Raw genomic sequence first — 57,671 nt, forward strand, 5'->3', positions numbered from 1 at the left:
AATAATCACCCATACTGGCCGTTTCTATCTGAGATCCAATTAGGAAACAAAGCCGCACCCAGATGTAATAGCACTAATAACGAGGAACATAACGTCAATAAGGTCATGTTTTTGGTTAATGTCAGAACGAGTATCTTCGATGACGGATAGGTGCTCAATTAAGTTCAAAATGGCTGTCTAGCTAAGGGTTTGACGCTATTAGATCATATTTGTTAACAAAGTGCGATCCCGCCCTGTACGAAAAATGGATAATCCACCGTACAGAAAGATAAAAACCACCTACATCAGACTTTTAAAGGCTTAGTAATAGTTACTTATTCACACACTGCTAAATAAGTAACCTTGCTGTACATTGAGACCATGCTTTGACAATTGATTTGACTGTTCTTTAGTTTCCACACCTTCACAAATTATTTTCACAGCATACAACTCTCTTACTAGCTTCATGAAGCAAATTGAGTTCTCCTTCAAGGCCCCATCTTTATTGAAGATATATTCACGGCTAAATTTAATGAATTTCACATCTAAAACGTCGAGCATATTAATGTTATTATTACCTTCACCAAAATCATCAAAACCCACCGTAATACCCAATGATGACAAGGTATTAATCTTGTCAACTAGCTCTTCACCGTATTCAATACTTGAATCTTCGGTTATTTCTATTATTAACTTATCTTTATTCTTTAAATTTGAAATGGTCTTATATAGTTGGCACCAATCATACTTAATTACAGACGGACATAAGTTTAACCCGTATTTAACATCCCTTTCAGACTTTTGAATATAGCAATCAATATCTTCAATCATTTCGATAGTATACATACCTAAATAATTACCTCGCCGAAGGATAGGCAGTGATTTTAATATCCCCAAATGCTCGTTTTTACTGAGCACCTCACCGTAATAAAAACCGGAAACCGAACCACCCTCATCTATATTAACGATCGGCTCTACTTTGTATCTCATGTTTTTTAGAACTGACAATGCTTTAACAAATAGAAAAAACTTATTTAGACACAGTGTAAAGTATAAAGAAAACAACATAAAAAACCAAATAGCTACACTCTGGTAGTCAAAATAGTATTCGACATTAACGTTTGCAGGAAGGTCATCAAATTTATAGCTTAATCCATTATTGACGCCTTGTGACAATAATACTTTCCCATTAACTTCCACTGACACCCCCCCAAAAATTGTGCCTGATGTCCAACTATTATATCTACTTTCTAATTTTTTAATGTTGGTGAAATGATAGTATGTGCCATTTTCCAACTGCCAATAGGCATATGTGTAGAGTTTATTTTTTTTAAGATCTTTAACACCAACACTACTAACATTATAATAACTACCAAAACCATTATGAAAATAGCATTTTTTACCTTCTTGCAAGTAGATACCATATGCTAGGTTGCCAATAGTCGGAATTTCTAGCGGACGAGCTATGGTACTGCAGTCAACCCCTTCAATATTTGACAAAAACTGCCCTACTTCTCTTGCATAATTACTTGTCTTAAGTGATAAATTTAATGCCTGATAGTATGAAAATACAATGATGGAGAATAAGCTTAATGTCAATGCGGCAAATAAGCTTAACAGCATGGACTTCCATTTAAAAACAAAGATGGTTTTTACTTGCTCCAATGTGTTTTTTTTACGCGAACATTCAAAGGAAATTTTTTTTAGAGGCATAGAGTATTTATTGTAACCAAAATAAAACCCTTTCCCAAACTTGTTTTTTATCAAATCACTTGAATTTATTACAACTTGCTCACTATCGTTACATAGAGATATCAATTTAACAAAGTTAGCCCTACAGAAAGCGACTGTATTTTTTACTGTAAAAAAAGATACTTTTATGCCTAGGTCAATTAGCTTACTTTCCAGCTCCCTAGTCGATATCACATCTATACCAGCGTAATCATAAATAACCCGCATTAGATAATACTCTATTTTTTTTATTGGTATTTCAGCTACTATCGTAGCTCTAGATTTGCAATATATCGCCATGATATACGCTTCTTGTTCAATTTTCAGTACTTTCATAACCGATAAATAGTAGCATTCGGATAAATCTAAGTTAATCGTATCTGTATGCATTTATATCCCCCAAGTGTTTGTATTTTAACTAAAACAAACCTTGTTCTTTTAATAATGATTTGAGCTTATAGCTTAAGCGACGACATCGCTCGTCATTGGATTCTTCGTTAATTTTCACCATTTTACTTCAACTTCATCGGGATGTAGCAATACGGCACGATTCAATTTCGGATATATCAATATAATTTGGGATATATAATGGAACATCAAAACTGTGTTTAGAATAATGTCCCAACAAACACTTCAACGGATTTATAAAATATCGATCTATAACTGAGCTCGAGTTTCCTATTAGGGGTAATATTCATCTTTGTATTTTTGAGTTTACACAGCGATTCTTTATTTACATTTTAATGTAGTTAGTTAATCGATGCAAAAGGCGATTTGCATATCTTTGTTATAAGCATCTAAGCACTATAGTCGCTATATTTGCATACTTCATTGTTCGTTCCTTCTATGGATATCCCGGCTTGGTCACCGACGTTATTTGTACCGATAGAAACTGTTGATCTTTCTCTTGTTATTTCTGACAGTTCGAGCACTGTTCCTGAAAAGCTGAGTTAATTGAAACTAGGACCATCGAATGGCGCAAGAAACATGTTTTTGTTTGCATAATATCTTTGTTTTCTCTGGTTAGGCACTGACATCCAGTTTTTGAATAAGTGCCTATTCTGTCTTAAAAACAGAAGCTTGCTTCCCTTAGCCTCTACTCTTTTTGTTGGTGTAGAATCAGAATAACATTGTTTAACTTACCCAAAAAATTCATTATGTAAGGCCATATCCAACATTATTATTTTCCTATTCACCTCTGATAGAGTTTGTACTATTTTAGAAGAGGAAGGCTATAGCAAATGGACAGAAAACTAGGTAAAGATCGCACCGTATATGCGAATAGGTCAAAGCCTGTGGAATTGGGCGTTGACGTTGAGTTATTCAGGATTGGCGGAAGGAGGCTTTGTTGCTTTTTCCCTAAACGATATATTGAGTTTCAGGCAAACCTAGCCCGTAAGCTTGTTCAGTGCGTTGAGCATTGAGTAAGTTTCCAGTAACGGTTTCGCGCGATACATTGTGGTTTAAGGTGATGAGCGCTTGTGGTAACCATACTTCTGTTTACACTTTTTGTTCGAGCCGCATGGCTTTTGACAATCTACCGCATAATTGCGAACATTGCCTTGATATCAGATAGCTAGATGAGCGTAACCGCTTGCTTGGCCAAACGGCATCTTGGTGAACCATTGTGCCATAAGTGCCATTGCAAGATATCTCAACAATTTTATGGCATATCTATTTGAATAAATTTGAGAACACTTCAGCATCGGGCACGTTAGATAAACTCAGCTGGGCTTCGACTATTTCGTGGGTGCTTGTATCTACTGCGATATCTAGCTTACGCCAGACTCTGCACTTTCCGTCAGTCCCATGCTTCTTGACCTTCCACCCACCTTCGCCATAAACCTTGAGACCAGTGGCATCGTTGTATTGTTCATCTGATTTCGGCTCTAAATGAAAAACACTCTTAACACGACGGTATATATAGGTGTAATGTGGATTAACAAGAAGGGTATTAGCCAGCGGAAACTCTGAGTCTAGAAAACCTCGTTCCACTCTATGGTATAGAGAAAACGCATATCACTATCTGCGGTACTAATGGAGAAGTTGCCTAATCTGCGAGGCCTACCCCGTTAGTCTCGCTTTCACTCAGCTATCGCTTCCTCATCAATCTTAATATCTAACCACAATTAACTAAGGCTTTGTTATTGCCTCTAGTGAGTCGTTTTGCAACAATGTTTCGGCATAAGGCTGTTACGATTAATGATGCAGCCAAAGCAGTTCTTAGTCTCTTGATCTAGTTCCATTGAATTTAACAACTGAGTTCAAGACAACTATTCTAATTTAGCTATCTTTGAATAACTTTTCGTCTTTTAAAATAAATGTCTATACCGGATGTGAAAGACATGCCCCTCTCGCTACTTGTATTGAGGCGGGAATAGCAAATTTGGGCAATCTCGACTTAGCGAAAAAGTGATTGAGCATAATCGGTGATAATAGATTCCAACAATTCAATCTCTTGATACCCTTCAAGCTCTAGAGAGCAATAAAAAGACAGTGGGATTCTAAGAGCATTCGCCACTTCCACGACAGGCAATTTTTTCAAAATGCCTTTTGAAACCCATGCGTCAGCCACTGAATGGTTGAGTATAGCCCAACCATCCTCTCGAAGTAGTTCTAGTAATACTTCATTATTACTGACTATCCTCAAATCCGTGGAGATAGAAAATAGGTCAGCATTACTTTTGTGATGGCTTTCCATGATGTATTGCTTCTCTATCTCCAGCTCATCAATGTGCACTGTACCCTGGTTAGCTAAGGCATGCTCAGCGCTACAATAAAAGTGGTGTTGGACCGTACCCAAATAAATGTAACGGAAAGGGCGCTCAGGTAAGTTTTTCAACTTACTTTGCATGATGGCAACGCACGGAGTGTCATCGGTTAACGCATCCATTACTTCATTCCGATTCCTTTGAAGCCAGTGTAATCGCAATGTGGGGAGCGCATTTTTAACAAGTTGGTTGATCTCTTTGATTATTGAACCTGGCACCAAAGCGTCATGGTATATGACCAGCGACTCAAAAGGCTTTTGATAAGCATTTATCATTCTTTCGTACAATAAGTCGCTGTTTTTTAATAACACTTTGGCTTGGCGATACAACGCTTTTGCTTCTTCTGTCGGCAATGCACGCTTTCCTTCGATAATAAACAGTTCGATGCAAAAACTGTCTTCAAGTGCCTTGATCTGTTCACGTACGGTTGTGCGCTCTTTATTAAGCTTTCTACCTGCCTTGCTGTAGCTGCTTTCTTCATACGTAGCGCAGAATGCGGCCAAGTGTTCATAGGAAAACATCTTTACTCCCAAAGAAATAATTTGATGGATTTTATCTTGCATTATGCATTACTTGTGTATGTTTTTCATTGTTATTATTTGAACTACAGTCAAGCAAACCATAAAAGCGGACCAAGAAGTACTATGAAAAAAAACAAATTAGTCTCTACAAGTACCAAAACACTTTTGCTTAATGCAGTCGTTATTCTAACCCCAAGTTTGGCTGCGGCTAACGAACAAAGTAATGAACGAATAGACCCGTCCGATATGACCCGGGCGTATAGTCAAGCTTTTATCGGCACCAGTAACAAAGGGGACGTTAAAGCATTTGGCTCCCTCTCCTACCAGTTTGACGGTGGCTCCGAAGCTATGGTGGCGCTGGAAGGGACCATGAGTGAGAACGGCGATTACAAAGACAGCCGTGGCCAGTATTTCCACGTCTTTGGTACTGGTAATAACCTAATGCCACGTGTCGCTACATCGCTCGATATTATCGACAACAAGGACTTCACGACTGCTGCATTTGGCGCCGCGAGCATACTAAAAACCCCAGCTGAATCCATCACGCTGTTTTTCCGTGCAGGTGGCCTGATCGGTGAGTATAAAAAAGAGGGTGCGCTTGCGCAGCAGTATGGCATAAGAGATACCCACATTACTGGTTACACCGGTACTGCTTGGCTAGTGTGGAAACCAATGCAGGATGGTTCCTATATCACTTTGTCACCGGAATACACCGCAATGGATGGCAGCTTGAATATAGAAACCCTGAAAACTAGCGTTACAACCGCAGTTCCGCTTACAGAAAGCGGAGACAAGTGGCTACAGTTTAAATTCGATAATATCGACATGGATATCAACCACATGGGGAATACAGATTCAGTCACAGACCGTGTGTTCTGGACCCAGTTCAAAATGTTCTTTTAAATCAATTAAAAGATGCTGTCCGAGCGCTATGTGACTGAAGTTAAAAGTTATGATGGCGCAAACTAAAGAGCACAAAATATCAACGTTATATTTCAAAGGTAAAATTATGGCATTATTCAAAAGAACCGCGAAGAAGATACTCTCTCTTTCCATGTTAGTTCCAGCCCTACACTTTGGTGGAGCCATCGCTTGTACCAGCATCGCCCTTAAAGCTGAAGACGGCGCGGTCGTCTATAGACGAACCATGGAATGGGGAGCCTTTGATCTTAACTCTCGGGTTGCCATCGTACCCCGTGGATACGAGTTCCAGGCTTCCACTCCGGACGGTAAAAACGGCCTGAAGTGGAAGGTAAAATACGGAACAGTTGCTCTAGATGCGCTGGAAAAAGACTACTTGACCGATGGTATGAATGAAAAAGGTTTGGTGGTGGGCGTTCTCTATCTGCCAGGTTTTGCCGACTATCAAGACTACGATCCAGCTAAAGCTTCGCAAACGATCAGCGAACTGGAGCTCGCTAACTACGTGCTGACGTCTTTTGCCAGCGTAGAAGAAGTACGTGAAGGGCTTGCGAATATCCACGTGGTCGGTACACCAGAGCCTGCTCTTGGTAACATCGCAGCGCCGATCCACTTATCGGTTGTAGATTCAAGCGGAAAAGCGATCGTGGTGGAATACCTTGACGGTAAAATGAAGATTTTCGATAACCCACTGCGTGTGCTGACCAATAGTCCTAGCTTCGAATGGCATATGACCAACCTGCGTAACTACATTGGTTTAACATCAAATGAACACCCGGCGAAAGCTCTGACGAAAGGAGAAAGCGAAGTTGACCTGACACCTATCGGTGCCGGTAGCGGATTCATCGGTCTGCCTGGTGACTTTACCCCACCGTCCCGTTTTATCCGCGCGACCGCTTACACCCAGACCTCGCGTAAATTGGTTAATGGCGAAGAAGCATTGTATGAAGTCTTCCGAATTATGGATAACTTCAATCTACCTCTGGGTGCCGCAGAAGGGCCTAGCGTAAATCCAGAACTACTAGAAGGTATGCGCAGCTCTACTATTTGGACTTCTGCTGCTGACAGTAAAAACCTGAAGTACTACTATCATACCCAGAACAACCGTCAGGTACGTATGGTAGACCTTAACCAAATTGATTTCTCTAAGAACCCTGACGCCATCCGTCATGTCGAGATGGATAAGAGCAGAAAGCAGAATATAGAAAACGTGACGCCAAGCGATGTTGGGCGTTCATAAGAGTACCGATAATTACTTTGACCAATCGGAACTAATCCTATGTCAGTTCCGATTGGTGTAATGGATGATGATTTATTATTTTTGGAGTAAAAAATGAACAAACAACTATTAGCCAGTTCTATAGTAGTTGGTTTAAGCCTTGGCATGAATATAGCTCATGCACAAGAAGGCAGTAACCTAATATTGATCCAAAATGTCAATGTTTTTGATGGTGTGCACGACAAGCTAGAAAAAGATCACGATGTTTTGGTTAAAGGCAATCTAATCCAGTCTGTTGGCAAGGATATCTCTGCTCCGGCCGGAGCAAAAATCATTGACGGTGATGGTCGTACGTTAACGCCTGGCTTTATCGATTCGCACACCCACCTTCAGTGGAACCTGAGTATTGCTGAGCATATGTATACTCCAATGGACTATCAGGGCGCTATTGCTCTAGTGGATTCTGAGGCGACGTTAATGCGCGGGTTTACCACTATCAGGGATGTTGGCGGTTCAATGTTTGGCGTGAAGCGGGCGATTGACGAAGGCTACTTCCCTGGGCCTCGGATTTACTCAAGCGGAGCCGCTATAGGTATGACCGCAGGTCATGGAGATATGCGAGCGCCGAGTGTTGCCCCAAGAATGATGGGGGGGCCGTCAACAACAGAAATTGAGACGGCAGGTGTCGCTATTAACGCAGATGGTGTTGATGAAGCCTTAACTGCTGCCAGAATACAGTTTCGTAAGGGAGCGGCTTTTCTGAAGTTCTTTGCCGGAGGCGCTGTCTCTGGTCTTTATGACCCTCTGGATATCTCGGAATATTCTAAGGAAGAAATGGAGGCAATTGTTGGCGAAGCTGAGCGTTGGAACACCTATGCAGCCGTGCATACCTATACCGATGCCTCTACACAAGCCGCGTTGGAGGCAGGAGCTAAAACGTTAGAACACGTTAATCTGATCAGTGAAGATACAATGAAGCTGGCTGTCAAAAAGGGCGCTTATATTGGTGCTCAGACCGGAGTATATATGAGCCCGGCCCCTGCCAGTTTTACTCCCGCTCAGGTTGCCCGTCAGCAACAAGCGAAAGATGGACTTGACAGCCTGATGAAGCTAGCTAAAAAGCATGACGCTAAAATTTTGTTCGGCTCAGATATGGTGGGTTCTCTAGAGCAGAAACGTATGCACTTAACAGAGTTTACCAACCGTACGAAATGGTTTACCAACGCCGAAATTTTGCAGCAGGCAACGTCAGTGAATGCTGAAGTACTTGAGCTAACGGGGCCACGTAATCCATATCCTGAAGCCAAGCTCGGGGTGATTGAAAATGGTGCTTATGCCGATATTCTCTTGATTGACGGTAACCCGCTGGAAGATATCAGTATTTTGACTAATCCAGAGGAAAATCTAGACCTGATCATGAAAAATGGTAAGATTTTTAAGAACACCATTAACTAGTTTTAGTATCGTCGAGCTCAGAGCTGAAAATGCACTTGCGTTAAGCAGCGCTTCCCAAGGCAGGTATCTGGCAACAGGTCCTGCCGTTTTGTTTTCTAGAGGCCTAGTTATAAAGTTGAGGAGAAAGTAGTATGTCGTTTATTAGGTTCTTGATGTCAAGTATTAGAGCAATGCTTCTTCCACTATTATCTGCATTTATAGTGGTAGCGTCTTTAAATGCTAATGCCAATGATACCAAGCAGATAGACTGGCCAGATCTTATTGCACAAATAGAGTTTCATGATCCATTTTTGACTCTATCTAGTGATCATATTGCTAAGTTGCGTCGTTATGTTCAGCTTTCTGATTCAAAAACCACTAACCGTCAAGATTTAATAAAAGTTAAACAGGAACTGAATGAAGCGGGAATTGATAATGTTGAGGCGCTTTTGGCTAAAAGACAAGAGGTTGCTGAACTCAGAAAAAGAAAAGCGACAGAGGTCAATGAGGACCTGGATGGAAAAAACGTTCGTTTAGCAGGTTATATGCTGCCATTGGAGTTTGATGAACAAAGAGTGACAGAGTTTCTTTTGGTGCCATGGGTCGGGGCTTGTATTCACACACCTCCACCTCCACCAAATCAAATGATTCACGTTACTCTTGAAGAAGGTGTAGACTTTGAAGGGCTCTATCATCCAGTATGGTTATCAGGAGAGCTAAAAACCATTGCCAGTACTCAGGAACTGATTTTAGTAGATGGCTCCGCACCAGTAGAAATGGGCTATTCAATCGAGGCTGGGCTTATTCAGAGCTATGAGTAATAATCACTCATAATCCAATCACTAATCTGTAGTTTGTCGCCACTTGGAGATTTTCATACAAAAAAGAACCGCAAAATGCGGCTCTCAATAATTCGTATTTTCCGAATAATCGTCAGATTACTCTTTACCGAATACGTTGTTCTCTTGCTCTTGTACACGGATGAAAGTCGTACGCTTAGTTAGCTCTTTAAGCTTTGCTGCACCTACGTATGTACAAGTTGAACGTACACCACCAAGGATGTCAGAAATTGTGTTGTGAACTGAACCACGGAACGGAAGTAAAACAGTTTTACCTTCTGCAGCGCGGTACTTAGCAACACCACCTGAGTGCTTGTCCATAGCAGACTGTGAAGACATGCCGTAAAATTTCATGTATTGCTTACCGTCTTGCTCTACAACTTCGCCGCCTGACTCAGAGTGACCTGCTAGCATGCCGCCTAGCATTACGAAGTCAGCACCGCCGCCGAACGCTTTAGATACGTCACCCGCACATGAACAGCCACCGTCACCGATGATCATGCCGCCAAGGCCGTGTGCTGCGTCGCCACACTCGATGATTGCAGAAAGTTGAGGGTAACCTACGCCTGTTTTAACACGTGTAGTACAAACAGAACCAGGGCCGATACCAACCTTAACGATGTCTGCGCCAGCTAGGATTAGCTCTTCAACCATGTCACCCGTTACAACGTTACCAGCAGAGATAACTTTAGTCGGGAATTCAGCACGTACTTTTTGTACATACTCAACTAGGTGCTCTGAGTAGCCGTTAGCGATATCAATACAGATAAATACGAATTCGTCGCTAAGCGCCATGATTTGCTTAGTTTTCTCAAACTCAGCTTCAGAAGTACCTGTTGAAACAAATACGTTGTTCAGCGTTTTCTTGTCTGCTGTTTTTGCGAACTCAGCCCACTGCTCTACTGTGTAGTGCTTGTGTACTGCAGTCATAACACCGTGCTCTGCTAGAGCAGCTGCCATTTCAAAGCTTGCCACCGAATCCATGTTCGCTGCAATTACTGGAGTACCAGACCATTGACGACCGCTATGCTTGAATGTAAAATCGCGGGTTAATTCAACTTGAGAACGGCTTTTAAGGGTAGAACGCTTCGGACGGAAGAGTACATCTTTGAAACCTAACTTAAGTTCTTGTTCGATACGCATGATAATTTGTCCTGTAATCATATTACGTGTCGTGCGTTTTCGGTAAGCGTTGGCAGACGCTTTACTGAGTTTCGGACACAAAAAAACCGGAGCGTTGGCAGACGCTCCGGTTTTCAGCATTATAGGCTGTGATTTACTAACAGCAAGTCTGATATTTCATTTTTTTTTGTGCTATCCTCTCAAAGATTCCATATCTGGTAAAAGCTTCCCGCCCGTCATTTCCTACTAAATTCATAGTAATTAATAACTTAACAACATATTCACGCAAACGCTGTCGGTTTATTGCGCAAACGTTTCCCTTGCAAATTCGGCGAAAAAATCTTCGATAAGGCAAATTTGTGAAAAAAGTACCCTTTAATCACATAAAAATCACACTTTTCTTGAATCAAAAAATGCGTTTTTTCTTAAATAATTTCATTTTTTTCTGACTTTTTCGCTTCGAGTGCCGATCTCAGCCCTCTTTCATTAGCCCTGAAATTTATAAAGTACAAAGGCAAGATCGATTAGCACGTTCGAAACTTGGATGAGCGGGGTAAAGTCCACAAAATATGGCAGGTTAGATGCGCTTATTTATGAGAACCCAGCGGATACAAGCCGCTGTTGATAGAGCCTAACAACAACTCGACTAAAGTTAACGAACACGGAACGCCTTTCTTTAGTTCGAACTCATTACTACAGGATCAGATACAAAAATGGCCAAGGGGATTAACCTTGGCCATTTTTATTTGGTTTTCAGAGTGCTCTTATAAGGCGATTCAATTTTCACCTTAAGGTACGTCAAGCCTTTTTCTGAGACATCAGAGCTTCAGCAGTCGCATCTTGAATCGACAAGAACAAGGATGTCACTTGCCCAGTTGGAGAACGCATCGGGTTAAGCGTGACGTTCTGATACATAAAGTCGGCTTGCTGAGTTACTGGCCTCACGTTGCGGCACTTAAACAGATAAGGCCTTTGTTGCCACGTTATGAAGCTACGGCAGCCTAGGTCATAAACCGGTTTTGTTTTAAGCCTAAACCACTCTTCAGGAATTTCAGGGAATAACTCAAAGATCGACTTACCGATCGCATCATGCGATTGCTTACCGCTATGGTGCGTCATGAAGCCATTCCAAACTTGTACCTGAAAGTCACGGTTAATGACCACCAGCCCCATATCGACGTTTTGAACCATGTCTACCATCCAGTGGAACTGTTCAAATTCAGCAGGAAGATTCAACATATTAAAACTCCTCCATTAGGTAGGCCAATTTGTTATCTAGAAGAGGCAGAGACTCATCAACAAACATAAATAGAAGGTCACAACGGATGGACGTGCCGTCGATGTTGTAGCTGACTTCGAACGTCATGGTCTTTTTAAATGAGCCGCTGGTATTTTCAATCACCGAATCAATCGAGATGTGTTGACCTAGCAGCACAGGAGAGCTCTGGAAGAAACGAACTTCTGATTGCTCCCCTAACCCATTCAAGAAAGAGCCGACTAAGATGTTCGATACATCCATCAACAACTCTAATTCTTCTAGCTGCTCGCTTTCTGTTGGCACCTTCATGAGCTTCTTAAGATCGCTCACACTGGAATCACTCAACAAAACTAGCGCTTCACCTGCAATGCCTTCTCCACTAAAGCCTTGGCAAACACCCGACACTTGGTCGTTATCCGCTAGGTCACGAAGTGCCATGTGCAATTCACTCACTTCGAAGATGTTAACGTTCGGCAGCGGTAGGTGAACAAACACATTAAAGTGACGAGCCAGTGCATCAGCGGCACGGCCTATCGCTACGTTCGCGACTTCCATATAGATATCGCGTCTGCGAAGTATTGGCAGTTCTAAAGCGGTTGGGGTAATGATTTGAGGTTGTTTTGGCGGCTCGACATGCTCACGTAAAATGGCTTTTAGCGCTTCTTTATCGATCGGCTTTTGCAAAAATGCTTTGGCGCCAAGATCCAGCACCTTCTGTTGTGCTTTTGGTTGTATGTCACCAGAAACAACGACAACTGGCGTGGTATCGCCTAAACGTTGCATCTCTTCCAATGTGCCATAGCCGTCTAATTCCGGCATGGTTAGGTCGAGGAACATCAATTTGAATTGGTTTTTAGCGAGCTCTTCAAGTGCATTAAGCCCATGAACAGCAAAAGTTATATCTGCATTTAGAGAACTAGGCAGTGACCGAGCCATCTGCTTCCTTGCTAACGCAGAATCATCACATATAAGAACTGGGAACGACATAAATGCACCACTGACAAATTAAAGCTAATTCGACCGAGTGTAACAGAACATTATGGTATCAGGTACGGGGTGAATGGATTTATGTGCAGATTATTAGTAAGAATGATGAAACAGGTGGGTAAGCTATTATTTCGCATTATTCTTCATGAAAAACAATATGCTACAAAGGTAATAGCCAATCCTTGCTGTTGAGTAATAGCACTATTATATTTAACAGCAGCCTTAACAAGCGGGTTTATTAAGGCTCGACTGACTCATTCATTGAACGGCTTTATGTAGCCATGATAGAGAGCTATCCAACAAAGCTAATGCAAGAGAACTAGAACTGATATGAAGGCCATAAAATCAGTAATGCGAAACGTATGATCACAGCAAATACCAACAACGCGATCCCCAGGCGATACCATTTGTATTCGGCGATGTTCATTGGGATACGCTTGTAGAACATCGTAATCACGCCTTTCCAATCGCTACTGCGTCTTCCGTACTGCATCATGCTCGTCAAAACAAACAGTGCGCCAAGCACTAACATTCCTTTTTCAGCCCAGAACAATCCAACTTCCATTTGTGTATTCCTTGATAAAACGGTGAGCAACTCAAATCATTCTAGTCACCTTTGCGCTCGGTTTCTGTAAGACCAAGGTCTAACCCACTCTCTACTTACTTGAAGGTACTTATCTGAACGAATTTAAGTGAACGTAAATCGCTGAGCACACTTAACTGAACAGCGTGTTCATATCGAGTTCAGCTTCGCCATCTATACTCATGTTTCCACTAACAGGAGAAATTCAATGAAATCACTGAAAAAGTCGCTTTGTGTATTAACTGCTTCAGCTCTACTCGTTACCGCTCCGTTTGTGAGTGCTTCATCACCACAACAACCGCCGCAGCCAGCAGTGAGCCCACTGCAAATGGTTATTGCTTCTTTAAACCTAAGCGAAGAGCAACACGCGGAAGTCATCTCCCTTGTTGAAGGCTACCAATCTGATAGAACACAGATTGACATGGATAGCGCGATCGAGCTCAAGAAGAAACAGATCAGCCTTGTGACTCAACCTGATTTCAATGAAGCCGAGATGGAAACGATCATCGACACCGTTCAAGCAACCGAGAAGTCGATGGTGATGCAAGAGATGCGTCTTAAGAACAATATTTATAACGTGTTGACTGAAGAGCAGAAAGAGCAATTCAAAACCATGATGAAGTCTGCGCTCTCTGGTGGAAAGTAGTCTGGTGGAAAATAGTTTGGTAGAAAGTAGTCTGGCAATAAATCGTCTGGTAGACAATAGCTGCCCCTAATTCTGATATTGATTCTTCCCATCTCCCCCAGAAAAGGGATAATCTGAATAGACAACAAAAAGCCGCAGTCATTATGATGACCGCGGCTTTTTTGTGTTCAGTGCACCATTAGCAAATCACGTATAAGCATGATTCGACAAATCTGGAGATTGGTTGTTCTTTTGGATGACACGCATCAATTGGATAAGCAGCAGAATACCTGTCACGCCCAAACCAACGCCAATTCCACCCCAGATCCCTGCCAATTCAAATTTTGGCATCAAATACCAAGCAGCAGGTAGGCCAAATACCCAGTAACCGATAGCAGTCATCACCGTTGGCATGGAGACAATCTTCATCCCTCTCAACAAGTTAATTGCCAGTAACTGCCAAGCATCAACAATAAAGCACAGCGCGACAACCCAGATAACAGAAGCCAATAGTGAAGTCATCGCACCCGTGCCATCGTCCAGCTTAAAGATAGACGCAATCATTTCCGGCCATATGATGAACACGGCAGACAACGCAACGCTCAACACCGACACCAAGATAAAGCTGAGAATCGAGGTTCTTTTGATCCCTTCGTAGTTTCCCGCACCGAAATCACGCCCCACCAAAATCGCCGCAGCTTGTGAGAAACCGAAATTGAAGTTCCAAGTAAAGCTCAAGCATTGCAGCAGAATTTGGTGTAAGGCTAACGAAGCAATACTGATCGTGCCCGCCATCAAGGTGCCGCCGTAAATAAGGCCATGTTCAAGTAATGCTGCTAATCCGATAGGTAAACCCATCATTAAAAGCGGACTCATCAACTTAATTGAATACTCTTCTGTGTTTAACCAAGGGGCGAACTGCTTGAATTCGTCACGTTTGAATACCCAAACCGTGTATCCAACCATCACGATAAATGCCGCGATAGCCGTGCCTAAGCCCAAACCTGTTAAACCCATATCTAACTGGAACGTGAGGAAGTAGCTCACTGGTACGTTCAAAATCACTGTGATAATCGACATCACCAGAATAGAACGCACATTACCAAACGCACTGGTTAAGCCACGCAACACCAATAAGATAAGCGAAGGTAACATCACCCATTTTAGAGCATGTACATATTCCATCGCTAAGGTGATCACTTCTTGAGGTTGTTTCGCCGCTTCCAACACCAGCGGAGCAAACCAGAAACTCACCATTAAGGTCACGCTGAGCACGAATGCCAACATGGTTGCACCTTTCACCGCCAATCTGATTTGTGTATTACCAAACTCAGGGCGAGCTACGCGCTGACCATAAGCAATCGCAATCAAGTTCGCGACACAACCCACGGTGCTGCTCGCAATAATGAAGATGAAAAAGTAGATTGAGGCACCTAAGCCACCAGCCGCAAGGGCTGACACACTGATACGCGACATCATCCAAACATCAGTAAGGACTAAAGCCATAGAGATCAGCTGTGAAATGATCAAAGGGAATGCAAGAGTGAGTATTTTTTTCATGAGCGCCTCAGTTAATTTCGCCCAAAATACGATCGATGAGGCTGGCGTTCAATTGATAAATTTGCGACTCTAACATTCCATAAACTCATGCGAACGAATTATGACCCCATATCCTAGCTTGCCATCATCACATAATGGCTTAAAAGCCTTTGAAGCTGCCGCAAGGCTGATGAGCTTTACGCTGGCTGCCGAAGAGCTGCATGTGACACAAAGTGCGATCAGCCGACAGATCAAACAGCTTGAAGATGAGTTAAACGCATCACTGGTTATTCGTAAGCATCGAGCCATAGAATTAACGGTACAAGGTCATGATTTGTATGTGGCTTTGCGAGAAAGCTACGGTAATATCGAAGCTGTTATCGCCTCTTGGAGTGAGCCCAAGCAGAAGCGTATCGTGATCAAAGCGACTCTGAGTTTCGCGACGCGAGTATTGATCTCCAAAGTTCGGGAATTAAACGAGCGTTATCAAGATCATGAGATCGTCATTGTTCCTGTGATTGAGGAAGACGAATCGATTAATAGTAGTGAGTATGATCTACTGATCTTCCACACGCGTTTCAAAAAACGCTATGACAAGGCACCTGACATTACCTTCTTGCGTGAAGAGTTCATGGCGCCGGTTTGCTCTACTAGTTTAACCACCAAAGACACCGACCTTGATTCAATCTTAACCTTGCCAAGGCTGCATCCAACCTTAGATCATCACGACTGGAAAGTGTGGCTGGCCGATGTTGAATTCCCACCAAAGAAACCTGTCAGAAATACCAGCTTCTTGTCTTTAGATATGGCGCTCAGTGCCTGTCTATCCGGTGAAGGGGTTACGGTCACGGATCTGTTGTTAGTTCAACAAGATCTCCAACGAGGCTTCTTGTACTGCCCTAAGAATGCAAAGATCCAACACAGTGCTTGGACTTACTTCATGCACCAACGTACTCACACGCCTATCATCAATGACCTTATTGAATGGCTTAGAGAAGAGACAGCAAAAGAGATCGAGTTGCTGAAATCATTAGCTCACCAGAATCATTGGTTTGGTGTTATTAGCGATCATCAGTAACGGTAAGCCGTAAGCCCAGATACAACTAAGCCGCAGAACTTGCTGCGGCTTATGCTTTCTACCAGTCGTTTATTGCTTTTATTTAGTGAGCATTAAAGCTTAAACATACGCGCACTGCGTGGTGGTAGATTGAAGGTATGGTAGCGAGAAGAAATGGTTTCTGTCGCACTGCTTAATACGTCTTTGTATTGAACATTCCAATTGAACTCATGTTGGTAGGTATCAACCGTCACGCCACGGGTTTCGCCACACTTATTAATACCAACAACGCCTTCTTTGCCACGCTTAAACAGCAAAGTACATTGGTCACTCGAAATCATCGTCATCGATTTGCCTTGCATTGCGTTATGGAAACTCAGCATATTCTTCATACTCGAACTATTCCAAACATTGCCCCAACGACCGTTATCCTTATCTTCAGAATCCGGTAGATCATCACTGTAGATCAACGGCGTGCCGCCATCTTTGCCAAGGATGTAAGCGTAAGCAAGCTGCTCGTCTTGTGGGTCCATAATTTGGTAACGGAAGCCATCATTGGTTGGTATATCATGTGTGATAGCAAAAGTAATTGAGCGATTATCATCAAGTGCTTGGCCGTACGCTTTTGGATCATGCAGTTGGTTCAAGCCACCGCCCATTGAGAATGCCGAGCGAATCGACGCAAACAGCGGGAAATCGTACGCGGAGTGATTAGTATTATTCAGGTACGGCGCTAAGAATGACTCATAGCCGCTGTTCCCTGCTCCACCGCTGGTAATGACTTCACCGAACACATGCATATTCGCAGTAATTTCAGACGTGAATACCTGATCAATTTGGTACTGGCTCATGTGTTTTACCGCATCAATACGGAACCCTTTGATCCCCATATCTTTTAGCGCTTTCAGATATAAACGTTGCTGTGAAACCACCCAGTTATTCGGATCAAGGTCAGGTAAACCTACATCGCCATCGGCACCACACAAACGCCAGTACTGAACGTGACCAGGATCGTTCCAATCTGAAATACAACCTGCGGCATGGAAATCGTTAGCCGAGACAAAACCTTGCGCTAAGTTGCCAAACAGAGTCTGGTCAGCAAAGTAGCTTGAACGGCTCGCATAATCGTTTAGCACTTCTGTGCCAGGGTAATCCAAGTCACTTCGCTTCCAGCTTTCATTCGCCATATGGTTGAGCACCACATCAGCGTATACATCAACGCCCACGGCTTTAAGTGAGGCAATCATTGCGGCCAAATCTTGTTTGTTGCCCAAAGGAGAATCAATAGTACGCAGATCTTGTGGTTGGTAACGCGCCCACCATTGGTTGCCGCTCGATTTCATTGCCGGGGCAACCAGTACTTTCTTATAACCGGCTTGAGCAATTTGATTGGCGTTGGCTGTCACATCTGAATACTTCCAGTTGAAAGCGTGCAAGATGGTGTCTGCATAAGTAGCTGAACTGAAAGAGCAAAGCGCGAGCGCGGATATGAGTAGGGTATTAATTGGTTTCATAGAACATATCTCTTATTATAAATTCACCAGAATGATATGACTAAGAAAGACAATTAAAACGACCGATAAATCAGAGTTGAATTAGCGTCACCTTCTGTTGATGTTGATTTTATAAAATTGAGTTATAGCCGATCTTATGTGAGATAAAAAACGAGTCGAACTGAAATGAGAATTAATTGAATCAAGTTGACCAGAACAGGACAAAGACTTTGGTCGGCTCTTCTAAACTAAGTTATGATTCCTGTTCCCTCAACCGATTGATATTTTTATGCCTTCTTTCTCTTTTTCAATGATCCCTGTTGGGGTTAGGTTCATGATCCTCTCTGCTTTTGGATTCGCACTGATGTCTGCGTGTGTGAAATACATCAGCAACTACGGCATACCTGTATTCGAAATTGTTGCAGCAAGGGCTTTGGTGTCATTGATCATCAGTTATATCGACGTTAAGCGAAAAGGCATTTCGATCTGGGGAAATAACAAACCGTTGTTGTTTGTTCGAGGCGCAGTTGGCACAGCAGCCTTGATGTGTGTTTACTACGCTGTGACCACTTTGCCATTAGCAGAAGCGACCATTCTACAATACGTGCATCCTGTCTTTACCGCTCTACTTGGTGTGTTGTTCCTGAAAGAACGCGTCCAAAAGTCGACCATGATCTGCATTGCGTTCTGCTTAGCAGGATTATTAGTGATGGTTCAGCCAAGCATGAACAGCGGCGCGAGCAGCGAGTTACCGCTGTTCAGCATAATGGTGGCGTTATGTGGCGCATTTGGTAGCTCAATTGCTTATGTGATTGTGAGAAAGCTTAGCCAAACGGAAGACAGCTCAGTGATCATCTTCTACTTCCCACTGGTTGCCCTACCAATCTCCACCGCTCTTATCTGGAACGACTTTGTGTGGCCTAGCCTGTTCCTAACCATGATGTTGGTTCTGGTCGGGATTTTCACACAAATAGGCCAATACGGTTTAACCAAAGCGATGCAAACCCAAGCAGCAGGCAAGGCTTCAGCTTACTCATACGTTCAAATCGTATTCTCAGCACTATTAGGTGTGTGGATCTTCAACGAGATTCCATCAGTTTGGACTTATCTAGGTGGCGGTCTAATCGTGACTGGCGCGCTAATCAATGTGTTTGGCAAACAACTGTTGGTGCCGTTTAAAGCTAAGTAAACACCAGCTAAAAGAATTCAACATCAGTTAGCCAATCAGCGATTAAATAGACCGAAAAAGGGCATTGCGGATTAATCCACAATGCCCTTTTTTATAAATGCTCTCTAACGCGTTTTCATGCCGCTAACCAACTTTAATAAAGCGGCGTATTACGTAACTAACTTGTGGCATTTCGTAACTTGGGATCATCACTCAAATACTCAACAAACTCGATTTCAAAACCTGCCGGATCCACAAAATAGACGTTTTTTCGATAAGGTTCTTCGGCGCCGGGTTTGGCAATTGGGAAGCCCGCATCAACAAGCCGTTGAGTGACACTTTCGATATTATTGGTCACATAAGCGAAGTGCGCGAGGCCAACAGAATGCCCAGCCAAATCTCTATTTTCACCTTCACCGTGATCACTTATTGCTATGTATTGGTACTCGTCGCCAAAATGCAGCCAGTTACGTGGCTTACCTGACCACTCCCCTTTTCCCTCATCACGGACATACCAATGAGGGAACGCCGCTTTATAGAAAACCAGCATTTCTGGGATATCTTTTACCACCAAATTCACATGTTCAAGTTGGATCATTCTTCTCTCCTTAAAGTATTCTCGTAAGCAACGTTGCATATCCTAATACCTCAAGTTAGGTTGAGGTAAAGCACTAATTCGCATTTATTTCGAGAACGTCTTTAGAGCCCAAATTGTCGTATTTGCAGCGATACAAGCTTTAAGTTTAGACGACCTATTCCAATGTGACTGAACTCAGTCATAAGAGTCAGCAAACCCATGGTTTATCACTGAGATTAGACGACCCAACACCTGCTTCTTGCTCAATATATACACATTAACATCTCCTTATTGACTGATACATCAAGTTACAATTCGATTTCATATTAGCCAACAACACTGATCTGGGTTAATAAACTGGTTTCACAATAACCTTATTTTTATTGGGGTCAGATAATTAATAAAAAGGAAGTTAAAGTGAAAAAATTATTAGCACTTGGTATCGCAGCAGTAATCTCGGCTCCAGCAGTAGCCGACCACAGCACAATCAATGGTATGGATTTTGGTCCACTCGCAAAGTTAGTCGGCACATGGAAATCAGTCGAAACTGGCGGCGTTGATATTTCTCCAGGTCAAGAAGGCACAGAAGTGGGCAAAGGTGGCCCCGCGGTCACACCATTTTATGAAGTGATGACGTTTGAGGTTGCGGCAGATGCAACCAACGCCAGCGATCAATATCTGGTTGCTCTGTACTACAAGCAAGAAGTATTCAGAAAGGCCGACGACTCTAAATTCCACGATCAACGTGGCTACTTCATCTACGACCAAAAAAATCAGATCGTCTACAACTCTTACTGTGTACCTCGCACCACATGTGTCACCGCAGAAGGCCCTGCTGGCGATACAATGACGTTAGTTGCGTCTAAGCGTGGCATCGCTGAGTCTGAATACATGACGGACAACGCAACCACCACAGGCTTCACGATGAACATTAGCATTTCAGACGATACGCTGACGTACTCTCAAACAACAGGCTTAGAGATCTACGACAACGCATTTGCTCATACAGATTCAAGCACTCTAATTAAAGTGAAGTAGATTCAAATACAAACGCCTTTCACAGCGAAGTGAAAGGCGTTGTTGATTGAGTCAATTTCAAGAAAATGACAATCAGTATATTCTTCTAAATCGCGACACACATTGGTGTATTTGAAATAGGGTCTCGAAACACGCTCGCTTTGAGATCAAATACGTTACTGAGCATCGTTTCGGTCATCACCTCATCAGGCGAGCCTTCCGCTATTAAGCACCCTTTTTCCAAAACCACTAGATGGTCGCAATAACGACTGGCTTGGTTCAGGTCATGCAACACAACAACCACTGTTTTTCCTTTGGCATTCATCTGTTGCATCAGGTTCATTAATTCTACCTGGTGTGACATATCAAGGTATGTGGTCGGTTCGTCCAACATCACTACTTCCGTATCTTGTGCAATTACCATCGCAATCCATGCTCTTTGACGCTGGCCACCAGACAGTGACTCAACAGGCTTATCAGCAAACTCAAGCACACCTGTATCTCGCATTGCTTGCTCGACAATCCTTTGGTCGTCCAGCCCTAACCTTCCCCAATGAGAGACATAGGGCGAACGGCCATATTCGACTAATTTTCTGACCGTGATCCCTTCAGGGCTGACCAAGATTTGCGGAAGAAGTGACAACGAACGAGCGAGCGCTTTATCGCCGTAGCTTGATAGCGGTTTGTCTTCAAACAACACCTCTCCAGCCACTGGCTTGTTAATTCTTACTAACGTCTTTAATAAGGTAGATTTACCGCACCCGTTAGGTCCTATCAATGCGGTGATTTTTCCCTTAGGGATAGAAACCGACAGGTTCGGTATGATCGTTTGTTTGCTGTACGCGACGGAAAGATTCTGCGTTTTAAGCATGGTTACCAACCTCGATAACGATAGAGAAGAAAGATGAAATATGGCGCGCCAATCACAGACGTGAGAACGCCTGCTGGCAATTCAATAGGCGGTTGTAGACCTCTGGCCAACCCATCAGCGCCTGTAACCAGAATTGCCCCTACCAGTGCAGATGCTGGGATTAACAACTTATGATTATGTCCAAACAACAAGCGTGCTAAGTGAGGTGCTAATAAACCCACAAAACTGATCGTTCCAGCAACAGAAACGCTAACACTGGCAAGCAATACAGCGGCCAATAACGCGAGAGCCTGAATCTGTTTTGGCTTAGTACCCAATGTGGTTGCACTTTCCTCACCAAGCCCCATCACATCTAATCGCCAAGCAAGCCATAATGCCATGGGTAACAACAAGAGCAGTGCGCTCCAAATATACGGGACTTGCTGACAATTTCTGCCCCAAAGACTGCCAGTAAGCCACACCATTGCCGTGTTGATCTCTATCGGGTTGGTGACCAGCAAGAAGTCGATACAACTGGCCAGAAACGCACTCACCGCAATACCAATCAGCGCCAATTTAGCGGGTGTTGGCCTTGACCACCATGCCAATACAGCAATCAGCCCAGCAGCCAATACCCCACCGAACATCGCCACAACCGGAAGCACACTGACTGGTGCATTGGGGAACCAAACTAAACTCGCTGTCGCAGCAAGGCCTGCCCCGGCGCTAATACCCATAAGATCAGGCGATGCTAACGGATTACGTATCACGCCTTGCACTAATACCCCTGAAAGCCCTAACCCTGCGCCCACGCTTATCGCAAGCAACATACGTGGTAGCCGATACTGATGGATAACAAAGTCGTCACTGGAAAACGCGACCAAATGTTCGATGACTTGAGAAACAGAAAACGAAGCTGCACCGACAAACAAACCTGCGGATGCCACTAATATGAGAATCCCAGATAACAAAACTATCTTAGTTTGATGATGCATTAAGATCTCCTCGTCGCAATCAAAATAAAACAAGGTGTCCCGAGAAAAGCAGTAATAACACCAACGGGTGTTTCAGTCGGGAAAGCAATCGCTCGCGACAGCGCATCTGACCAAGACACTAATGCTGCGCCTGCCAATGCTGAAATAGGAATCAATAAATGATAATTGTGCCCAACCATAGGTCGAACCAAATGAGGCACTAGCAATCCTACAAAGCCAATTGGCCCTGCGATAGCGACACTTGCTCCGGCAAGCAACACGATCGTCAGTCCACTCACGAAGCGAGTAAACCTGATGTTACTGCCCAGACCCACAGCAACTTCTTCGCCAAGTGCCAACAGGTTGAGGTTGCGAGCAAGGCTCATTGCTAACACCAAACCAATCACTACAGGCGGCCAAAGCTGTTGCCATTGCCCATCATCCACACTAGACAGTGAGCCAGTAAGCCAATGCAAGACGCTATAAGCCATATCGTCAGCAAGAATCAGCGCCGCTCGTGTCAGCCCGAGCAATAACGCCGTAATGGCGATACCCGCGAGAACCAAACGTAACGGATGAGAACGTGCAGAGAAAAAACCGCCTAGAAGCATCACAGCACCGCCGCTCAGCAATGCACCAAGAACCGCGTTAAGGATTGGGTTTAGCTCACTGATCACGGGTATACCTATCGCAGCTAACGCCATAAAACAGGTTGCGCCAGCATTAATACCAAGAATCGACGGAGACGCGAGTGGATTACGCGTTAATCCCTGCATCAATAACCCAGCGACGGCCAAACTCGCACCAATCAATAGCCCCGCATAAGCTCTTGGTGCTCTTAATGTCGCCAATATTTGATGAGTCATGTTGCTTTCATCAAACGCAAACCAGTAGTCAATCAAGTCACTCAATGTCAATGAGAAATTAGACCACCCGGTCATAGAGGCCGCGTAACCAAACAGTGCCAAACACGACACGAATGCCGTAAATAACGTGACTCGCCACGACAGTATTGGCCAGAATCGCTTACTTTTAGAGAACAACATCGTACTCATGATCGGTCCAAGATCTGCTCAAAATTTTTCGCCATTTGTTCTGCCGCTAACATGCCTCGATTCAATGACCAAAGTGCCGGTGACACTTCTACAACTTGCTGATTTTTAGCAGAGGTTAGTACATTGAATAGCGGATTTTTCTGCCAATCATCAACAATATTTGGATGAGAGTAAGCGCCAAGGAGCAACCAATCCGGATTGGTTTTCAACAACAACTCAAAGCTGGTTGGTAAATATGCCTTCTCTGTTGGTTTCACAATAGGGCTCGCAATGCCTAATGTGGTGAGCACGCCTCCTGCGTAAGATGCAGGGCTATGTAACCACATACCTTTATCCGACACGACAGCGAATTGGACGGTTTGTTTGAGCGAGAAATGACTTTTGAATTCAGCCATGACGTGTTGATGTTGTTGAATTCGTTGTTCCATTGACGATTGCTTGTCGAGAGCGATGCCAATCTTGAGCGCAGACTCCAAATTCTCTTGATACGTCTCGCCGCGGCTTTTCAGAAGCAGCGTTGGTGCGATGCGTTGTAGATCTTGATAGACAGTACGATGACGTTCTGCATCTGCAATGATCAGGTCAGGCTTTAATACCGCAATGGCTTCTAGGCTAGGCTGAGAACGCATGCCAACCGATTCCCATGGTTGAACCAATTCACGTACCGCCGGAATCACTCGCGAAGCATCATTGTCATCAGCAACACCAACGGGAGAAACACCCACCGCAGCTAACGCATCTACAAATGAGAACTCCAAGACCACAATACGTTGCGGGGTAGTCGCTATTTCAAACTGACCTTGCTCATCTTGTATGAGCCTCGTTTGTGCTGAACTGGAGAATGAGAACAAGCTTAAAACCAGCAAAGCTAAGGTTATCGCTATCCTGCTGAATAAAAACGGCTTATTGAGTGACAGCAGTCCGTTCGACAGCAGCAATGGATTCGAAAACAAAAGGCGAGAGCTGTTTTCCATATTTAATTTTCCTTAAACGCTAGAACCGTGAAAGCCGCCAAGAGTATTGGCGACTTTTATTCGTTATTACTTTCAATAAATTACGTATTAGAACTGATAATTCAGGTCCAAAGTGTAAGAACGTCCTGGGGCTGGATAACGACCAACGGGGCTGGTATCAATACCGCGGAAATAATAGTCCTCATCAAACAAGTTGTTCACCGCAAGGTTCATGCGCAGCTTACTGTTTTCATCCTTATACAAATCCGAACCTAGGTTAAAGTTCCAGACCATGTAGGCAGGCACTTTACCTGTCGCGCCCGTTGCATCTTCGGCACTTGTATTCGCATTGTCAGAATAAGATTCGCTGAAGTAGTAACCAGACAAAGTCGTATCTACCTTGCTAAAGGCGTAAGTCGCATCCCAACTAAATTGATGTTTAGACGTATAAGGAAGTTGATTGCCCTTGTTTGCACCCTCTTCCTCTAACGTTGCATCTAAGTAGTTATAACCAGCGCCAAGGCTCAAAGCTTGCATCGTTTGAGGAACATAACGACCAGAGAGCTCAACACCTTGGTGAAGGGTTTTACCAATGTTATCGAAAGTTTGGGTAGCACTTTGCCATTGCAGCTGATCTTCAAAATCAATGCGGTAAAGTGCGATGTTAAAGCTGGTTGAATCTTGGTTGTAGCGGGCACCCAACTCGTAGTTCCACGCTAGCTCACTGCCCTCTTCACCTTTACCACGGATGTAAGCGATTTGTGGTGCACGCAAAGATTTCTGTGCATTGGTGTAACCCACCCATTGCTCGGTAAGATGGTATGCCACGGTTAAGCCCGGCAGCCATTCCGTCACTTTGTTGTCTGTACTCTGTGCTGTGCCCAGATCATCAAACGTCATATCAATCGATTCGTAACGAATACCCGGCGTAACTTTCAGTACGTCATTGAACAGGCCGATTTCATTGCTGATGTAACCAGCAAAAGCGTCAGTATCTAAGTGCCAATCACGAGGGGTTGTTGTAGCACCACCAGCAATTGGTGTTTGGGTCAGCTTGTAATCAATGTCTTCGTTAACATAGCGCGCACCCACAATCACGTTTTGCGTTACAGTATTTCCGTCAAAGTACATCGCGAGTTTAGGTTCAACGCCATAAACAGCAAATTCACGTGGTGACGTACGAATATCGGTTGATGGTAATGCCGGGTCCGCCCAGTGACCGCCAGCGCTATTAAAACCCCATTGGAAGAAACGCTCAGAACGGTGGCCAAACGTCAGTATTTCTAATTCAGCGCTATCTGCAAGATTCAAATCATGCAAATACTTCAGGCTCCAACGCGTTGAAGTGCCTTGATATTCATCGTATGGGCGCTTCGACTGAGTACGGTCTTTTTCGTAATCATCTGGCGATAAAGCGCCCGGCATTTGGGTGTCGGCATCATAACGTTGAACGAAAGCTTGTAACTCTTGAGTATCGCTCAGTAGCCATTGCAATTTCGCTTGGAAGTTTTTTACATCGGTGTCGGAGTGCTCACGGAAGCTTTCACCTTTTAAGAAGTTCCCCTCGACTTGAAGTGCCAGCGTATCGGTTAACCAACCACCCGTTCGCAGGTAAAAGTCGTTGAGCGGCGTATCGCCATCCTCGAATACAGTAAAGCGATTACTGATTTCCGTTTGCCACTCCTGTGGAATAGGCTTGGTCACCAAGTTGATCACACCACCGACGTTGTTTGGTCCGTACTGAACCGCCGCACCGCCTCGCACAATATCAATACGATCAAGCATCGACAGCGTTGCAGGGAAAATTGATTGTCCTGTGTGACCATACGGTGCCAGTGTCAGAGGAACACCATCCATGAGGAATTGAGCGTGGCCACTGCGACTCGCTTTCAAACCACGCACTGAGATGTTAGGCAAAACACCGGTGCCCGTTTCGTCTTGAACCTTAATGCCCGGCACGCTTTGAAATGCCGAATCGATCGAGAGTGCTGCGGTCTTTTTAATTTGTTCATTAGTCAGAACAGTACGAGCTCCCGGATACTCTTTCACATCCTCAAGCTCTGAATTACCGATCAAGCTGCCCGTCACGACAACCGTTTCCATGGTCGTCGTTTGAGGATCAGACGCGGCAAATGCGTCCATGGAAGTCACTGAAGCGATAGCCATTGCAAGGGCACTTAGACGCAACTTTTGATGTGATTGAGTACAGGGTTTACCATCCAAATTCTGGTAAGGCATGAAAATCTCCTAAATAGGCAAGTTAGGATCAAAGGCCATGTTTACGATTCGGCGCTTTGATCCTATGGGCTAAACGGCCTCAAAATGAAGCCAACTGTTCACTCACTCGTAGTGAACAAATCAATCGTTTTTAGAGTCGAACTAACTCTTAGAAATGAATGAACTTTTAAAACTGATAGCCGTAGCTGAGCATAAATTCGGCTGGCGCTCCGTAACCGATCTGGTTAGTACCAGAAGTGCCGTTGGTTGCACCCAGAATGTATTTCTCATTAAGCACGTTGTAAGCATTCGCTTGAACTTTGTGACGACCCGTGGTGTACGCTGCCATCAAGTCAACCGTGGTGTAGTCACCCAGAGCTACCGCTTCATCATTACCCGCGTAACGGTCGCCTACGTATTTCACGCCACCACCTAAACGCCAGTTGTCATCTAACTGATAAGTGCTCCAAAGAGAGAACAGATGATCAGACACATCGTTTGGCTTTTTGCCTGTCTCTTTGTTCTCCGCGTCTAAATAGCTGTAGCCCACAGAAATGTCCCACTGCTCTGTAAACTGACCTCGAGCTTCTAGCTCAATACCTTGGTGACGAGCCTCGATCTTGTTAACAACGTCGCCGTCTATATTGGTTTCAGGTTGTTCTTGATCAATTTGGAAGACCGCAGCATTCAGCATCAAAGCGTTATCTAATAGGTAAGCTTTGGCACCAATTTCTTTTAGATCGGTGTGGAAGAATTCTGCTAATTTAGGGTTGATGTAGATACCTGAGTAAGGCAATTGCCATGAACGAGCTAAGCTTGCGTACACTGACATATCGTTGTTGATTCGGTAGACCAAACCACCACGGTAGCTCACTTTGTCATCGTCTAGATTCTCTTTTTCTGAGCCCGCTTTTTGCTGTTCAAGCTCCATCGAGTCGTAACGCACATTACCGATCACTGAAAGATCACCAAAGGTGTAAACGTCTTGAATGTAGACACCGGTGGTCGTTGTCGTGTTATCACGGAAAGGTTTGAAACCCGGATCAGGTGTTGGACCTGCTACAGGGTTATAGATGTCTTTCGGAGGTAAGGTTTTATCGCTTGCGAGCGTTAAGTCGATATTGATCTGATTATAGTCCGCGCCGATCATCATTTGATTGGAATCGGTTTCCCAAACTAGCTCAGATTGAAGAGTCGTCGTGGTACGAGGGTCGTAACCGAAGTTATTTACAGTCTGAGATACTTCATTCCCAGTTACCGTTCCTTGGCGCGTACCCTTTTGCTCAAGCTCGATATGGTTGTATGCTGCGCGGTTTGTCCATGCCCATTCACTGTTCAAAAGCCATTCATAATTAACGCCAACACGAATGCTGTCTGACTCTTGATAGTCATTCGTGCCACCGTAAAATGTGCTTTCAGAGACATCGACAGGCTTACCATTTTTAGATGGAACACCACGATATGGTACTAGCTCTTGGTGAGCATATTCGACATCGAGATCAATCGTGTGACCATCCGCTGGTAATACACGAATTGTTGGTGCGATAAAGAAATCATTAGAGTCGACGTGGTCTACATAGGAATCCGATTGTCGACTTTCCACGTTGATACGACCACTAACCTTGTCACTAAGCGCCATCGAGCTGTCAACCTGACCAACAAAAAGATTATTGCTGCCAACACTGCCGTTGACGTGTGTGAAATTATCACCGTTAGCACGCTTGGTGACCAAATTGATGATACCGCCGGCTGAACCTCGGCCGTAAAGTGCGCCTGCAGGGCCCTTTACCACTTCGACACGTTCGATATTCGCTAGGCTTCGGTACGATTGCAGAGTCCCGTCATCACGCATACCATCACGGTACATGTCGTTAAGCGCATCAAAACCACGAATCACAAATTGGTCTCGGCTTCCCTCACCCAAGGTATTGTTAACCCCTGCGACACCATCAAGTGCATCCACTAAACGCACCGCGCCACGGTCTTCCATTTCCGTCTTTGTGACTACCGATACTGCTTGCGGTACATCCAACCATTCGACATCCGTTTTGGTTCCTGACTGAGGCATATACTCCGCGTAACCTTCGTACTGATGACCAATAACTTGCAGAGTTTCATCCACCGTTACTTCTGCAGCCATTACATTCGACACGGTAGCCACTGCGGTTAATGCACCTCCAATAGCCAAAGCGAGAGGGGACAAGGCCAATCTAATGTTCATTTTCTAATTCCGTTTTAGTTTATAAAATAACAATATTGCGAATAAGAACAAATATCATTTATATTTGCAATATATATTTTTTGATCTATATTTGCTTTGCAATATGCAACACCACTAATGATATAAGAATCAATAAAAACAATAAGATAGAAAAATTCTCTTTCTTTTAACCCCGAAAGAGAGCACTTGAAAGCGAGTTGTGAGCAGGCGACAACAACGTTTTGGAAATTAGGAAAGCCCCATGAAATCTACGATAATCATCGTGAGTCACGTCGTGAATGATGCGATCACTCACGGCTTCGTGCCGACAGCAAAAGCGATGGGTCTCCACGTCATTTTGATCACAGACCACAAACTCAACCACTTAAAACTGGCAAATGAAGATGACCGCTTTAATCCCGATGAAATTTTGGAATGCGATGTCTTCAACCCTCTTGAACTCATCGAAATCATCACAGAGCAAGAGCTAGAACCTCATGCTGTTTTCAGTAACAGCGACCACCTACAAACTTCCACCGCAATCTGTGCACAGTTCTTTGGTGTGCCTGCTAAAGATTGGAATGTGACTCTTAAGGCGAAAAACAAATACTTAACTCGTCAGGTTCTCAACGAAAAATCGTTACCTAATACTCAAAGTGTTTTGTTAAGTCGAGAGAGCGCTCCTGTATTCGATTTCGATTTTCCTGTCGTTGCGAAGCCCAAGGAGGGCGTGGCTAGTTTAGACGTGCAGCGCTGCGAGTCTGTAGCTGAGCTGGATAACTATTGCGATACGTTTTGGCAAAAGCACCCTACGACTCCCATTTTGGTTGAGGCGTTTTTACAAGGTCCGCTTATCACTGTCGAAACCATTGGCGACGGGGAAAATTTAGTCGCACTTGGTGGGTTCGATGTAGAACTCTCTGCGCCACCTTACTTCATCGAAACAGCGGCGAGTTGGGATGGTGTTAACAGCGTGCACTACCGAGAAGAATGTATACGTCAGCTTCAAACATTTGGGGTGGGGTTTGGTGTCTGTCATAGCGAATTCATCATCACAGATTCGGGGCCGGTACTGGTCGAGATCAACTATCGAAGTATTGGTGATGGCCGGGAATTTTTGCTTGATAACCTCAGTGGCGGGAATTGGTTCAATACCATCTTAAATCTTCACTTGGGTCACAAGCTTGACCCTACATTTCGTATTGATGGCAGTGCCCATGTGCACTATGTAGTGGCGCAACAAAGCGGTTTGATTGAAGGGTCATCAACTTCTTTCATTCACCAAGAGGGCGATATTGTCACTCAGCAGCAAGTGCTTAAAAAGGTTGGTGAGACGTTCCAACAAAGTTTCTCCAACAAGGATTACTTAGCGAGAATTTCGGTCGTTTCCCCTTCTAGTCAAACTCTAGAACCCGCGCTACAACAGGCAATCTCTCGCTTCAATCTAACAGCAACAAACGAGGTAACAGCATGAATGAAAACGCGTTATACCTCACTCAACGTTTAGTCGATACTTGCTTGCGTGAAGATTTGTTCGGATTAGTTTCTCAAAGCCGATTTGAATCTCAGCTCCCGAGTACACTCAAGTTATCTTCTTATCCTCGTAATCAAATTTGGGCTATTTTTACGGGTTCAGACTTTACACTCTACTTGCCCGTTACTCCGAGCTATTACATGCAGCGTTGGGTATACGGCCAACCAGATGGCTCGAAAGGTGATGGTTGGTTCATCGAGAGAAATGGTGTCATTGAAACCCAGCAGCACTATCAAGATTGGATCGAATTATTGAAAGCAAGTGCTCACGAAAGCTCGCATTCGTTATTAGATGGTTATTTGCAAGAACTCGAATGTGCAGAAAAACACAAAGGGTTGTGTGATAGTGCCTTCAGTCAGCAATCCGAATCACTAATGCAACCGATTTCTCAACTAGAACGTTGGGAGCAAAAGCTATTGCGTGCCGATCAAATCGCATCCTATCTTGACCACCCTTACTACCCGACAGCACGTGCTAAGTTCGGTTTAAGCGATCACGACCTAGAGCAATTCGCGCCAGAATTTGCACAAAGCTTTGAACTTCGTTGGCTCGCAATCGAAAAGTCACTCGTTACATTGACCAGTCCACAACCAGAATGTTGGCCAACGATGGAGCAAGTGGGTCTGCCCGCCGACTTTGCTCTTAGCCATGAGTTATTCCCCGCACATCCATTAACACTAAGGAGTCTTGATGAACTTCCTGACGGTGTTATTGAAGCTCCGGTTGCATGCCTTGAGGTGACTCCAACTTTATCAGTGCGCACAGTGGTCGTGAATCAAGCACCGCAGATCCACATCAAGGTACCGCTGATCATGCGATCTTTAGGTACTAAAAACATTCGCCTAATCAAACCCTCCACGCTCTATGATGGGCATTGGTTTGAACGTTTATTGACACACTTAGAGCAAACAGATCAAGACTTACACGGCACACTTTACCATTGTAATGAGAAACATGGCGGCCATGTTGGAGACGATAAAACCTTTGCTTACATTGTGCGTGAATACCCGCTGCGCTACTTCCAAGACAAAGCACTGGTGCCTGTGGCAGCCCTTGCTAGCCCAATGCCTGATGGACGTTTGTTCTTGGAACATCTCGCCGAACAGTATTATCAACAAGATACGCTGACTTGGTTTAAAGATTACGTTGATCTGCTATGCAAAGTGCACCTTACATTGTGGATTCGTTACGGTATCGCTTTGGAGTCTAACCAACAAAACGCCATCATCGCATTCGATGGGCAAGGCAAGATGACCTTAGCCATGAAAGACAACGATGCAGCGCGTATTTGGCCAGAGCGTTTCCAAACGTTTGAGCAACAATCACCCGTAAAATGCGAGCACCTTTTAGATCAACGTATCACAGTAGAGAGCGAGCTCGCTCTTGGTCAGATGTTTACCACCATTACTTTGCAGTTAGACATTGCCGCGATTGTGGAAGCAATGGCGACGAAAGGAATCGCCACATCAGCTTATCTGTATGAAATGGTTGCCAATAGCCTTTCCCAAAAGCTTAGCCAGTTGGACAAACAAGGACACAACACCAAACTCGCAAACGAGATGTTGTTTGAGTCACCCAACCTATACGCTAAGTATCTATTGAGCTCGGGTAGCTTGTTGTCTAAAGAGTCATCTGGCGCAAGCGATATCAATAAGTTCTATGGCTTGTCAGCACCGAACTTTTTATTGCTAACCAGCGAAGAAGCACAACACGCTTACCTTGAAAACATCAAGCAGAGCGTGAGTTAGCCCATCATGACCAAACTCATCTATTGCGTGCTTTTAAGCCACTTTATCGCCGCGTTTACAGCCTTGGGAATGCCGTTGTTTTTGCCAATGGTATTGCCAACACTGGATGCAAACATTACTTCGGACTGGGCGGGGGTACTGTTCATTTTACCCACCTTTTGCACGGCCGTTGCGGCGCGTTTTTGGGGGCAGTTTGCCGATAAATATGGCAGACGTCGCTCTCTATTACGTGCTCAACTCGGGCTTGCAGCAGGCTTCGCGCTGTGCGGCTTAGCCGATAATCTCTCAATGTTTGTGTTTGGTCTTATCGTTCAAGGAACCTTTGGTGGCACCATGGCCGCCTCAAACAGCTACTTATCCAGCCAAATTAACGATGCGAAAACACTCGGTAAGTCACTTAATAAAACTCAGCTTTCTGCCCGTCTGGCGTTAATTATTGCTCCGATAGGGCTTGGCTGGAGTTTATCGGAAACAAACCCGTTGAACGCGTATCTGTGGCTGTCTGCTTTGCCGCTATTCGCGCTAGTGATCACCTTAACATTACCCATTGATGACTTAACGAGATCTAAGGGAATTATAAAAGATCAAGCATCGAATAAAGCTCAATGCAGCCAAGCCAATTCGTTAAATACTCTTTATTGGGTGTTTGGCGCGCAGTTCAGTTTTGCTTTCGCCATGGTCGTCACGTTCCCCTATTTCTCGCCTTATGTGCAGCAATATGGCGTGACGAATCAAGCGTGGGTTGGGTTTTTGTATGCCCTCCCACATGGTGTTTATCTGCTCTTTGCAGGGAAAGTTCATCTGTTCTCAGAATGGATTGATCGCCACCAGCTTGAACGCAATCAAGCGCAGCGTACTTTATGGCTGGGCTTTGGTTTGCTTTCACTCAGTGCCGCAATGCATCTCACTCCTTATCAAGAAGTGTTGATTATTGCTCGTATCGTTTTCGGACTTGGCATGGTTTGCTGTTATCACGGCTTACATCAAGCGTTAGCAAATCAAATTGATCGACGACAAAGCGGCAAAGTATTTTCCCGCTTTGACGCTATGTCTAAATGGGGTGGCGTTGCGGCTGGGTTGAGCGCGTCTTTCATATCAAGCCAGGGCTGGCTTGAGGTTCCTTTCATACTTTCTATGTTGGTCAGTGGCATTGCTGCTATCGCGCTGATCATCCATTCAAAATTTGGACATCAACATGTTAAAGACTCAATTATCTCCAAGTGAATATTCCACTGAAGACCAAGTTCTTCAAAATAGTAAAAAAGTACTGCTAAACCGAGAAAAAGCCCAACTCAATACCATCATGGGCGTGGTGAACTGTTACTTACGTGAATACGCGATACCCAATGAGCAGGTTGATTGGCGCTACAGTTCAGCCTCTCTGCCTCAAACTTTGAAAAGAAACTACAACGCTCACCAGCGCGTGGCCATTCACCTACCTCACCAAAGTCAGCCTCAGAAAAATGGCTTGATGGTTTTACCTGTTGAGTACACCAGCAAACTGGGAAAAGTGAAGCTCTGCGATACACCTTGGGTCAAAATGCCCGGCACAGCTTGGTGTAAGCTGGACGCAACGCAAACCCTGACGCTTCTACTCAGTTACCTAAAAGAAATGCTGACGATTCCATTCAATCACGAGTTGGTCGAGCAAATGGAAAACAGTTTGTTGATCACCGAGCAGTTCCTAAACTCAGACAACTCACCTCAACATCACAATGCGTTTATCGCATCAGAGCAATCGTTACTTTGGGGACATACTTTTCACCCAACGCCAAAGAGTCGATCAGGTGTCAGTATCGATGATCTGCTCGCTTGTTCCCCTGAGGTTGGCGCTAAAGTTCCCCTCTATTGGTTTAAGGTGGATACTGCGTTGCTCGACGTCTTGAGTTCCGATGACCGAACCTCACCAACGACTATGCTTGAACAACTTGCACCTGACGAGGACAATTCAGCAACTACCATGCTTTACCCTTGCCACCCTTGGGAAAGTTACACACTTTTGCAAAACCCAGTGGTCAAAATGGCCATTGAACAAGGCAAAATCATCCCACTGGGATTAGGTGGAGAAAAACTCTTACCCTCCTCATCCGTGCGCACTCTGTATCACCCAGATATGGATTGGTTTGCTAAGTTCTCTATCAATGTACGTTTAACCAACTGTGTACGTAAGAACGCATGGTATGAGCTCGATAGTGCCGTTCAATTAACCTCGATTTTGCACCCAATTAAAGAAAGCGAACAGTTACGTAACCCTGTATTCAAGGTAATGACAGAGCCTTACGCCACCACATTGAATCTAGAATCTGTTGCTGAACAAGAGCATGCGGATGTTATAAAGGCTCGAGAGTCATTTGGTATTTTATATCGAGAGAATTTCACTTTAAGCGAAACCGATATTTTGCAGCCAACGTTAGCGGGTGCGCTCTTTGCTTACGACACAGACGGGAACAGTTGCATCGCCACTCAACTCAAACAAAAAGCGCAAACAACACAATCCCAATATCAAAGTGTCGCCACGCTGTGGTTTGAGCGCTATCTGCATTGTTTGATTCCGGGCGTGTTTAACTACTACTTCAAACATGGGGTTGCGTTTGAACCGCACTTACAAAATACGTTGATTGGGTTTGAAAAAGGCATGCCGTGCTGTGTATGGATTCGAGACTTAGAAGGTACCAAGCTACTACGCGAGTTTTGGCCGTCAGAAACACTTCAGCAACTTTCAGAACGTGCTCGTCAATCGGTTTACTACAGCCGTGAGCAAGGTTGGAACCGTATCGGCTATTGCACCTTCATTAACAATATCAGTGAGGCGATTTTCTTTATCGCTGAGGGGAACTCAGCACTTGAAAATACGTTATGGGGAACTTTAAAAGACGCTATCGTCCGCTGGCAGTCGATCAATGGTCAGCAACCCGAACTAATGGCATTGCTTAACGATGGTCATTTCCCAAGCAAAAATAACTTCACAACACGTTTGATGCAAAATGCCGATAAAGAGTCCGGTTACACCCAAGTTGTAGCACCGTGGCCAACTCATTCAAAAGGAGTTCACCATGCTTAATTCCCCTCAACTTTCAGCCTCTATCCTTCAAGAAATCGAGCAATTAGCAAAGCAACAAACGCAACCATTATGTGCTTATCTTTATGACCTCGATGCATTGGAGCAGCACATTAAGCAGATGCGCCATGTATTGCCAAAAAACGTAGAGCTATTTTACGCCGCGAAAGCGAACCCTTCAGAGCCGATATTACGCACTTTAGCCCCTTATGTTGATGGTTTTGAAGCAGCATCAGGCGGAGAGCTTACACACCTCCACAAGCAACAACTCAATAAACCACTGATCTTTGGTGGTCCGGGGAAAATGCCAAGTGAACTGGAGCAAGCAATTGAACTCGATGTTGACGCGATTCATGTCGAAAGTCTCACTGAGTTACAACGCATTGGCGCTTTAACTCAGAGATTGAACCGACCTGCTTCGATCTTCTTGCGTATGAACATAGACATTGGTGACATCACACTTAGCAAGTTAGCCATGGGTGGAAAACCCACGCCATTTGGACTCGATGAGGGTGAGCTCAATAACGCCTTGATGTATCTGCGCGACTTTCCCTTGATCAAGCTAAAAGGCTTCCACTTCCACTTAATGTCGCATCAACTTGAAGTCGATCGCCACCTCGCCTTGATGCAACGTTATTTCCAAGTCGTCAAAGAGTGGCAAAAGACGTTCTCACTCGATGAGCTGATCATCAATCTTGGTGGAGGGATGGGAATCAATTACCAAAACCCGCAGCAACACTTTCCTTGGATGGAGTTCTGCGACAAGTTGGAGTTCTTGATTGCTAAAGAACATATGCAAGACTGGAAGCTACGCTTTGAATGTGGCCGCTATATCTCGGCACCGTGCGGCTATTACGTGATGGAGGTACTGGATATTAAGCAAAACCTTGGTGAGAACTTCGTGATTGCTCGTGGTGGAACACATCATTTCCGTACACCGGCAGCACAAGACCATGACCACCCGTTTGTTATCTTGAAAAGTAGCAAACAACCCACCATTTCACATCCGATAAGTCATGCTACCGCCACACTAGTTGGACAACTTTGCACGCCAAAAGATGTTATGGCACGAAATCAACATATCGAGCAGGTCGATATCGGTGACTATGTGGTGTTCACCCTAGCAGGCGCTTATGCTTGGAATATCTCGCATCAAAACTTCTTAATGCATGAACCTCCGGTGTTTCATTATTTCTAGGCATCCCGCTGTGATCTATGATTTCTAACTGACGGTTTGAGTCAAAAATCTATAGAGCCAGCTAAAGACACTTAATATAAAAAACACTAAATAAAAAGGCGTTAGTAAACTCAGGTCTACTAACGCCTTTCTTATGTTTATCTTAGCCCTTTGACCAAACAGCTACAGCGATTGAGTACTCGACTCCCCACAGTGATCGCAATGCAGAACCAAACCGTAGTTAATTCGAATACAAGCACTTAGCATTTTTCATCGACTGCCCAGCGGGAGTGGTACATGGACAACAGAATCACCATTTTAGAGTTTCTCAGAGTGTTCGACTGCATTCGCTCCTCGGGCAAGCAATCGGATAGCAAATATCAATTGGGCGAGATGGTAGCGTGGCATGATTACGATGGTTACACCTGTTGGTTGAGCTACCGAGACGTTACCGTGACCCTAATGTTCCACGGCTCATTGAAGATCGAATACGACAAAACCTCGAACTATGAAGACTTCATCAAGCGATGTTTAGCTATGCTTGAAACTGAACCCTCTCCATAAACTATCCATCGCTAATAAATAAACCACGCAAAGCCTATGGGAAGCAGTGGAGAAAATGATGAACGGAACCCATTGTAAAACGCGGTTATCCCTTAGGTTAACCACACCTTTACTCCTTCTACTCAGCCTACATTCGTTAAGTCTTAAGGCAGATGCAACAGGGATAAACATGATCGACTTTACACAAGCGAGTGAGCATCAAAACTGGACAGTGACCAACGACGATGTAATGGGTGGCATCTCAACAGGCGAGCTCATTTATCTTGATGATATGAGTCGATTTAAGGGCGAGCTATCGTTAGAAAATAATGGTGGTTTCAGTTCTGTAAAGCGCTCCATTGAATCACCAGCCCATGAAATAGATAGCGCAGAGCTAGTATTCGTTGGTGATGGTCGCACTTACCAACTGAGGCTCACAACATCGAAAGATGGTAATCGAGTTCAATACAAACACGATTTCGATACGATAAAGGGAGTGCGGCTTAACAAGGTGTTCCACTTCAATGATTTTCAAGCGGTGTTCAGAGGTCGGCTGCTGAGCGATGCGCCGGAACTTAAGGCGCAAGACATCAAACAAGTCGGCTTTTTGATTGCAGACAAACAGGCATCGCCTTTTGAGCTAGACCTAATACAGCTTCACTTCAAAACATCGAAACCTATCAGGTCACCAGAAGCTGACTAAACTGAAAACAAACAAAAAACAAAAGCCCCTGATACCTTTTGACTAACAATCAGATATCAGGGGCTTCTTCTATTTAAACCGTCAACGATTCAAAACAACAGCGGATTAATACATCAGCAATTAGTATTTGATGGCTGTTTTACCAATCGAGGCACTGCTTTCAATACGTTGGTGTGCATCTTTGATTATATCCACACTAAAGCCATTTAGGGTCGTGGTTAGGGTCGTTTTAATACGGCCCGCATCAATCAGATTCGCTGCTTGGAACAGGATGTCTTGCTGCTTCTGGATATCCTCTGTATTGAACAGTGAACGTGTGAACATCAGCTCCCAAACAAAGCCCGCTGATTTGCCTTGCAGCGCTGATAAGTCAATTCCACCGTCAAATTCAACAATCGAACTGATCATGCCTTGCGGTGCGATCAACTCAACCATCGCATCCCAGTGCCCTTTTGTATCAGCAACATTGAAGATGTAGTCGACATGTTGAATGCCTTGCTCTCGGACAGACTCAACAAGGTTACGGTGGTTCACCACATAGTCCGCTCCCATATCTCTTACCCACTGCTCCGTTTCAGGTCTTGAAGCTGTTGCGATAACATTTAGGTTGGTCAGTTGCTTAGCCAGTTGAATCGTAATTGAACCAACGCCGCCCGCTCCACCAATGATCAGGATAGACTTTTTCTCTTCAGGACAAACACGCAAGCGGTCAAACAACGCTTCCCATGCCGTAAGCGTCGCTAGTGGCATAACGGCTGCAGCCTCATCAGAAAGGCTCTTAGGCGCTTTAGCGGTAATACGATAGTCCACAGCTTGGTATTCTGCGTTAGCCCCCATGCGTGTTACGTCACCCGCATAGTACACACGGTCACCGACTTCGAAGCCTTCAACGTCAGCACCTTTACCAACAACTTCACCGACTGCGTCATAGCCCAGCACTTTAGGCTGCTCAAGAGTTTTGTCTTTGGCATTACGAATACGAATTTTAGCGTCAGCAGGATTGATAGAAGTCGCGCTCACTTTTACCAGCAAGTCATTATTTTTTAGTTCTGGCAGACTCGTTTCAAACTCAAATAAACTGTCTTGCTCTGTAATCGCAAGTGATTGAGTATATCCGATAGCTTTCATTTTTGATGGTACTGACATTGTGCTTTCTCCTTGAATTAGACGAGTTAATCTTAGTCAATTCTCACTCTAGATAAACCGCCTAATATTTGAATAATTCTCAAATAATTTTTGATAATAGTGTTGCCGTTATCTGGGTAATGCAGAAATCTAACTGCATTACCAACGGCTTAGAGGTTAAATCAGGCCATTCTCAATCAACCAATCATGTGTCACTTGATCTTGTGGTTTACCTTCACGGCAAACTTTGTAATCCAGCTCTGCGATGATGTCGTTCGAGAAGCGTAGGGAATCCAACTTCTGAATCTGTTGCGCGCTGAACAGATGCTTCTTGTCGTCTCTCAAAAGAAGCACTGCTCTGTCCACAATTCCGAGTAGGCCTTTTGGCTCTTTGAGCTCACGAATATCGTAACGATAGTGCAAAAACTGAGGTTTCCACAGTGGCACTACCACCCACTCTTTGTTTGCGACTGCACTTTCAAAGGCACTGAAACAATCGTCTTCACTGCCAGGAAAGAACTCGTAGCCGGCATCGCTCAGGCCATAATCTTTCATCATCTGGATAGAGAAGCGTGTGATACCAGCACCAGGGTTAATGCCTTGGATGGTCGAGTTCATTTTCTCGATCACTTCAGCTTTTAATAAATCAGAGACTTCAGAAGCCGCCGCTTCAGGCACATAGTCTGGTACGCCCCACAAAGCATAAGGTTCATAATGAAGCCCAAGCTCGATAAGTGGCTCAACTTCTTCAACGCCCGCTTTGTAGATACCGTGACTTGATGGCAACCACGCAGAAGAAAGCATATCCACTTGGCCTGTTTTCAGCTTTTCAAAGTTCTCCTGATGTGGAGAGAAAATACGCTCTACCTCAAAACCCATGGCTTTCAATACATTGGCAACCAATGATGCGGTCGTACGGTGGAACGACAAATCCGTTACACCCATTGTGATTTTCTTAGTCATCTTATCCCCCTAGATCGTAGGCTTCGTCCATACGATGTGTACTGCGCTACGTTGTCGATATGGGAAAATGATAGTGAGAAAATTACTAATGAAAAACAGCCTCACATTTGAATTATTATCAAATTAGTTTTGACAATTAAGTATTTGAAGCTAACTTAGAAGCGATAAGTAGAGATAACCCATTTGCAGATTGTGATGGGGAAATATCCCAACGCCATGTTTAGAACATAATTCAATACAGGTAGATAACATGCTTCTTGAAGACTTACAGGTCATTTTGAAAGTGGCGGAGTTTCGCAGTATCACCGCTGCAGCCACCAACCTTGATATGCGCACTGCCACAGCAAGTGCAGCAGTAAAACGTGTTGAAGCGGCACTCGGTGCGGAGTTATTTGTAAGAACCACGCGCCACCTGAGACTCTCTTCAGCAGGCGAGCGTTATTTACCGGAATGCGAACAAGCCTTAAAGATGTTGGAGCAAGCAAAGCTCAATATGCGCGAAGAGCTCGGTATTCTTGATGGTGAAATTCGAATTGCGCTTTCATCGGATCTAGGACGCAACCTAATCACACCTTGGTTAGATGAGTTCTTGCTTGAATACCCAAAGGCGACGCTTCGCACTAGCATCAGCGATAGCAATATCGACTTCTACCGAGATTCCGTCGATATGGCGCTGCGTTACGGCTCTCCGACCGATGCGAACATGTATGGTTTCAAGATATGCGATGTGCCGAGGATATTGTGTGCGGCTCCTGAATACTTGGCTGAAATGGGCACACCAAAACACCCGAGTGACTTAGCTCAGCACAATGGTTTGCTTTACCAACTCCATGACATGTTGCAAGACGAGTGGGTGTTTAACGATGGTACTCAAGACCATAAAGTGAAACTAAAAGGAAATCGCGCTTCGAACGACGCAGACCTTGTAAGACGTTGGTGTATCGCAGGTAAAGGAGTGGCAATAAAATCTTGTCTAGACATGTCTCCTCACCTGCTTTCAGGCGAAGTGGTTAAAGTTATGCCTGAATTTAAGCCGACACCTACCGAGCTGTGGTTAGTGTGTCCAAGTCGTCAATCCATCACCCCTACTGTGCGTCTACTGAGAGATTTATTCAGAGAGAAAACCGCTGAGATCCTTTCGCAACTGAGCAAACAAGGCATTACAGAAGGCACAACATCTTAAGGTTTAATGTCGCTTAAATAAGAAGCAGAGAGACAAAAAAGGCGTTAGCGAACTTCAATTCGCTAACGCCTTTCATCATTAGAACATCATAGCTGCATGATGAACCTTAATAAGAGTACTTAGTTTAATACTCTTAATACAAAAGCTTAGTTTGACTCGTCTTCAACATCGCAGTCTGCGCAGCACTGAAGAGCAATCTCATGTTCGAAGGTGATGGTGTCTTTACCTTCTTCTACTAGCTCTGCGATTTCGTCTGCCACTTCTTTTTCATCATCCGCTTCGATTCCGCTTTCTAACTCTTCTTCTGAGTAACCAAAGAAGTTAAGCAGTAGGTACTCGCGAGCTTCTTCTTTCGTACAAACCACATCTGCTGAAAGATCAGGAGTAACCTCGCCTTGTGCAAGTGTCGCTGTCACTTGTGCGATAGCATCGTCTTTCATCGCAGGCGTTAACCAACCAAGATCAGTACTTACTGTCGTTTTTTTACAGTCGAAGCAAGGCAGTTGGTGAAAGTAGTATTGAAAGGTAGTCATAGGTAAATTCTTCTTTAAATGTTGTATAGCGAGATTATGCGCGTTTTGTAGCAAAATACTATCTCAATCACAACCTGAAACCGCTTCATGCTGAGTATTTTTACCAGCGCCGCGCAAGCTGATGTGATCATTCGATAAAAGCGCTGTTTTACCCATGCTTACTCAGCTTTACGCTTGTTTACATTTGTACGGGTAATATATGCCTTATCAGATAACAAGTGTGGCACCTCACAATTGCTTTGGCTCTTGCTTAGCTTCATCGCTCCAACTATTAGCTATGAGTTCACGGCTTACTTAACTACTTAGCTACTTAGCTACTTAGCTACTTAGCTAGGATTTGTTTGAAATAGCTTTGTTTTCAATTAACTTACTTGCACTTGGCTTATTTTGAACCACGCTTATTTAAATCACCCCGTCTCGGATACCCAATCAATGATCATCACAAAATATCAAGCCCTTGCCCTTTCATCGGTTGCTTTGCTCGCTACAGGCTGCTCACCATCATCAGATACGCCTTCGGTCAGCAACATCAGTGATTACCAAGGCTCAGCGAGTATTACTCAAGGTGTGGCGACCACTGTTGAATCGAATCTCTTTGAGTGTGCAAACGGACGTAGTCGAGTGGCGGGCGTCGGGGAAATTACGGACTCAGAAGGAAAGGTTTGGACGGTTCCAGCCAAGAACAACTTTGCGACAGGGCCAAAAGCCTTTGATCTTTATGAAGAGTGCTCAAACACTACGCCAAGTAGCCTAGCCGAAGTCGATCAAAGCGCAGTGCCGGTAGCTGTTGTGGATCAAGACGGTGAGGAAATAACAGGCTATATTTTTGCCGATAACTATTTCGAACTTTATATCAACGGCAAGTTAATCGCGGTAGATACCGTTCCTTTCACACCGTTTAACTCAAACATTGTCAAATTTAAGGTGAAGAAGCCTTACACGATTGCGGTGAAAGTGATTGATTGGGAAGAAAACCTAGGTCTTGGCAGTGAAGATAACCGCGGAAAGGCATACCACGCTGGTGATGGTGGCTTTATCGCGAGCTTCAGTGACGGAACCGTGACAGGACCAGAATGGCAAGCACAAACCTTTTATACCTCACCGATTTATGATCTGACTTGTTTGAGTGAAGTGGACGGGAAGCGTCTTTCTGAAAGCTGCACCACGGAAGGAACTGACCACGGTCAAGATGCCTACGCCGCTCATTGGAAAACACCAACCAACTGGATGAACCAAGAGTTCGATTCAACATCTTGGCCTCAAACATCGGTATACTCAGAAGACGATATTGGCGTGAACAATAAAAAAGCGTACATGAACTTTATCGAAAAATTCAGTGGGGCTGGCGCAAGCTTTATCTGGTCGACAAATGTCGTTCTCGATAATGAAGTGCTACTGAGATACGAAGTTAAGTAGCTTTATTCCTTTGTAAGCAAGCCCAGTCACAAGTATGACTGGGCTTACTACTCAAACAACTTGCTGGTGTTTCTAATTCACAGCGAACCTGATCATAATCTTGGGTCGTTTGATTACGATGAAGTTTGCGAAGTGTTGCTTGCTCCACGTGACTTAGCTTTGTAATTGTGCAACCAACAACAAAACAACCCGATGCACAAACCCCAAAATGCACTGCCGATCCCCAGTAAATTGGTGCCAGAAGCAGTGAATAAGAAAGTAAGCAGTGCAGGCTCTCGATAGTGGGTGTCTGCCATCGAAACAGCTAAACAATTCATCAAGGTCGGCATCACCGCTAAGCCAGCAACCGCAATGACAATCTCGGAGGGCACAGCGCTAAACAGCGACACAAATGACATCCCCATCACGCCAGCTAACAAGTAAAACCCGCCCATACAGATCCCCGCCATGTAACGTGTCTTTGGATTACTATCCGCATTCGGGCCCATGCAAATAGCGCCCGTAATCGCTGCAAGGTTATACGCAAAACCGCCAAATGGTGCGAAGATCAAACCTGTCACCCCAGTGGTAGTAATGATCTTCGATGAATCGACTTGGTATCCGTTCGCTTTTAGAACCGCAAATCCCGGTAAGTTCTGTGAAGCCATCGTCACTATAAACAATGGGATACCGACACTGAACAACGAAAAGAACTCAAAATCGGGCGTGATGAACACTGGGGTCGTTAATCCCATAGTCACCTGACTGACATCGAGTTTGCCAAAACCCACACACATGACCAGTGCGATGATGAAAATGCTTGGGATCAGTAAATTTCCTAACCGCGCTTTCGCCAGAATAAATACAGCGAGCATGACCGCGATGACTTGTGCCTCTTCCATTAACGACGTGAACAAACCTAATCCGAATTGCAATAAAATCCCCGCGAGCATCGCTGAGGCAATCGATGTTGGGATCTGTTTTAGGACTTTCTCAAATATCCCCGCTAATCCAACTAACGTGATCAACATCGAACTGAACAAAAACACGGCCACAGCCTGATTCATTGTCAGCCCTTCAAGAGATGTGATTAACAACGCCGCACCAGGCGTCGACCACGCTGTAACCACAGGCTTCTTGTAGTAAAACGAGAGCAGTATTGTGGTTACGCCCATGCCAATTCCCAACGCCCAAAACCATGACGCCACTTGCTCTTCGGTTGCTCCAGCACTCATTGCCGCTTGGAAAATAATCGCCGCGGCGCTCGCATAACCAATGAAAACAGCGATAAAGCCGGTACTGACGTGAGAAAATTTTAGCTTAGTCATGTTAATTTATTCCTGCGTGCGTTATAACGTCCATAGACCAAACCTAGCACTGTGCGCTATAGCGCACAACTTATTTGTAAAAAACTTGTAGAGAAAGTATGCAAACAGAAATTAAAGTTGGTGTTAACTTGAAACGCCTTCGCCAAGAAAAAGGCTGGAGCTTAGACAAAACAGCGAAAGAAACTGGCGTGAGCAAAGCAATGCTAGGACAAATTGAACGTGGAGAATCCAGCCCGACAGTCGCTAAGCTCTGGCAGATAGCTTCTGGGTTCGAGGTGTCACTTTCGAGCTTTATCGCGGCTAGCCCAAACAGTGAACTGACGAGTTTATTCAGAGACGCAAACGAACTAAGACATGAGGAATACAACATTGGCTTTTTCGTCAGTTTGTTGTTTCCTTTTGAGGAAGCACTAGGGTTTGAAATATTCGAACTCACCCTAGCACCCAATTACCAGCATGAGTCCGCCCCACATAACGCAGGCGTCACTGAGCACATCTTATGCATTTCAGGAGAGATGGCCGTGATGTTTGATGATGAGTGGCATACGTTACGCGCAGGACAAGCCGTTCGCTTTAATGCTAACCAGAACCATGGCTACAAAAATACCGGTGAAGGAAACGCCGTATTTCATAATGTGATTCACTACCCTAATAACAAGCAATAGTGCCGGACTTGGCGCTAACGTATGTTTAGTTCTAACCGGATCTTTAGTACTAACGAAAGAGCTGGCAGACCACTGGCTGTTACTAACTTAAAGCGACTATACGTTGACGACCATGCTGCCATCTTCGGCTTGATAACGAGCCCATAGTTGAGAAAGGTTTTCTTTATTAAGCTGTATCTCTTTTTCTTTCAGAAACGCTTTGTTGTGCAGCTTCGAATACGAGCGCTCAGCAAGGTCACAGCTAAATGTAACGATGGTTTTTCCTTTCCCCATTCTAGCCGCAGCGTATAGTGCACCAGCTACGTTCAATGACGAACTGCTTCCTAGAAGAATACCGTCATGCTCCGCAACAAGTCGGGATATCGTCACCAAATCCTGATCGGGAAGCGTGATGGCACGATTGATTTTTGCCTGCCTGAAATTTTCAACCGTCCGCATGATCCCTATGCCTTCCGTGAACGAACTTCCCGTTGATTGATAGTGTCCATTACGTAGAAACGAATAAATGCCAGACCCATTTGGATCAACTAACCAAGTTTCGAGATTGGGTTTCTGCTCAGATAGATAATGTGAGTTTCCGGCAATGGTTCCACCGGTCCCTACCACAGAAACTAGAGCATCAATATTCCCTTGGGTTTGCTGCCATATTTCCGGTCCAGTATTTAAATAGTGCGCTCGATAATTACTGAGATTTTCGAACTGATCTGCCCACCAATAATTTTCATTTTCGACACCGATCCGCTTGGCCGTGTGGTAAAAGTGTTCAGGATTTGCAAAAGGACAAGGGTCGACCAGTAACAGTTCAGCGTTATAAAGCGAGATCATACGCTCTTTCTCTTGTGCCTGCCCTTTTGGCATCACCACCAACATTTTGTAACCGAGGGATTTAGCGACTAGAGCAAGGCCGATCCCCGTATTTCCTGCGGTACCTTCAACGATTGTCATCCCTGGCTTAAGCTTGCCAGCTTCGACTGCATCCATAACCAACTGAAGGGCCGCTCTATCTTTAATCGAACCACCTGGGTTCTGATGTTCGCACTTAAGAAGGATCTCACAACCTGAGATCTCTGAAAGACTGTTGATTCTAACAAGATCAGTATCACCAATCAGTTCACTGAGATTGTTTGCAACACGGGCAGATGACATCGGGACTCCATTTATTTATTGAGCATGAATTTGTTCATCGATTGATTTGTCGATGATCATAAGCGTAGCTCTGACACCTGCTTAGTCAAGGAGTGCCGAAATCGAAAAGACTCTCATTTTCAAAATAACAATTATAATTAGGAGTGACCGATTAGATTGAGGGTAAATAAGATGTTTCTAAAAGAGAAAAAAAGCGGTGACCTCGTAGATGTTACTGAAATGACCAAATTAACCAACTTATTTCAAGACAGTATCGAAGGTCGGTTTCAAGCAGGTGAAGAACAGCAAGACCCCGAGATGTTTAAAAAGTCCGAACTGATGTTTATGTCAGGTGAAGAGTTACCTCGATGCTGGACAGATCCAAACTACCGCTCAGGGACTAAATAACCTTAGTTCTTCCAGAGTACCCGATGAGTCGCAATTGAGGCTCTGTTCTGAAACCGTTTGACGAACGCCTTATAAGCTATCCCCCTGTTAAAACGTTCAGACGCATCTTTACTAGACACAAAAAAGCGAGCCACTTGGGCTCGCTTTTCATTATCTGGTTTTCTTAGACTCTATTACAGAAGTTCTACCGACTGTTGAGCAATCACGAACTCTTCGTTGGTTGGGATAACCATTGCTACCGCGTCTAACATTTCAGACTTAGCGATGATGCCTTCAGCACCAAAGCGAGCAGATTCGTTACCTGCTACATCTTCAACGAAACCAAGAATCTTAAGGTTGCTTAGGATCTCACGACGAATTGGTAGAGAGTTCTCACCGATACCGCCAGTGAAGATGATGCCGTCTAAAGAGTCTAACGTTGCAAGGTAAGAAGCAATGTATTTTGATACGCGGTAAGTAAACACCTCAAACGCAAGCTTAGCGCCTTCATGGCCCTCTTCCATTGCTTCTAAGATGCCACGAGCATCGCTCGTAAGACCAGACACGCCAAGGAAGCCAGACTCCTTGTTTAGAGAGTTAAATACTTGCTCTTGTGACCAGCCTTTCTTAAGAAGGTATTCGATGATGCCTGGGTCTAGGTCACCACAACGTGTGCCCATCATTAGGCCAGAAAGTGGTGTGAAGCCCATTGAAGTATCAACACTGTTACCGTCTTTGATTGCACATACAGATGCGCCGTTACCCAGGTGAACAGAGATGAAGCTAGATTTTTCGATAGGCTTGTTAACCATCTTCGCAGCTTCACGGCTAACGAAGTAGTGGCTCGTACCGTGGAAACCGTAACGACGTACGCCGAAGTCTGTGTATAGCTCTTTTGCGATTGCACCAGTGAATGCACGTTGTGGCATTGTTTGGTGGAAAGCCGTATCAAATACAGCAAATTGAGGTAGAGAAGGGAAAGCTTCAATCGCAGCACGGATGCCGACAGCACCTGCAGGGTTATGAAGTGGAGCTAGGTCAGATAGGCTTTCAATTTCGTTCGTTACTTCTTCAGTAATACGAACGGTTTGAGTGAACTTCTCACCACCGTGAACGATACGGTGACCGATAGCCACGATATCAGCAGTGAAGCCTAGATCTTCCATCAGGCCAACCAATTTGCCAATGGCAATTTTGTGGTGGTTATCTTCGCCTTGAATGGCAATTTCAGTTTTCTCGCCTTGATATTTCCAGCTCATACGAGCATCTTCAAGACCAAAACACTCCCCTAGGCCACTTAATACTGCTTCACCAGAAACAGAATCGATTACAGCAAATTTTAGGGATGAACTACCCGAGTTAATAACCAGAACAAACGAATTAGACATTGGATATGGATCCTGTTTCAGTACGAATTGGATGAAGTGTTTACTTCAATTTTAGTTAAGTCCATTATTCAATAATTTTTGAATCTTTCAACTTTTGTTTTGAAAAAATCACTAAATGAACACAATTAAGTTGATCTTAGTCATCAAATTATTTATTTCGAGAGCGAAATTAAAAAATAGTTGAATAAGAAAATTAATGAACAGGTGACGCAAACGAGTGCTCACGTTATTTTTAACTTGATTCAGTTAATTAGAACGACTCGGACAAATGCAGGTAATCCGCTTAGAAAACAACCCCCCTTCCCTTTCGTCTGCTTATCATTACCGATAACTTTTTGCTCGATTTCTCAATTGCTCAGTGTTTTCATCAAAAAGCTCACTGGAGTTGAGAATAGTAATCCGATCTTCTTTTGATAGCCTTCGAGCACAACTCTACAAACAGATGCACTGTAACGCCGCTTAGATAGCCTTCGCTCTTTGTTTTAGCATCTTGTAGCACGTTCTTTCAGTATAGGCTTAGAACGCGATACAGCTAAGTTTAGGCACTAACATTCGTTCTAGGCGCGATGCTTAGTTTCATGGACGAAGCTTGATTAAAGTAAGCTGGCTGCATATATCGAACCAACCAAAGCTTAAGTTCAAATAGCAGGCACAAAAAAGCCGAGCATTACGCTCGGCTTTTAAATTCAGTGTCTAGACTAAAGCGTCTAAGCGACAGGTTGATTAACCTTCGTTGCGCTCTGGACGACGACCACGGTTACCACCGCCATTGCCGTTACCATGGCCACGTTCGCCACGGAAGTTACCACGGTGATCGCCACCACGGTTACGGTCGAAACGACGTTCGCCATCACGTCCGCCAGCAGAGTTACCATCGCGAGCACCATCACGGTTGCCACGGTATCCACCACGACCGCCTTCACGGTTACCACCTTCGCGGTTGCCGCCTTCACGGTTACCACGGTAGCCGCCACCATCACGACCGCCACGGTTGCCACCACGGTTGCCATCACGACCGCCGCCGCCACGACGAGGCTCACGGAAGTCATTGAAATCAACAACTACAGCGCCAGCTTCTTTTTGACGAATGCGAAGTTTGCTTAGCTTACCAGCAGTTTCAGAGTTCATTGCTTTTGGCAGTTGAACGTAAGTAGAACCTTGGTCTAGCTTGATAGCACCGATAGAACCTTTAGTTAGGCCAAGTTCGTTTGCTAGTGCGCCAACGATGTCTTTAACCTGAACGCCTTGCTCACGGCCAACTTGTAGTTGGTAAGTATCCCAATCTTGAGTATTGAAGTTGCGACCACCACCGTCACGGCCGTTGTCACGATCTTCACGACGCTCTTTGCGACGGTTCTTATCACGCTCAATAGCAGCGATCATTGGGTCTTCGCCAACGTAGAATAGTGGGCTCTTACCTTGCTGACGCTTAAGAAGCATTGCAGCTAGAGTAGCAGCATCAACTTCTAGAGACTCTTGAAGAGTAGAGATAAGACCTGCAAAGTTTTCTAGTGCTTTGCTTTCTTTCTCAGTTTCAAGTTCAGCGCCAAGCTTAGCAACACGTGCAGCAGCAACTTGGTCACGTAGAGGAAGTTGGATTTCTTCCATTTGAGACTTAGTTACACGCTCGATTGTGCGAAGCATGCGAATTTGGTTAGTGCGAACTAGTAGGATCGCTTTACCTTTACGTCCAGCACGGCCTGTACGACCAATACGGTGGATGTAAGATTCAACATCGAATGGGATGTCGTAGTTGAATACGTGAGTGATACGTGGAACATCAAGACCACGAGCTACAACGTCAGTTGCAACTAGGATGTCGATAACACCTTGTTTGATGTGATCAACAGTACGCTCACGTAGAGACTGAGGAATATCACCGTGCAGTGCAGCAGCTTTGAAGCCACGTGCAGATAGCCAATCAGCTAGACGCTCAGTGTCTTGACGAGTACGTACGAATACGATTGACGCGTCAGTTTCTTCAGTTTCTAGAAGACGAGACATTGCTTCGTCTTTTTCTACGCCTTTAACAACCCAGAAGTTCTGCGCTACTTTATCAACTGTGTGGTTAGTACCAGCAACGTCAACTTTAGCCGGGTTACGTAGGTAACGGTCAACAATAGTCTTAACCATTGGAGGCATAGTTGCAGAGAAAAGTACACGTTGTGCAGATTCTGGAGCTTGCTCTAGGATCCAAGTAACGTCATCTACGAAGCCCATTTTTAGCATTTCATCTGCTTCATCAAGAACAAATGTGTGTGCTTCATCTAGGTGTAGACGGTCACGAGTTAGTAAGTCTTTAACACGACCTGGAGTACCAACAACAATGTGAGCACCGCGGCTTAGAGCACGCATTTGGTCAACAATTGAAGCACCACCGTAGATTTCAATAACCTTAAGACCTTTGATATCACGGCCAAGGTTTTTGATTTCCGCAGCAACTTGAATCGCTAGCTCACGAGTAGGAGCCATGATGATTGCTTGTGGTTTGTGTTGGTTCAGGTTGATTTTGTTAAGTAAAGGCAGAGAGAATGCTGCTGTTTTACCAGTACCAGTCTGTGCTTTACCTAGTGCGTCACGGCCTTCAAGAAGAAGAGGAATAGCTGCTGCTTGGATTGGAGTCGGAGAAACGAAACCCATGCTATCAAGAGCTGAAAGAATGTTATCGTTTAGGGCTAATTCATTAAATTGAATTACAGATTCGGACATTGGGATCCCACTATATATAAGTAAACAAAAGGTCCCGGGAGCTCTATCAATTCCAATACTGATCCAATCAGATACTGATTCCATTCAGAGTTACGAAGCAGTAATAAAACACTTCAAGCCATTAGGGACGTCTAAGGGAGGCGGATTATTCCCTAAACGCATAAAAAAAGCCAGAAAAAATTGAAATACATCACATATTTTTCGGTTTTCTATCAATACTGACTATCATATCGTCAAAACTTGATGAATATCTCGTCAGGGCGATAGAGTTCGACCAAATTGATAGAGTTAAATAAGAGGGCAATTAATTTACGCTCTCTTCGGCTTTAAGTAGTAATCGGGCCTCGCAATGATTATAGTGTGCTCAATTGTTCTCGTTAGATAAAAGTCAAATGTTTCAAGATAATCCTCTACTCGCTCAGCTCAAGCAGCAAATCCAAGAAACCCTCCCTAAAAAGGAAGGTACTATCAAAGCCACTGAAAAAGGCTTTGGTTTTCTCGAAGTTGATAGCAAAACAAGCTTCTTTATCCCACCTCCATACATGAAGAAATGTGTGCACGGTGACAAGGTGATTGCCATCATTCGCACAGAGAAAGAGCGCGAAGTAGCAGAGCCTGAGGAATTGGTTGAACAAGGTCTTACTCGCTTTATTGCGCGAGTTAAGCTTTTCAAAGGCCGATTGAACGTTGTTCCTGATCACCCGCAGCTGAAGAAACTGCAACTTAAAGCGAAAGCAATGAAGGGTCTGAACCCTGAAACGCTTAAAGAAGGTGACTGGGTTGTTGCTCATATCGTTCAACACCCATTAAAAGGTGACAATGGCTTCTTGGCTCAGATCTCTGAGAAAATCACAGACGCTGACGACAAGATTGCACCTTGGTGGGTAACGCTGGCACAAAACGATCTACCAAACAGCGAGCCTGAAGGCATCGACAACTGGCTAATCAACGATGACGCCGATCTTGAACGTGTAGACATGACGCACGTCCCTTTTGTGACTATCGATGGCGAAAGCACAAAAGATATGGATGACGCGCTTTACGCGAAGAAGAAAGAGAACGGTGATTTTGAACTGACTATCGCAATTGCTGATCCAACGGCTTACATCTCTCCAGATGATGCGATGGATAAAGTGGCACGCGAGCGCGGTTTCACTATCTACCTTCCTGGTCGCAATATCCCAATGTTGCCTCGTGATCTTGCTGATAACCTATGTTCACTGATCGAGAACGAAGTTCGTCCTGCACTTTGCTGCACAGTAACGGTATCTAAAGATGGCGTTATCGGTGATGACATTAACTTCTTCGCTGCAAACATCAAATCTCATGCTCGTCTTGCTTACGACAACGTATCAGACTGGCTAGAGACAGGTGCATCAGAGAAATGGCAACCATCAGAAGAGATTGCTGCAATTGTTTCTGATCTTCACCAATTTGCTCAAGCACGTTCAGCATGGCGCTCAGCAAACGCTGTTGTGTTCCCAGACCGCCCTGACTACCGCTTTGAACTGAGCGAAGATAACGATGTTGTTGCTATCCATGCTGACATGCGTCGTAGCGCAAACAAGCTGGTTGAAGAATCAATGATCAGCGCGAACATCTGTGCGGGCCGAGTACTAAAAGAAAGCTTCAACCAAGGTGTGTTTAACTGCCACTCTGGTTTCAAGGCTGAGAAAGTTGCTGACGTTCTTGAACTGGTAAACCCGCAAGCGGAAACACCGTTCACTGAAGAGCAAATCGTTTCTCTAGAAGGTTTTGCTACTCTGCGTCGTTGGTTAGGCTCTTTAGACAACAGCTACTACGACAACCGTATTCGTAAATTCCAAGCGTACAGCGAGATCAGCAATGAGCCTGCACCGCACTACGCGATGGGTTTAGATATTTACGCAACTTGGACTTCTCCAATTCGTAAATATGGCGACATGATCAACCACCGTATGCTGAAAGCACACATCTTAGGTAAAGCGCCAATTCAAACACCAGATGAAACCATTGGTGATGAACTTGCCCTGCACCGCCGTCACCACGGCATGGCTGAGCGTAATGTTGGCGATTGGTTGTATGCTCGCACTCTAGCTAATGCTCCAGCAGAAGAAACTCGTTTCCAAGCTGAGATTTTCGATATTAACCGTGCAGGTATGCGTGTACGTTTACTTGAAAATGGTGCTGCTGCATTTATCCCTGGATCTCTCATTCTTAATAATAAAGAAAGAATAGAGTGCAACGGTGATATGGGTACTGTATCTATCGATAAAGAAATGGTATACAAACTGGGAGACGTTTTAGAAGTAGTTCTCTCAGAAGTTAATCAGGAAAACCGTAACTTAGTAGCAAAACCTACTCAAGTATTTGCGGACTTGCCTAGCGAGCCTGAAACGACAAACGAAACCGAAGCTTAAAGGCTTTAACAGCTACAGCTTTCAAAGTTACGGCTTTCAAGGTCAAAGCTTTCAAGGTCAAAAGCTTCAAAGGTTCACTTCTAAAGGCGCTAATTATTAGCGCCTTTTTTGTAAATGTCTCATGCTTAAACAATACTTAAAAAAAACAATCAATAAGCAATCAATTTACAACGTCAAAGAAGCTCACTATGTCATCAATCACAGTTACTCAGTTCAGAAACTTCATTCCCAGGAGACGAGAACGTTATCCTGCCTCTAAAAACGGTATCTTTATGGTATCGAAAGGCAGCATTTCTTTTGTGCTACCCAATGGTACTCAAGCCTCGTTGCAAGCGGGAGATTTCACCCTTTACAATTCAGGTCAGATTAAAGACATCACGGTTAACACTGAAAATGGCGAATTCAGCGCAACCTGCTTAGATTTAGATTTGGCTATCTTTCAGAAGTTCATTAATCAGTTCAGCGATTTAGAGTCCGCTCGAATCCCAGATAAGTACATTAAGTTCAATCAAACAGATACTGAGCTCTGTCAGTTGAAAGATCTCATCATGTCACTCGCCAACTCTTCGTCTCAGAATGACTACGCACTCACTCAGTTAGGCTTAAGCTTGCTGTCTTTGATGGTTGAACAGTACCCTGCTCTATTGGCTATTATTGCTCGAGCTTCAAGGTTAACCGTGACCCAAAGAGTCATTCATTACATCGAGCAAAACATTGAAAACAATATCTCTTTGGATACGCTCGCCAGTTACATGGGAATGTCACCGGCTACGCTTAAACGTCGCTTATCCGCTGAAGATCTGTCGTTCTCAAACCTATTAAAGATAAAACGTATTGCTCATGCAGCCACTCAGCTAAGAACATCGGATAAGTCGATCACTCAAATCGCGTATGAGTCCGGTTTTAAAAGTGCCGCTCACTTCAGCACGGCCTTTAAAACGTATCATGGCAAAACACCAAAAGACTTCCGATCGCTAGTGGCACAAGCACAACTGCAAAGCGTAAAGCCGCAAGTTTAAACAAACAAAGCAATAGATTGATGTGAACGTCTTAGTTGGGAACTGGTGTAACCCAAGTGGCTTCAATATTAAGCCACTTGGATGTGAGATGAGATCATTTGGCTTTGGGGTTGAGTTTTGAGACTCATCGATTCAGCTTTTAGACTAAGTTATTAAGCTTTGAGATTAAGCTATTAAGCTCCGGAATAAACTATTTAGCTTTACGAACAGGCCACCAGCAAACGTGAAGCCTGAGTGACTATGACCAGAAATACGATTTAGGGTCTTTTTCTATCTCAACCAAGATAGCATCAAGATCCTTTGATTTAGGAAGGTACGGATAAGGCCCCCAATTCACAGAGTCGGTTTCGACATCCCCTTCAAGCGGCACCATCACTAACCAACAAGATAACGACTCATCAAAGGTCACGCAGGCGATCTCGTTTGTATAGTCACTGTGAGATGAGTCGAGTAGATAATGCGCCTGAGAAAACAGCACACCACCCTCACACTCTTCATATAGGGATTTACCTAGCTCGACAGGTAAACTGCGATTTCGAGATGTACAGAGCTTCTCAGCCCCAATTAAAAGACGATTCAGTTCGATATGAATAACGGACATAACACCCCTTGTAACTTCATAGAAACTTCTAAGTAGTGAATTCCTCTACTTAGCTTAGGACTCAACAAACATTTTAGCGAACAAGCGCAATCAAAATACCCGCCCTGCTCCCAGAAACGAATCTTGCTTTCGTAAACCCCAAAAGCTATGACTCATCAAGTGAACAGCTATACATCAAGCGTATGGAATTTCACAAAAGTGTCATATAACCGACCTATCATATGCGACAAATGTTATTAACTAGGAGTTGTTTATGTTACGAGTCGCGCTTGCCTCTCTTTTATCCTTAGCCCTGTCTTCTCATGCTGCTTTAGCACAAGAAACCACTATTTCGGGCTCCACTTCAGTATCACGAGTGATGGATGTATTAGCTGAGGAGTACAACAAGACTCACCCTGATAACTATATTGCGGTTCAGGGCATTGGTTCTACAGCAGGTATTACCATGGTTAATAAAGGTGTCTCTGACATCGGTATGAGCTCGCGTTATTTAACCGACCGCGAACAGGACGATAAGTTGAAGGTATTTCCAATTGCCTTTGACGGCCTAGCTGTCGTAACTAACCGCTCAAATGCTGTAAGCAACGTTACACGTGAGCAGCTGTTCGATATCTACAAAGGCAAAATCACGAACTGGAAAGCTGTGGGTGGCGCAGATCAGCCTATCGCAGTTGTCACTCGCGAAGCGTCTTCTGGTTCACGCTATAGCTTCGAAAGCTTGCTTGGTTTAACGAAGATCATTAATGACCGTCTAGTGTCTGACATCAACCCAAATAACTTGGTTGTAAACAGCAACAGCATGGTTAAAACGATTGTTAACCATAACCCACACGCGATTGGTTTTATCTCTGTTGGTTCAATCGACCGTTCGATTAAGGCAATTACATTTGAAGGCGTAGAGCCAACATCTAAGAACATTGCTAACCACAGCTATGAATTGGCTCGCCCATTCTTGTTGCTGCATAAGACAGACTCAGTTTCTGACGAGAGCAAAGACTTCATCAAGTTCGTGAAGTCAAAGCAAGGGCAAGACCTTATCGAAGAGTACGGCTACACTCGCATTAAATAAGTGAGTGAGTTTTATCTTATGAAAAAAAAGAGAGAGCATTAAGCTCTCTCTTTTTTTTGGAATCTATATAGTTCGTTTAGAAGTGAAGTTGAATCACTGAAACGATCACAGCGCCAGGACGACGAATACCTTCGATTTCTACGCGGATTTCGCGTTCAATCTCTAGGCCTTTCTTAATTGGCGTTACTTTTGTTAGCGTACTTTTAGCACGAACGTTACTGCCCGATTTAACAGGGTATGGGAAACGTACTTGGTTAAGACCAATGTTTACGACCATCTTCGCTGTTGGGAATTGAGACTTGTCAGGGTCAACACTGTCAGTCAATCGAGGAAGCAGAGATAACGTTAAAAAACCATGTGCGATGGTTGTTTTGAACGGCGAATCTGTTTCCGCTTTTTCAGGCTCAGTGTGAATCCACTGCATATCTTCAGTAACAAGGCCGAACTGGTTAATACGGTCTTGACTTACATTGATCCAGTCGCCAGTATGGATGACTTCACCGATCTGCTGATTAAGCTCATCAAACACAAGTTGTGCTTCTGGCTTAAGTACGATCGGCTGTTCTACCGGCATCTCTGGTGCATCTTCATTGACAGCAGGTTTGTGGTGATCACGAACCCACGCAAAGAAATGGCTATTTTGCGTACGATTAAGAAAGTCGCCCCAGTAATCTCTAAGAGCTGGAGACATCCATTGCATAAACTCTGAGTGTTGCGAAGACATGCTATCGCCTCGGTGTTTAAATAAATCAATGACTTTCATAAGAACCTCAATGCACAAAAAATTTCAATATAACTTCGTAATTTTGAAACACTTCACACTATTGTGCAAATGTTTTCGAGCATACAACCGTTAGCTGAACCTTGTTAAAATCATATTAAACATACACTTACCAATAAAACATCATTTTATTACAAAACCCAAATTAGAGTGTTAGCTCTATCACATAACAAACATTTGTTTATATAAAAGGCATTTTTATTCATAAGTGGAATAAAAAAAGGCTTAGCGCAATGCTAAGCCTTAGTTTTTACAAGGAATTAGTTTCCGAGGGTTAGTCTTGTAAGAGACGACTCTTACAAGACACTCAATCCCCTATTCGTCATCAAGCGGAACCAGTTTGGTATTACCACCGTGTGCTTTCTCACGCTTACGTTGCACGAATGCGTAGAAGCCAGGGATTAGGAACGTACCCGCCAATAACACACACAACAGACCGCCGATCAGTGAAATACCCAGAGAGTTCTGACTCACGTGGCCTGCGCCCGCAGCGAAGATAAGCGGGAAAATACCTAAGATGAACGACCAAGACGTCATGTTCACAGCACGGAAACGCAGCGTACCGCCCTTCACCGCCGCATCTTCAATCGGTGCATCTTTCTCTTCACGCTCAACCTTTGCGAATTCCACAATCAAGATTGCGTTCTTCGCGGCCAAGGCTATCAAGAGAACCAAACCAATCTGTGCATATAGGTTCAACGGTGTGCCCGTTAGATTCAACGCTAAGAAGGAGCCTAAGGTTGCGACAGGTACCACGAGGATAATCGCAATCGGTATTGTCCAACTCTCGTATTGAGCCACCATAAACAGATAGATGAAGATCAGAGCCAGTGCGAAAGCAAAGATCGCTTGGTTACCTGCTAGTACTTCTTGGTAAGCCATGCCTGTCCATTCGTACTGATAACCCTGAGGCAATACTTCTGCAGCTACGCGTTCCATTGCCGCAATCGCATCACCACTTGAGTAACCTTCTGCAGGTTGACCTTGAATCACCGCACTGCGGTACATGTTGTAACGCCATGCTACATCCGGTTCAAAGATCTGGTCGTAAGTCACCAATGTGCTTAACGGGATCATCTCGCCATTAGACGAACGAACGTGGAATCGTTGTAGGTCGTCCATGCTGCTACGGTGTTCACTGTCAGCTT

General features: G+C 44.4%; 47 protein-coding genes and 2 pseudogenes (1 of these 49 running past the window's edge). 22 read left to right on the forward strand and 27 right to left on the reverse strand.

Annotated elements, in window-relative coordinates; all coding sequences use genetic code 11:
• Positions 1-57 precede the first annotated feature (57 nt).
• The 4 genes and pseudogenes from AB6E85_RS11885 to AB6E85_RS11900 form a co-directional block, all read right to left on the reverse strand.
• Positions 58-168, reverse strand: a pseudogene (locus AB6E85_RS11885) (ISAs1 family transposase); the annotation flags it as partial.
• 150 nt (positions 169-318) lie between these two features.
• Positions 319-2,100: an EAL domain-containing protein gene (locus AB6E85_RS11890; RefSeq protein ID WP_372084400.1), complete on the reverse strand. Its 1,782-nt coding sequence runs from the start codon at positions 2,098-2,100 to the stop codon at positions 319-321.
• Between the two features lie 969 nt (positions 2,101-3,069).
• Positions 3,070-3,782: pseudogene (locus AB6E85_RS11895) on the reverse strand (transposase); the annotation flags it as partial.
• 329 nt (positions 3,783-4,111) lie between these two features.
• Positions 4,112-5,044 carry a LysR family transcriptional regulator gene (locus AB6E85_RS11900; protein ID WP_372142767.1) on the reverse strand — a complete coding sequence of 311 codons (933 nt, stop codon included), beginning with the start codon at positions 5,042-5,044 and terminating at the stop codon, positions 4,112-4,114.
• Between the two features lie 81 nt (positions 5,045-5,125).
• Here AB6E85_RS11900 and AB6E85_RS11905 point away from each other — a divergent pair, with 81 nt between their 5' ends.
• The 4 genes from AB6E85_RS11905 (at position 5,126) to AB6E85_RS11920 (ending at position 9,397) form a co-directional block, all read left to right on the forward strand.
• Positions 5,126-5,905, forward strand: a complete 780-nt coding sequence (locus tag AB6E85_RS11905) for a hypothetical protein (RefSeq protein WP_372142769.1) — start codon at positions 5,126-5,128, stop codon at positions 5,903-5,905.
• Between the two features lie 151 nt (positions 5,906-6,056).
• Positions 6,057-7,163, forward strand: coding sequence for a linear amide C-N hydrolase (locus AB6E85_RS11910; protein WP_372142881.1), 1,107 nt, complete (start codon positions 6,057-6,059; stop codon positions 7,161-7,163).
• 93 nt (positions 7,164-7,256) lie between these two features.
• Entirely contained in the window at positions 7,257-8,597 is a 1,341-nt protein-coding gene (locus AB6E85_RS11915) for an amidohydrolase family protein (protein ID WP_372142770.1), read from the forward strand.
• Positions 8,598-8,728: 131 nt separating this feature from the next.
• The gene (locus tag AB6E85_RS11920) at positions 8,729-9,397 is read left to right on the forward strand and encodes a DUF3299 domain-containing protein (protein ID WP_372142771.1); all 669 of its coding nucleotides are present in this window, start codon (positions 8,729-8,731) and stop codon (positions 9,395-9,397) included.
• 117 nt (positions 9,398-9,514) lie between these two features.
• Here AB6E85_RS11920 and AB6E85_RS11925 read toward each other — a convergent pair whose 3' ends face one another.
• From AB6E85_RS11925 to AB6E85_RS11940, 4 genes are all read right to left on the reverse strand, one after another.
• Positions 9,515-10,558 carry a GMP reductase gene (locus tag AB6E85_RS11925; protein ID WP_029235569.1) on the reverse strand — a complete coding sequence of 348 codons (1,044 nt, stop codon included), beginning with the start codon at positions 10,556-10,558 and terminating at the stop codon, positions 9,515-9,517.
• A 777-nt stretch (positions 10,559-11,335) separates the two neighbouring features.
• Positions 11,336-11,776: a PAS domain-containing protein gene (locus AB6E85_RS11930; RefSeq protein WP_017062430.1), complete on the reverse strand. Its 441-nt coding sequence runs from the start codon at positions 11,774-11,776 to the stop codon at positions 11,336-11,338.
• 1 nt (position 11,777) lies between these two features.
• On the reverse strand, positions 11,778-12,782 hold the full coding sequence (locus AB6E85_RS11935) for a response regulator (protein ID WP_029236531.1): 1,005 nt from the start codon (positions 12,780-12,782) through the stop codon (positions 11,778-11,780).
• Positions 12,783-13,101: 319 nt separating this feature from the next.
• A complete protein-coding gene (locus AB6E85_RS11940; RefSeq protein ID WP_010430578.1) occupies positions 13,102-13,347 on the reverse strand; it encodes a hypothetical protein in 246 nt (81 codons plus the stop codon).
• Positions 13,348-13,573: 226 nt separating this feature from the next.
• Between AB6E85_RS11940 and AB6E85_RS11945 the strand changes: the two genes are divergently transcribed.
• Complete coding sequence (locus AB6E85_RS11945; RefSeq protein ID WP_372142773.1) at positions 13,574-14,011, forward strand: Spy/CpxP family protein refolding chaperone; 438 nt, start codon at positions 13,574-13,576, stop codon at positions 14,009-14,011.
• A gap of 186 nt (positions 14,012-14,197) precedes the next feature.
• On the opposite strand, the gene AB6E85_RS11950 is transcribed toward AB6E85_RS11945, so the two are convergent.
• Entirely contained in the window at positions 14,198-15,550 is a 1,353-nt protein-coding gene (locus tag AB6E85_RS11950; RefSeq protein ID WP_372142775.1) for an MATE family efflux transporter, read from the reverse strand.
• 100 nt (positions 15,551-15,650) lie between these two features.
• On the opposite strand from AB6E85_RS11950, the gene AB6E85_RS11955 reads away from it, so the two are divergent.
• Entirely contained in the window at positions 15,651-16,607 is a 957-nt protein-coding gene (locus tag AB6E85_RS11955) for a LysR family transcriptional regulator (RefSeq protein WP_372142777.1), read from the forward strand.
• Positions 16,608-16,699: 92 nt separating this feature from the next.
• On the opposite strand, the gene AB6E85_RS11960 is transcribed toward AB6E85_RS11955, so the two are convergent.
• Positions 16,700-18,100 (reverse strand): alpha-amylase family protein, encoded by a 1,401-nt coding sequence (locus tag AB6E85_RS11960; protein ID WP_372142779.1) that lies wholly within the window; start codon positions 18,098-18,100, stop codon positions 16,700-16,702.
• Positions 18,101-18,368: 268 nt separating this feature from the next.
• Between AB6E85_RS11960 and AB6E85_RS11965 the strand changes: the two genes are divergently transcribed.
• A complete protein-coding gene (locus AB6E85_RS11965; protein ID WP_048610851.1) occupies positions 18,369-19,268 on the forward strand; it encodes a DMT family transporter in 900 nt (299 codons plus the stop codon).
• 157 nt (positions 19,269-19,425) lie between these two features.
• Here the strand turns inward: AB6E85_RS11965 and AB6E85_RS11970 are convergent, their stop codons facing one another.
• Complete coding sequence (locus tag AB6E85_RS11970; protein ID WP_048614864.1) at positions 19,426-19,845, reverse strand: VOC family protein; 420 nt, start codon at positions 19,843-19,845, stop codon at positions 19,426-19,428.
• Positions 19,846-20,241: 396 nt separating this feature from the next.
• On the opposite strand from AB6E85_RS11970, the gene AB6E85_RS11975 reads away from it, so the two are divergent.
• Positions 20,242-20,862 (forward strand): heme-binding beta-barrel domain-containing protein, encoded by a 621-nt coding sequence (locus AB6E85_RS11975; protein WP_372134130.1) that lies wholly within the window; start codon positions 20,242-20,244, stop codon positions 20,860-20,862.
• Between the two features lie 85 nt (positions 20,863-20,947).
• On the opposite strand, the gene fecE is transcribed toward AB6E85_RS11975, so the two are convergent.
• The 6 genes from fecE to AB6E85_RS12005 form a co-directional block, all read right to left on the reverse strand.
• Complete coding sequence (gene fecE / locus AB6E85_RS11980; protein ID WP_372142780.1) at positions 20,948-21,712, reverse strand: Fe(3+) dicitrate ABC transporter ATP-binding protein FecE; 765 nt, start codon at positions 21,710-21,712, stop codon at positions 20,948-20,950.
• A gap of 2 nt (positions 21,713-21,714) precedes the next feature.
• Positions 21,715-22,686: a FecCD family ABC transporter permease gene (locus AB6E85_RS11985; protein WP_372142782.1), complete on the reverse strand. Its 972-nt coding sequence runs from the start codon at positions 22,684-22,686 to the stop codon at positions 21,715-21,717.
• Positions 22,686-23,720 carry a FecCD family ABC transporter permease gene (locus AB6E85_RS11990; RefSeq protein ID WP_372142783.1) on the reverse strand — a complete coding sequence of 345 codons (1,035 nt, stop codon included), beginning with the start codon at positions 23,718-23,720 and terminating at the stop codon, positions 22,686-22,688. The genes AB6E85_RS11985 and AB6E85_RS11990 overlap by 1 nt, the downstream gene beginning before the upstream one ends.
• Positions 23,717-24,694 (reverse strand): Fe(3+) dicitrate ABC transporter substrate-binding protein, encoded by a 978-nt coding sequence (locus AB6E85_RS11995; RefSeq protein ID WP_059017327.1) that lies wholly within the window; start codon positions 24,692-24,694, stop codon positions 23,717-23,719. Before AB6E85_RS11995 ends, AB6E85_RS11990 begins: the two co-directional genes overlap by 4 nt.
• An 87-nt stretch (positions 24,695-24,781) precedes the next feature.
• Positions 24,782-26,911, reverse strand: a complete 2,130-nt coding sequence (locus AB6E85_RS12000) for a TonB-dependent receptor family protein (RefSeq protein ID WP_372142785.1) — start codon at positions 26,909-26,911, stop codon at positions 24,782-24,784.
• A gap of 166 nt (positions 26,912-27,077) precedes the next feature.
• Entirely contained in the window at positions 27,078-29,111 is a 2,034-nt protein-coding gene (locus tag AB6E85_RS12005) for a TonB-dependent receptor (protein WP_372142787.1), read from the reverse strand.
• Positions 29,112-29,352: 241 nt separating this feature from the next.
• Between AB6E85_RS12005 and AB6E85_RS12010 the strand changes: the two genes are divergently transcribed.
• The 7 genes from AB6E85_RS12010 to AB6E85_RS12040 all read left to right on the forward strand — a co-directional run bounded on the left by AB6E85_RS12010 (position 29,353) and on the right by AB6E85_RS12040 (position 37,853).
• Positions 29,353-30,564, forward strand: a complete 1,212-nt coding sequence (locus AB6E85_RS12010) for an acetyl-CoA carboxylase biotin carboxylase subunit family protein (protein ID WP_372142789.1) — start codon at positions 29,353-29,355, stop codon at positions 30,562-30,564.
• Positions 30,561-32,372, forward strand: coding sequence for an IucA/IucC family protein (locus AB6E85_RS12015; protein WP_372142790.1), 1,812 nt, complete (start codon positions 30,561-30,563; stop codon positions 32,370-32,372). The genes AB6E85_RS12010 and AB6E85_RS12015 overlap by 4 nt, the downstream gene beginning before the upstream one ends.
• Positions 32,373-32,378: 6 nt before the next feature.
• Entirely contained in the window at positions 32,379-33,596 is a 1,218-nt protein-coding gene (locus AB6E85_RS12020) for an MFS transporter (RefSeq protein ID WP_372142792.1), read from the forward strand.
• Positions 33,568-35,433 carry an IucA/IucC family siderophore biosynthesis protein gene (locus AB6E85_RS12025; protein ID WP_372142794.1) on the forward strand — a complete coding sequence of 622 codons (1,866 nt, stop codon included), beginning with the start codon at positions 33,568-33,570 and terminating at the stop codon, positions 35,431-35,433. Before AB6E85_RS12020 ends, AB6E85_RS12025 begins: the two co-directional genes overlap by 29 nt.
• Positions 35,426-36,628, forward strand: coding sequence for a type III PLP-dependent enzyme (locus AB6E85_RS12030; RefSeq protein ID WP_372142796.1), 1,203 nt, complete (start codon positions 35,426-35,428; stop codon positions 36,626-36,628). Before AB6E85_RS12025 ends, AB6E85_RS12030 begins: the two co-directional genes overlap by 8 nt.
• Before the next feature lie 276 nt (positions 36,629-36,904).
• On the forward strand, positions 36,905-37,171 hold the full coding sequence (locus AB6E85_RS12035) for a DUF3081 domain-containing protein (RefSeq protein WP_086968505.1): 267 nt from the start codon (positions 36,905-36,907) through the stop codon (positions 37,169-37,171).
• A gap of 46 nt (positions 37,172-37,217) precedes the next feature.
• Positions 37,218-37,853 (forward strand): CIA30 family protein, encoded by a 636-nt coding sequence (locus tag AB6E85_RS12040; RefSeq protein WP_248367791.1) that lies wholly within the window; start codon positions 37,218-37,220, stop codon positions 37,851-37,853.
• Positions 37,854-37,973: 120 nt separating this feature from the next.
• Here the strand turns inward: AB6E85_RS12040 and AB6E85_RS12045 are convergent, their stop codons facing one another.
• Both AB6E85_RS12045 and AB6E85_RS12050 read right to left on the reverse strand, forming a co-directional pair.
• On the reverse strand, positions 37,974-38,999 hold the full coding sequence (locus tag AB6E85_RS12045) for a zinc-binding alcohol dehydrogenase family protein (RefSeq protein WP_372142798.1): 1,026 nt from the start codon (positions 38,997-38,999) through the stop codon (positions 37,974-37,976).
• Positions 39,000-39,155: 156 nt separating this feature from the next.
• Positions 39,156-39,923, reverse strand: a complete 768-nt coding sequence (locus AB6E85_RS12050) for a glycine betaine ABC transporter substrate-binding protein (RefSeq protein WP_050632939.1) — start codon at positions 39,921-39,923, stop codon at positions 39,156-39,158.
• A gap of 268 nt (positions 39,924-40,191) precedes the next feature.
• Here AB6E85_RS12050 and AB6E85_RS12055 point away from each other — a divergent pair, with 268 nt between their 5' ends.
• Entirely contained in the window at positions 40,192-41,124 is a 933-nt protein-coding gene (locus AB6E85_RS12055) for a LysR family transcriptional regulator (RefSeq protein WP_137002266.1), read from the forward strand.
• Positions 41,125-41,270: 146 nt separating this feature from the next.
• Here the strand turns inward: AB6E85_RS12055 and AB6E85_RS12060 are convergent, their stop codons facing one another.
• On the reverse strand, positions 41,271-41,657 hold the full coding sequence (locus AB6E85_RS12060) for a hypothetical protein (protein WP_048606034.1): 387 nt from the start codon (positions 41,655-41,657) through the stop codon (positions 41,271-41,273).
• Positions 41,658-42,089: 432 nt separating this feature from the next.
• On the opposite strand from AB6E85_RS12060, the gene AB6E85_RS12065 reads away from it, so the two are divergent.
• Positions 42,090-43,073 carry a hypothetical protein gene (locus tag AB6E85_RS12065; protein ID WP_372142800.1) on the forward strand — a complete coding sequence of 328 codons (984 nt, stop codon included), beginning with the start codon at positions 42,090-42,092 and terminating at the stop codon, positions 43,071-43,073.
• A 113-nt stretch (positions 43,074-43,186) separates the two neighbouring features.
• Here AB6E85_RS12065 and AB6E85_RS12070 read toward each other — a convergent pair whose 3' ends face one another.
• Positions 43,187-44,380, reverse strand: a complete 1,194-nt coding sequence (locus AB6E85_RS12070) for a benzoate/H(+) symporter BenE family transporter (protein ID WP_372142802.1) — start codon at positions 44,378-44,380, stop codon at positions 43,187-43,189.
• Between the two features lie 98 nt (positions 44,381-44,478).
• On the opposite strand from AB6E85_RS12070, the gene AB6E85_RS12075 reads away from it, so the two are divergent.
• Complete coding sequence (locus AB6E85_RS12075; RefSeq protein ID WP_048610813.1) at positions 44,479-45,045, forward strand: helix-turn-helix domain-containing protein; 567 nt, start codon at positions 44,479-44,481, stop codon at positions 45,043-45,045.
• 96 nt (positions 45,046-45,141) lie between these two features.
• On the opposite strand, the gene AB6E85_RS12080 is transcribed toward AB6E85_RS12075, so the two are convergent.
• Entirely contained in the window at positions 45,142-46,191 is a 1,050-nt protein-coding gene (locus AB6E85_RS12080; protein ID WP_372142803.1) for a cysteine synthase A, read from the reverse strand.
• Between the two features lie 171 nt (positions 46,192-46,362).
• Here AB6E85_RS12080 and AB6E85_RS12085 point away from each other — a divergent pair, with 171 nt between their 5' ends.
• Positions 46,363-46,578: a hypothetical protein gene (locus AB6E85_RS12085; protein WP_017067490.1), complete on the forward strand. Its 216-nt coding sequence runs from the start codon at positions 46,363-46,365 to the stop codon at positions 46,576-46,578.
• A gap of 173 nt (positions 46,579-46,751) precedes the next feature.
• On the opposite strand, the gene AB6E85_RS12090 is transcribed toward AB6E85_RS12085, so the two are convergent.
• Both AB6E85_RS12090 and AB6E85_RS12095 read right to left on the reverse strand, forming a co-directional pair.
• The gene (locus AB6E85_RS12090; RefSeq protein WP_268672330.1) at positions 46,752-47,945 is read right to left on the reverse strand and encodes an acetate/propionate family kinase; all 1,194 of its coding nucleotides are present in this window, start codon (positions 47,943-47,945) and stop codon (positions 46,752-46,754) included.
• 723 nt (positions 47,946-48,668) lie between these two features.
• Complete coding sequence (locus AB6E85_RS12095; protein ID WP_080582207.1) at positions 48,669-50,738, reverse strand: DEAD/DEAH box helicase; 2,070 nt, start codon at positions 50,736-50,738, stop codon at positions 48,669-48,671.
• A 308-nt stretch (positions 50,739-51,046) separates the two neighbouring features.
• Between AB6E85_RS12095 and rnb the strand changes: the two genes are divergently transcribed.
• Positions 51,047-53,053, forward strand: a complete 2,007-nt coding sequence (gene rnb, locus AB6E85_RS12100; protein WP_372142805.1) for an exoribonuclease II — start codon at positions 51,047-51,049, stop codon at positions 53,051-53,053.
• A gap of 188 nt (positions 53,054-53,241) precedes the next feature.
• Positions 53,242-54,072 carry a helix-turn-helix domain-containing protein gene (locus AB6E85_RS12105; RefSeq protein ID WP_372142807.1) on the forward strand — a complete coding sequence of 277 codons (831 nt, stop codon included), beginning with the start codon at positions 53,242-53,244 and terminating at the stop codon, positions 54,070-54,072.
• Between the two features lie 238 nt (positions 54,073-54,310).
• Here the strand turns inward: AB6E85_RS12105 and AB6E85_RS12110 are convergent, their stop codons facing one another.
• Positions 54,311-54,673: a DUF3024 domain-containing protein gene (locus AB6E85_RS12110; protein ID WP_248402020.1), complete on the reverse strand. Its 363-nt coding sequence runs from the start codon at positions 54,671-54,673 to the stop codon at positions 54,311-54,313.
• Positions 54,674-54,926: 253 nt separating this feature from the next.
• On the opposite strand from AB6E85_RS12110, the gene AB6E85_RS12115 reads away from it, so the two are divergent.
• The gene (locus AB6E85_RS12115) at positions 54,927-55,742 is read left to right on the forward strand and encodes a phosphate ABC transporter substrate-binding protein (RefSeq protein ID WP_048610785.1); all 816 of its coding nucleotides are present in this window, start codon (positions 54,927-54,929) and stop codon (positions 55,740-55,742) included.
• Positions 55,743-55,818: 76 nt separating this feature from the next.
• Here AB6E85_RS12115 and AB6E85_RS12120 read toward each other — a convergent pair whose 3' ends face one another.
• A complete protein-coding gene (locus AB6E85_RS12120; protein ID WP_017059493.1) occupies positions 55,819-56,505 on the reverse strand; it encodes a MaoC family dehydratase in 687 nt (228 codons plus the stop codon).
• 333 nt (positions 56,506-56,838) lie between these two features.
• A protein-coding gene (locus AB6E85_RS12125; RefSeq protein WP_372142809.1) for an efflux RND transporter permease subunit crosses the window boundary here: on the reverse strand, positions 56,839-57,671 show its 3' portion. It continues 2,320 nt past the right edge of the window; the window shows 833 of its 3,153 coding nt (coding positions 2,321-3,153); its start codon lies off the right edge, out of view; the stop codon is at positions 56,839-56,841.

Origin of the sequence: Vibrio sp. 10N.247.311.51, from assembly GCF_041467855.1 — a bacterium.
Classification (GTDB): domain Bacteria; phylum Pseudomonadota; class Gammaproteobacteria; order Enterobacterales; family Vibrionaceae; genus Vibrio; species Vibrio coralliirubri.

Bases quoted from the DNA above. Each gene is read 5' to 3' on its own strand.
- AB6E85_RS11890 (WP_372084400.1), bottom strand. From the start codon at position 2,100: ATGCATACAGATACGATTAACTTAGATTTATCCGAATGCTACTATTTA.
- AB6E85_RS11900 (WP_372142767.1), bottom strand. From the start codon at position 5,044: ATGCAAGATAAAATCCATCAAATTATTTCTTTGGGAGTAAAGATGTTT.
- AB6E85_RS11905 (WP_372142769.1), top strand. From the start codon at position 5,126: ATGAAAAAAAACAAATTAGTCTCTACAAGTACCAAAACACTTTTGCTT.
- AB6E85_RS11910 (WP_372142881.1), top strand. From the start codon at position 6,057: ATGTTAGTTCCAGCCCTACACTTTGGTGGAGCCATCGCTTGTACCAGC.
- AB6E85_RS11915 (WP_372142770.1), top strand. From the start codon at position 7,257: ATGAACAAACAACTATTAGCCAGTTCTATAGTAGTTGGTTTAAGCCTT.
- AB6E85_RS11920 (WP_372142771.1), top strand. From the start codon at position 8,729: ATGTCGTTTATTAGGTTCTTGATGTCAAGTATTAGAGCAATGCTTCTT.
- AB6E85_RS11925 (WP_029235569.1), bottom strand. From the start codon at position 10,558: ATGCGTATCGAACAAGAACTTAAGTTAGGTTTCAAAGATGTACTCTTC.
- AB6E85_RS11930 (WP_017062430.1), bottom strand. From the start codon at position 11,776: ATGTTGAATCTTCCTGCTGAATTTGAACAGTTCCACTGGATGGTAGAC.
- AB6E85_RS11935 (WP_029236531.1), bottom strand. From the start codon at position 12,782: ATGTCGTTCCCAGTTCTTATATGTGATGATTCTGCGTTAGCAAGGAAG.
- AB6E85_RS11940 (WP_010430578.1), bottom strand. From the start codon at position 13,347: ATGGAAGTTGGATTGTTCTGGGCTGAAAAAGGAATGTTAGTGCTTGGC.
- AB6E85_RS11945 (WP_372142773.1), top strand. From the start codon at position 13,574: ATGAAATCACTGAAAAAGTCGCTTTGTGTATTAACTGCTTCAGCTCTA.
- AB6E85_RS11950 (WP_372142775.1), bottom strand. From the start codon at position 15,550: ATGAAAAAAATACTCACTCTTGCATTCCCTTTGATCATTTCACAGCTG.
- AB6E85_RS11955 (WP_372142777.1), top strand. From the start codon at position 15,651: ATGACCCCATATCCTAGCTTGCCATCATCACATAATGGCTTAAAAGCC.
- AB6E85_RS11960 (WP_372142779.1), bottom strand. From the start codon at position 18,100: ATGAAACCAATTAATACCCTACTCATATCCGCGCTCGCGCTTTGCTCT.
- AB6E85_RS11965 (WP_048610851.1), top strand. From the start codon at position 18,369: ATGCCTTCTTTCTCTTTTTCAATGATCCCTGTTGGGGTTAGGTTCATG.
- AB6E85_RS11970 (WP_048614864.1), bottom strand. From the start codon at position 19,845: ATGATCCAACTTGAACATGTGAATTTGGTGGTAAAAGATATCCCAGAA.
- fecE (WP_372142780.1), bottom strand. From the start codon at position 21,712: ATGCTTAAAACGCAGAATCTTTCCGTCGCGTACAGCAAACAAACGATC.
- AB6E85_RS11985 (WP_372142782.1), bottom strand. From the start codon at position 22,686: ATGCATCATCAAACTAAGATAGTTTTGTTATCTGGGATTCTCATATTA.
- AB6E85_RS11990 (WP_372142783.1), bottom strand. From the start codon at position 23,720: ATGAGTACGATGTTGTTCTCTAAAAGTAAGCGATTCTGGCCAATACTG.
- AB6E85_RS11995 (WP_059017327.1), bottom strand. From the start codon at position 24,694: ATGGAAAACAGCTCTCGCCTTTTGTTTTCGAATCCATTGCTGCTGTCG.
- AB6E85_RS12000 (WP_372142785.1), bottom strand. From the start codon at position 26,911: ATGCCTTACCAGAATTTGGATGGTAAACCCTGTACTCAATCACATCAA.
- AB6E85_RS12005 (WP_372142787.1), bottom strand. From the start codon at position 29,111: ATGAACATTAGATTGGCCTTGTCCCCTCTCGCTTTGGCTATTGGAGGT.
- AB6E85_RS12010 (WP_372142789.1), top strand. From the start codon at position 29,353: ATGAAATCTACGATAATCATCGTGAGTCACGTCGTGAATGATGCGATC.
- AB6E85_RS12015 (WP_372142790.1), top strand. From the start codon at position 30,561: ATGAATGAAAACGCGTTATACCTCACTCAACGTTTAGTCGATACTTGC.
- AB6E85_RS12020 (WP_372142792.1), top strand. From the start codon at position 32,379: ATGACCAAACTCATCTATTGCGTGCTTTTAAGCCACTTTATCGCCGCG.
- AB6E85_RS12025 (WP_372142794.1), top strand. From the start codon at position 33,568: ATGTTAAAGACTCAATTATCTCCAAGTGAATATTCCACTGAAGACCAA.
- AB6E85_RS12030 (WP_372142796.1), top strand. From the start codon at position 35,426: ATGCTTAATTCCCCTCAACTTTCAGCCTCTATCCTTCAAGAAATCGAG.
- AB6E85_RS12035 (WP_086968505.1), top strand. From the start codon at position 36,905: ATGGACAACAGAATCACCATTTTAGAGTTTCTCAGAGTGTTCGACTGC.
- AB6E85_RS12045 (WP_372142798.1), bottom strand. From the start codon at position 38,999: ATGTCAGTACCATCAAAAATGAAAGCTATCGGATATACTCAATCACTT.
- AB6E85_RS12050 (WP_050632939.1), bottom strand. From the start codon at position 39,923: ATGGGTGTAACGGATTTGTCGTTCCACCGTACGACCGCATCATTGGTT.
- AB6E85_RS12055 (WP_137002266.1), top strand. From the start codon at position 40,192: ATGCTTCTTGAAGACTTACAGGTCATTTTGAAAGTGGCGGAGTTTCGC.
- AB6E85_RS12060 (WP_048606034.1), bottom strand. From the start codon at position 41,657: ATGACTACCTTTCAATACTACTTTCACCAACTGCCTTGCTTCGACTGT.
- AB6E85_RS12065 (WP_372142800.1), top strand. From the start codon at position 42,090: ATGATCATCACAAAATATCAAGCCCTTGCCCTTTCATCGGTTGCTTTG.
- AB6E85_RS12070 (WP_372142802.1), bottom strand. From the start codon at position 44,380: ATGACTAAGCTAAAATTTTCTCACGTCAGTACCGGCTTTATCGCTGTT.
- AB6E85_RS12075 (WP_048610813.1), top strand. From the start codon at position 44,479: ATGCAAACAGAAATTAAAGTTGGTGTTAACTTGAAACGCCTTCGCCAA.
- AB6E85_RS12080 (WP_372142803.1), bottom strand. From the start codon at position 46,191: ATGTCATCTGCCCGTGTTGCAAACAATCTCAGTGAACTGATTGGTGAT.
- AB6E85_RS12085 (WP_017067490.1), top strand. From the start codon at position 46,363: ATGTTTCTAAAAGAGAAAAAAAGCGGTGACCTCGTAGATGTTACTGAA.
- AB6E85_RS12090 (WP_268672330.1), bottom strand. From the start codon at position 47,945: ATGTCTAATTCGTTTGTTCTGGTTATTAACTCGGGTAGTTCATCCCTA.
- AB6E85_RS12095 (WP_080582207.1), bottom strand. From the start codon at position 50,738: ATGGAATCAGTATCTGATTGGATCAGTATTGGAATTGATAGAGCTCCC.
- rnb (WP_372142805.1), top strand. From the start codon at position 51,047: ATGTTTCAAGATAATCCTCTACTCGCTCAGCTCAAGCAGCAAATCCAA.
- AB6E85_RS12105 (WP_372142807.1), top strand. From the start codon at position 53,242: ATGTCATCAATCACAGTTACTCAGTTCAGAAACTTCATTCCCAGGAGA.
- AB6E85_RS12110 (WP_248402020.1), bottom strand. From the start codon at position 54,673: ATGTCCGTTATTCATATCGAACTGAATCGTCTTTTAATTGGGGCTGAG.
- AB6E85_RS12115 (WP_048610785.1), top strand. From the start codon at position 54,927: ATGTTACGAGTCGCGCTTGCCTCTCTTTTATCCTTAGCCCTGTCTTCT.
- AB6E85_RS12120 (WP_017059493.1), bottom strand. From the start codon at position 56,505: ATGAAAGTCATTGATTTATTTAAACACCGAGGCGATAGCATGTCTTCG.